Origin of the sequence: Streptomyces sp. NPDC048248 (assembly GCF_043201875.1) — a bacterium.
Taxonomy (GTDB): domain Bacteria; phylum Actinomycetota; class Actinomycetes; order Streptomycetales; family Streptomycetaceae; genus Streptomyces.
This window is the reverse complement of the sequence record NZ_JBICZL010000004.1, coordinates 453,132-510,802: the sequence shown is the minus strand read 5'-3', so window position 1 is coordinate 510,802 and position 57,671 is coordinate 453,132. Positions and strand designations below refer to the sequence as shown.

Here is a 57,671-nt window from a genome sequence, read left to right as displayed (position 1 = left end):
CCGAACTCGCCGCCCGCATGCAGGGCGTGGGCTGGACGAAGGTCGCCTGGCGCAACCTGACCGGCGGCGTCGTGGCACTGCACCGGGGGACCAAGCCGGTCAACTGACCGCGCCGCAGCGGCGACCGCGGGCCCGGGGCGACCGGGCCGGTGCGGTCGCCGCGTCGCTCAGGGCGGCGGTCTCGCTCGGGTAACGACCCTTCACAGCGAGTGAAACGCCGGGAACCATGCGTACGACAGCCGTGTCTGTACGTTCGCCAGTGGCAGTTGTCCGCGCTGCCCTTGAATTCCCGGAGTCCGTCTTGTCATCGTTCTGCCCGGACTGTGGTTCTTCTTCGCCGCCCGAGGCGCGGTTCTGCATGGGGTGCGGCCGGGAGCGGCAGGCCGCCTCGCCGGGCGGACCGCCGCCCGCTCCGGGAGCGCCGCCGGCGCCCGCAGCCCCGCCCGGCCACCCGCCGTACGCCGCCCCGGCCCGCCCTTCGCCCCTGGGTGCCTTCCTGACCCGTACGGCGAAGGGCGACTGGGTTGCGGCCCTGAAGGTCGCCGGGTGGCCGACGCTGGTGCTCCTCGTCCTCGCCTGCCTGCTGGGGATCTTCTCCTCCGACGACACCGATGAGGCCGGTCTCGGCTGGGGCACCCGGATGCGGATCGCCCTGGCGCTGCTGCTGCAGAGCGTCGGCGGCGGGGTCAGCTTCTCCGGCAACGCCGGTGCGTCCCTGGGGTCGTTCGGCGAGGGGCTCGCGGGTGAGGCGTCGCTGTCGCTGGTGCCGCTGGTGGCCACGGCGGTGTGGGTGGGCGCGCTGGTGATCGCCGCCCGCCGGGGCGGCCCCGCCACTTCTGTGCCGGAGGCCGTCGTGCCGGGGTCGCTCCCGCAGAGTGCCGTCCTGGAGAAGGTCCTGCGGATCGCGGCACTCTGCGGAGCCGGCACCTTCCTGCTGGGTCTGCTGGCACAGCCGTCGTACGGCGGCATCGAGTTGTCGTCGTCGCCGTGGCTCGCGCTGCTGTGGTCCTTCCTGCTGGCCGCTGTGGTGAGCGGTGCGGTGCTCGCGCGTACCGAGGCGCGTGCCTGGCTCGCCACCCGGCCCGCCTGGCGGACCGCCACCGGGGCGCTGCGCAGTGCCCTGTTCGCGCTGTTCGTCGTCCTCTCCGTGTCCGCCGTGGTCACCTTCGTGACCTTGCTGGCCACGGCGGACGACCTCGACGGCGGCCAGGTGCTCGGCATGCTGGTGCTGCTGCCCAACCTCGCCGCACTGGCCCTCGCGTTGGCCTGGGGCGCGCCGCTGAACGCCGAGTGGAACCTCCCCGACATGCCCTTCCTCGGGTCGGGACGGGAGTCCCTCGGCTACTCCGAACTGGGGGAAGTCAGCGGCGGATGGACGGTGTTCGGCGTCATCGTCGGCGCGGTGGTGTGTGCGCTGCTGGTGGGTGACCTCGTCGTACGGCGCAGCGCCGACCGGCGGGAGGCTCTGCTGGCCGCCGGGTTCTTCGTCGTCGCGCTGGTGTGCGTGGTGCTGGTCGCGGGGGCGAGCGTCTCGGCGACGTTCCACGAGGGGAGCGACAGCGGCGGCTACGGCGGCGGCCCCGGCTACGGCAGCGGCTACGGCGCGAGCGGCCCGAGCATCGGCGCCCACGCCGAACTGACCGCGGGTCTTGCCGAGACGCTGCTGTTCGCGCTGCTGTGGACCTTCGGCGCGGTGCTGCTCGTGCCGTACCTGCTGATGATCGTGGGACGCGGCGGCCCCACCGCGCCGACCGCTCCCTACGGCGGCCCGGCGGCTGCTCCCGGCTACGGCTACCCGCCCACGGGCGCCGGCTACGGCCCGCCGGCTACGGGCACCCCGGAGGCCCCGGCGGCTCCGGCAGCCCATGCGGATCCGGCGACCCCGGCTGCCCCGGCCGAGAACGCGGCAGCCCCCTCCGCACCACCGCCCACCGCACAGCCCGCTTCCGCCACACCCCCCACCCCGACCGCCCCCGACCTCCCTGCCGTCCAACTCGGCCACGCCCCGCCCCCCGGCTCGACCCCCGCCCTCACACCGGCCTTCACCCCGGCCCCGGGCGAGGAGCCCCGGCCGCCGCGGCGCGGTGCTGTGAAGTGGGTGGCGCTGGCCCTCGCCGCGTTCCTGGTCGGCGGCGGCGGGACGGCCGGCGCGCTCTACTTCAAGAACCGGCAGGACGACACCGGCGACAAGGCGGACAAGCCCGCCGCGGTCACCAGCGAACGCCCCCGCGACGACCGCCGTCCCTCCGCGAGCCCGTCCGCCTCGGCCACGCCCACCGGCGGACCGTCCGGCAGCCCGACCGCGGGCCCCACCGCCGGGGCCCCGTCCCCGGGCGCTCCGCTGCCGGAAGGCTTCGTCCGGCAGCAGGACCCCAAGGGCTTCTCACTCGGAGTGATGCGCGGCTGGAAGCGATCACAGAAGGGCACCCAGATCGACTACAAAGCTCCGGCGGGAAGGTCGTATCTGCGCATCGGGATCATCCCGGACGCCCCGCAGTCCTCGTACGAGAACTTCAGCACCCTGGAGAAGGGCGCCAGGAAGCGGACGAACTACCAGCGCACGGAGCTGACGCAGAACACCTTCCGCAACAGCGCGGGCGCCCGCTGGGAGTTCACCTACGTCAACGACGAGACCGGCAACACGATGCACGCCATCGACCAGGCGTACGTCGCCGCCGACGGCACCGAATACAGCATCTACTACGAGTGCGTGGACTCGCTCTACGACCCGGTCGAGGACCAGGTGTTCAGCACCGCGCTCCACACCTGGTCGGTGGGCGACGAGAGCCCGTAGGAGACGTCGGCGGGCCGTCGCGGGCGGGTGAGCCCGGCACGGCCGACAGCCCGAGGGGCCGGCGCGTCACGACGACCGCGCCGGTCCCTTCTGCTCCCTCGCCTCGTCCCGCGCCGTCCGCCGTCAGATGTCCAACCGGTAGCAGTGGGCCGTGCGTTCCCCCGTCGGCGTGGGCAGCGTTTCGGCGAGCCGCATACCCAGCCGCCGGGTCACCGCGAGGGACCGCTCGTTACGGGAGTCCACCATCGCCACCATCTCCCGTACGCCGGCCTTCCGTACGGACACCAGCGCCGCCTGTGCCGCGGCCGTGGCGTAGCCCTTGCCCCAGTACGCGCGGCCCAGCCGCCAGCCGATCTCGATCTCGCCCACCGGACCCCAGTCACGCGGCCAGGGCTGTGCGCCGGTGAACCCGATCACCGCGCCGTCCGCCGGATCCAGCAGGGTGTAGAGGCAGAAGCCCAGTTCCGCGTGGTGTCTGCGCTGGCGTGCGGTGAGCTCCTCGTAAACCGACAGCTCGGCCGCCTTGGCGCCGTGGAATTCCATGACATCGGGGTCATTGAAGACGTGGTGCCAGTGCCACGCGTCCTCCTCGGTGGGCACCCGCAGTTCGACGGCGGGGAGCGGTGTATTCATCGGCCAACCCTTCAGGTTCTGATCACCAAGGCCCCCATAGACTGCATGTGCCCACTGCCCGTCGGCACCCAGATATCCAGATATCGACTTCCGGGAGACCCCCCGTGACCGAGCCCGCGTCCGTGACCGAGTCCGTGACCACGCCCCGATCGGAGCACAGCGCGGATGTGATCGTCGTCGGTGCCGGCCCCGCCGGCTCGGCCACCGCCTACCACCTCGCCAAGTCCGGTCTGGACGTGCTCCTTCTGGAGAAGACCGCGTTCCCCCGCGAGAAGGTGTGCGGTGACGGCCTGACCCCGCGCGCGACCAAGCAACTCGTCGCGATGGGCATCGACATCTCCGAGGAAGCGGGCTGGCTGCGCAACAAGGGCCTGCGCATCATCGGTGGCGGCTCCCGCCTCCAGCTCGACTGGCCGGACCTCGCCTCGTTCCCCGACTACGGACTCGTCCGCAAGCGCGACGACTTCGACGAGCAACTGGCCCGGCAGGCGCAGAAGGCGGGCGCGCGGCTTTACGAGCGCTGCAACGTCGGCGCCCCGATCATCAACGAGCTGACCGGCCACATCACCGGCGTGCACGCCAAGCTCGGCGAGGAGAAGACCCCGGTCACCTTCCACGCCCCGCTCGTCGTCGCGGCCGACGGCAACTCCACCCGCCTCTCCCTGGCGATGGGGCTGCACCGCCGCGAGGACCGCCCGATGGGCGTCGCGGTCCGCACCTACTTCACCTCGCCCCGCCACGACGACGACTACCTGGAGTCCTGGCTGGAGCTGTGGGACCGCCGCGGCGCCCAGGACCGCCTGCTCCCCGGCTACGGCTGGATCTTCGGCATGGGCGACGGCACGAGCAACGTCGGTCTCGGCGTCCTGAACACCTCCAACTCCTTCAAGGAGCTGGACTGGCGGGAGATCCTCAAGGCCTGGTGCGCCTCGATGCCCGCGGACTGGGGCTACACCCCGGAGAACATGACGGGACCGATCCGCGGCGCCGCCCTCCCGATGGCCTTCAACCGCCAGCCGCACTACACCAAGGGCCTGCTCCTCGTCGGCGACGCCGGCGGCCTGGTGAACCCCTTCAACGGCGAGGGCATCGCGTACGCCATGGAGTCCGGCAGCATCGCCGCCGAGGTCATCGTGCAGGCCCACGCCCGGCAGACCTACGCACAGCGCGAGCTGGCCCTGCACCGTTACCCGAAGATCCTCAAGGACACCTACGGCGGCTACTACAACCTCGGCCGCGCCTTCGTGAAGCTCATCGGCAACCCGAAGGTCATGCAGATCGCCACGCAGCGCGGTCTGACCCACCCGCTCCTGATGCGCTTCACGCTCAAGATGCTCGCCAACCTCACCGACCCCACGGGCGGCGACGCGATGGACCGCATCATCAACGGCCTCAGCAAGGTCGCTCCCAAGGCATGACGCAGGCCCGCCGAGGGGGCTTCACCGCCGCCCTCGGCGAGCCTCTCCGGAGACCGGGGCCCGGTCAGCCGTCCTCGCGAGGGCGGCGGCGGGCCAGCAGGTAGCAGCCGCATGCCGCGGCGGCGAGGGCGGTCGAGCCCGCGGTGATCATCGTGAGGTCGGCGTTCCCCGCGGCGCCACCGGTGCCGGCCTGCATGGCGCCGTGCGGGCTCCCGGAGTGCGGCGTGGTCACCTGGGGGCGGACGGTGGCGCTCCAGGACTTGCCGCCGGGGCAGGTGCCGTCGATGGCCCACACGGCCCTTTCCCCCGCGCGGTCCTGATTGCCCGCGATCTTGTCGGTGACGCGGGCGGTCCCGGTATAGGTGCCGTTGGCGTCCCGGCGCATCAGCTGGACGGTGCCACGGGTCAGGACCTGGCCGTGACCGGTGATGGTCTCCGGCGGATGGCCGCCGCGCCGTCCGCACAGCACGGTGACGGTGATGGTGCCCCCGGGGCCGACGGCCGCGGGGCTGACCGCGGCGGACGGGCTGACCTCGCCGACCGGATCGGCGAGCGCGAGCGGGACGGCCGTGCCGAGGGCCACGACGGCGAGCGCGGACGCGGCCAGAGTGCGGCTGACGAGACGCATCGGAAGTTCCTCCAAGAAGGATGCTGCGGAGGCGGGCCCCGCAGCCGTGGGGCGGTCTTTTCCTGATGCCATGTCAAAGGAGCCGGTCGCGTCACGCATGTCGAACCGGGGGACCGACCGGCCCAGGACCGGTGACCGGAGGCCCGTCAGAGGGGCGTTCGCGCATGTCGGACCGCGTGTCGCGGGCAGCGAGCGGTCCGCCCGTTCGGCGCATCCCCGGATGCGCGGGACAAAGGGCGCACTGTCGGCGTGGCGCGGGCGGTGGACGGGCAGCGACGAGGAAGGGGAGGGGCCGGGCGGAGCGTTCTCCGGCGCCGTTCGGGCGGCCGCGTGTCGCCGAGGAGGACCGCCGGCCTCGATGCGCACGAGGCCGATGCTGCGCGCCGGCGCCGTCGCTCCAGGACCGCGATGCGGGAGGCCGGCGTACCCGGCCGGTGACGCCGGTGGAGAGCCGTCGGGCCCGTACGGCGCCCAGGTCCCAGGGCGCCGCACGGGGACTGCCGTCCCGCCGGGCGTCAGCTCACGGGAACGGACGCCGGGGCCGACCGGCGTCCGTTCGGGCCGGTCAGCTGTTCGGCGCCCTCCGGTACGGGGACCGCCGCGAAGATGGCGTTCTGCTGCTCCTGGAGCTCCCGTGCGCGCTCCGGCGGGGTGCCGGGCAGCCGCTGCTCCTCGTACAGCTTGTGCGTCTCCAGCTGGGCCGCCTTGCTCTCCGGGGTGTGGAACTGGACCTCGAAGAGCTGGCCGGAGCGGGGCGCCCGCCAGGCGGAGTTGATCGCCTTGTAGCCCGCCTTGCGGTGCCAGGTGTTGGACCAGCGGGTGCTGTCGTTGCCCCATGCGGAGAGCAGCCCGGTCGCGGTGGTGACGCCGGTGCTGTACTCGTCGGCGGGCCACTGCAGGGTGAAGCGGACGGAGTCGTTGATCGTGGCGAGCGACCTGTCCACCGTCTGTCCCGGGGTCTCGCGCATCGCGGTCGCGACCTTGCGCTTGAGCGAGTCGGGGGACTTCAGCCGCTGGTCGAAGCCGATCAGCTGGGCGTCGCTCAGCTCCGCCGCGGCGCGTACCAGGGGGCTGATCGAGCGCTCGGCCTGCCGTGCCCGGGTGACGAACCCGTCGACCTTGCGGTTGTCGGCGGCGTTCAACTCCAGCCCGTCCTGGTGCCAGCCGCCGTCCGGGTCGGTGGCCGACCGGTCGGCCGCGGGGGCGGGCGGCGGGGCCGCGACCCCGGTGGGCGGGGAGGCGACCGCGACGGAAGCGGTCGCGGTGTGGACGGCGCCGAGGCCGAGGGCGCCGGCCAGCGCGGCGGCCGTCGCGGCGCGGGTGACGAGGCGCCGGGTGAGGCGATGCGTGTTCATCGGAGTGCGGGGTCCCTCTCGCTACGGGGTACCGCGGGTGCCTACGTGGCATTTGTGCGGCTTGTAACGAGAAGTGAACGGCGCGCACCGCCCGTGGAGAGATGTACACGCGGCGGCCGTGCGGTACCTGGCCGGAACACGGCCCTGTACGGCGCAATTAGGACGCCGTGGGCCGCGCGCCGGTCCCGGGAGCGCAGAGAGGGCCGCCCCTCCCGAGCGGTGGGAGGAGCGGCCCTTTCAGCGGTCTGCCGATGCGGCGCCGACGACAGCGGGCGCCGCACAAGGGGCATTCAGCGCAAGTGCTTCGGCCGGTCGAGGCGGAGCGAGCGCCTCAGGTGAAGCAGGTGCCGGAGAGTCTGCAATGCCTCAGAGCACGCGCACGGCGCCGGTCGGCTGGTCGTAGTCCAGCGGACGCTCGACGATGCCGGTGCTGGAGTTCTGCGCGCCGATGAAGTTGCCGTCACCGACGTAGACGCCGACGTGGTAGGCGCTGCCCGCGCTGCCCCAGTACAGGATGTCGCCGACCTGGAGGTTGTCGAGGCCGACCTGGGTGCCGGTCGTCGACTGGTCCTGCGAGACGCGCGGCAGGTCGACGCCGATCTGGCGGAACGCGGCCTGGGTCAGGCCGGAGCAGTCGTACGCGGAGGGACCGCTGGCGCCCATCACGTACGCCTTGCCGAGCTGGGCCTTCAGGAAGGAGACGAGCGTCGCGGTGCTGCCGGTGGCGTTGGACGTCGACAGGGAGGCGGACAGCGTCGAACGCTCGGAGGAGCGCGAGGCACGAGCCTCGGCGGCCTCCTTGGCCTTGCGGGCCTCCTCGGCCTTCTTCTTCGCCTCGGCCTTCTTCTCGGCGACGGCCTGGTTCTTCTTCGCGGCCTTCGCGGCGTGCGAGACGGCGCTGTCCTGCAGGGCCTGGCGCTCGTAGCTGAACGCGACCTGCTGGGCGGCGTCGGCGCTCTTGGCGGCGCTGGTCGCCAGCGCCGTCGTGATGGTGGGCATCTCCTGGGTTTCGGAGACGGGCTTCTCGGCGGCGTTGGCCGGCAGGGTCGCGCCGGACACCGCGAGGGTGAGGATGCCACCGGTCACGCCCGCACGCAGCGCCCGCGAGGACGCGGAACGGCGGGGCTTCCGGTGGCTGGGTATGAGTGCGTTCGGGGACATGGCACCACGGCTATCAGGAGCCGCAGGTTGCTGCCAACAAAGGTGGAGTGCACCACACTTGACGCGTACGCGATGAACAAAAGGGACTTTTAGCTGCCCGTTGGCCCGCCGGCGCGATGTCCGAATTTCGCGATCATGCACCTACGCATGGCATTTGCAGCTCGATGTGGGGTCCGGCGGCACTTATCACCTGGCCATCCGCCACGCCAAGGCTTCCCAGCCGTCAAGGACTTACGGGTCGAAACCTCGTGGGATAGGTCACTCCTGAGTGTCCGTTATGTTCCCGTGACCCATGAGTGCCGCGGCCGCTCGTGAATGCGAGCACGTACCGACGATCACGCTCAGGTCACGGCGGGGCTTCTCAGTGGGCGGGCACCCTATAGCAGTTGGCCCCGTCCAGCGCCAATTTGCCTGCACCGCATACGCCTTGATAGTGACACGGCCCTTCTGACCAGCGGTAACCCGGGTGAATGTCACCTCTCGTGATTACTCGCGCGCTTCACGTATGAAGATCACCGCTCATCCGACTTCATGATCGTTCGTCGGGTGGTGGAGATCACAAAGGCGTTGTCGTACCCCGTGTCGCAGATCACAGACCGACGGGCATAAGATGCAGGCGGTTCGGGCTTGTGAACTGCCTCACATGTGCACGATCTCCACGGGGCGGCCACAGGGCCCGAGCGGACCGCCATCCAGTCATCGTCGACTGAAGGGAGCGAGGACGGTGAACGCTTACGCGCCCATCCTCGTACTGGGAGCCCTCGGGGCAGGCTTTGCGATCTTCTCTGTCGTCATGGCCACCCTCGTCGGACCCAGGCGCTACAACCGGGCCAAGCTCGAGGCGTACGAGTGCGGAATCGAGCCGACCCCCCAGCCGTCCGGCGGCGGTCGCTTCCCGATCAAGTACTACCTGACGGCGATGCTGTTCATCGTCTTCGATATCGAGATCGTCTTCCTCTATCCCTGGGCCGTCACCTTCGACGCCCTGGGGCTGTTCGGGCTCGTCGAGATGCTGCTCTTCGCGCTCACCGTCTTCGTCGCCTACGCCTACGTATGGCGTCGTGGCGGCCTGGAATGGGACTAGGGGTCACCCATGGGACTTGAAGAGAAGCTGCCGAGCGGCTTTTTGCTGACCACTGTCGAGCAGGCCGCGGGCTGGGTGCGCAAATCCTCGGTCTTCCCCGCGACCTTCGGTCTGGCCTGCTGCGCCATCGAGATGATGACGACCGGTGCCGGGCGCTACGACCTCGCCCGCTTCGGCATGGAGGTCTTCCGCGGCTCGCCGCGGCAGGCGGATCTGATGATCGTGGCCGGCCGGGTGAGCCAGAAGATGGCGCCCGTGCTGCGGCAGGTCTACGACCAGATGCCGAACCCGAAGTGGGTGATCTCCATGGGGGTTTGCGCCTCGTCGGGCGGAATGTTCAACAACTACGCCATTGTGCAGGGTGTTGATCACATCGTCCCGGTGGACATCTATTTGCCCGGCTGCCCGCCGCGCCCCGAGATGCTGATGGACGCCATTCTCAAGCTCCACCAGAAGATCCAGGACACCAAGCTCGGGGTCAACCAGCGGCAGGCGGCCCATGAGGCGGAGGAAGCGGCGCTCAAGGCGCTCCCGCTGATCGAGATGAAGGGGCTGCTGCGGTGACGGATCCGAAGAACGCCGACGGTCCCGGCACCCCCGAGGACCAGGACGACAACGTCCCGGCACCACGCGAGGACGCCGGCGACCTCATCGCCACCCGCCGCGGCATGTTCGGCGCGAACAACGGCGGCGACACCTCCGGATACGGCGGGCTCGTCCGCTCCGTCCGGCTGCCCGGCGCCACCGGCCGGCCGTACGGCGGCTGGTTCGACGAGGTCGCCGACGAGCTGGAGGGCGCGCTCGACGAGCAGGGCCTGGTCCCCGAGAACGTCATCGACAAGACGGTCGTGGACCGCGACGAGCTCACCTTCCACATCGAGCGGGAGTACCTGCCCACCGTCGCCAGGACCCTGCGCGACGACCCGGCACTGCGCTTCGAGCTCTGTACGGGCGTGAGCGGGGTGCACTTCCCGGGCGACAAGGGGCGCGAACTCCACGCCGTCTACCACCTGCGCTCGATCACCCACAACCGGCTCATCCGGCTGGAGGTCTCCGCGCCCGACGCCGATCCGCACGTGCCCTCGCTCGTGGAGGTCTATCCGACCAACGACTGGCACGAGCGCGAGACCTACGACTTCTTCGGCCTCGTCTTCGACGGCCACCCCGCGCTCACCCGGATCATGATGCCCGACGACTGGCAGGGCTTCCCGCAGCGCAAGGACTACCCGCTCGGTGGCATCCCCGTCGAGTACAAGGGCGCCCAGATCCCGGCTCCCGACCAGCGGAGGTCGTACAGCTGATGCTGCCTTTCCCCGGGGGGCGACCCCCGATCCAGCAGGAATCTCCCACGTGGCACGGGCCGTCGGTATCGGCACCGCGAGGAGGAACCCGATGAGTACCTCGCACGCAACGCCCCGCGAGACGACCGAAGGCACGGTCTACACCGTCACCGGCGGTGACTGGGACGAGGTCGCCGCGGCGGCCGCGAAGTCCGACGACGAGCGGATCATCGTCAACATGGGGCCGCAGCACCCCTCCACGCACGGCGTGCTCCGGCTGATCCTGGAGATCGACGGCGAGACCGTCACCGAGGCCCGCTGCGGCATCGGCTATCTGCACACCGGCATCGAGAAGAACCTCGAATACCGCACGTGGACCCAGGGCACGACCTTCGTCACGAGGATGGATTACCTCACCCCCTTCTTCAACGAGACGGCGTACTGCCTGGCCGTGGAGAAGCTGCTCGGCATCACCGAGCAGGTGCCCGACCGGGCCACCGTCATCCGCGTGCTCCTGATGGAGCTCAACCGGCTCTCCTCCCACCTGGTGGCCATCGCCACCGGCGGTATGGAGCTGGGCGCCACGACGATCATGATCTACGGCTTCCGCGACCGTGAGCTCATCCTCGACATCTACGAGTTGATCACCGGTCTGCGGATGAACCACGCCTACATCCGCCCCGGCGGACTGGCCCAGGATCTGCCCGCGGGCGCCGTCGACCAGGTACGCGCCTTCATCAAGACGATGCGCAGGAACCTCCACGAGTACGACAAGCTCGCCACCGGCAATCCGGTCTTCAAGGGCCGCATGGAGGGCATCGGCTACCTCGATCTGGCCGGCTGCCTGGCCACCGGTGCCACCGGCCCGGTGCTGCGCTCCGCCGGGCTGCCGCACGACCTGCGCAAGACGCAGCCCTACTGCGGCTACGACACCTACGACTTCGAGGTGCCGACCGCCGACACCTGCGACTCCTACGGCCGGTTCCTGATCCGTCTCGAGGAGATGCGCCAGTCGCTGCGGATCGTCGAGCAGTGCCTGGACCGGCTGGAGCCGGGACCGGTGATGGTCGCGGACAAGAAGATCGCCTGGCCCGCCCAGCTCGCCATGGGACCGGACGGACTCGGCAACTCCCTCGACCACATCAAGAAGATCATGGGCACCTCGATGGAGGCCCTGATCCACCACTTCAAGCTGGTGACGGAGGGCTTCCGGGTCCCGCCGGGCCAGGCGTACACCGCGGTGGAGTCGCCCAAGGGCGAGCTGGGGGTGCACGTGGTCAGCGACGGCGGCACCCGCCCCTACCGCGTGCACTTCCGCGACCCGTCCTTCACCAATCTCCAGGCCATGGCGGCCATGTGCGAAGGCGGCCAGGTCGCCGACGTCATCGTCGCCGTCGCGTCCATCGACCCCGTGATGGGAGGCGTCGACCGGTGAGCGACGTCAGTTTGGGGATGCCGCAGCTCCCCGCCCCCGATTACCCGGCAGACGTACGGGCCCGGCTCGAGGCCGACGCCAAGGAGGTGATCGCCCGCTACCCCGGCTCGCGCTCCGCGCTGCTGCCGCTGCTGCACCTCGTGCAGTCCGAGGAGGGGCACGTCACCCGCACCGGCGTCCGCTTCTGCGCCGAACAGCTCGGCCTGACCACGGCCGAGGTCACGGCGGTCTCGACCTTCTACTCCATGTACCGGCGCAAGCCGGGCGGCGACTACCAGGTCGGGGTCTGCACCAACACCCTGTGCGCGGTGATGGGCGGCGACGCCATCTTCGACGAACTGAAGGAACACCTCGGCGTCGGCAACGGCGAGACCACCGAGGACGGCTCCGTCACCCTCGAACACATCGAGTGCAACGCCGCCTGTGACTTCGCGCCCGTCGTGATGGTCAACTGGGAATTCTTCGACAACCAGACCCCGCAGAGTGCCAAGCAGCTGGTCGACGACCTGCGTGCCGGACGGACCGTCGAGCCCACCCGCGGCGCGCCGCTGTGCACGTACAAGGACACCGCACGGATGCTCGCCGGGTTCCCCGACGAGCGGCCCGGTGCCGTCGAGGCGTCCGGCGGGGCGGGCCCCGCCTCCCTGGTCGGACTGCGCCTCGCCAAGGGGGAAGGCGTTCCCGGACGCGGCGCTGACCACGTCATCTCCCCGCGCACCGCCGACCACCCCAAGGGGCAGCAGCGGCCCACGCACCCCAGCTCGCACGACGCACCACAAGAGACCTCGGCCTCCGATCCGCACCACCCGGCCGGGCCCGCAGCCGAGGAGGGGGAGTGATGACGGTGGCAGCCGAGAACGGCGGTACCGCCGGGCCCGAGGTCGGGGGAGAGGTCAGCCCCGAGAAGCTCCTCGCGCCGGTGCTGTCCGCCTTCTGGGACCAGCCCGGATCCTGGACGCTGGAGACCTACCGGCGGCACGACGGATACGAGGGCATGCGCAAGGCGCTCGCCATGCCGCCGGACGACGTCATCGCCTACGTCAAGGACGCCGGTCTGCGCGGCCGCGGCGGCGCAGGCTTCCCGACCGGCATGAAATGGCAGTTCATCCCGCAGGGCGACGGCAAACCGCACTACCTCGTCGTCAACGCCGATGAATCGGAGCCCGGGACCTGCAAGGACATCCCGCTCCTCTTCGCCAATCCGCACTCCCTCATCGAGGGCATCGTGATCGCCTGCCACGCGATCCGGTCGAACCACGCCTTCATCTACCTGCGCGGAGAGGTCGTGCCCGTCCTGCGGCGGCTGCACGAGGCCGTCCGTGAGGCGTACGCGGCGGGCTACCTCGGCAAGAACATCCTCGGCTCGGGGCTCGACCTGGATGTCATCGTGCACGCGGGCGCGGGCGCCTACATCTGCGGTGAGGAGACCGCGCTGCTGGACTCGCTCGAAGGCCGGCGCGGACAGCCCCGGCTGCGTCCCCCCTTCCCGGCGGTGGCGGGCCTCTACGCCTGCCCCACCGTGGTGAACAACGTCGAGTCCATCGCGTCGGTTCCCGCGCTCATGAACCGGGGCAAGGACTGGTTCCGGTCCATGGGCAGCGAGAAGTCCCCGGGCTTCACGCTCTACTCCCTCAGCGGCCACGTCACCAATCCCGGCCAGTACGAAGCCCCGCTGGGCATCACCCTGCGCCAGCTGCTGGACATGAGCGGCGGTATGCGGGCCGGCCACCGGCTGAAGTTCTGGACGCCCGGCGGCTCCTCCACCCCGATGTTCACCGAGGAGCACCTCGACGTCCCGCTCGACTACGAGGGCGTCGGCGCGGCCGGATCGATGCTCGGCACCAAGGCGCTGCAGTGCTTCGACGAGACCACCTGCGTGGTGCGCGCGGTGACCCGCTGGACGGAGTTCTACGCGCACGAGTCCTGCGGCAAGTGCACACCCTGCCGCGAAGGCACCTACTGGCTGGTGCAGTTGCTCCGCGACATCGAGGCCGGCAAGGGCCGGATGGACGACCTCGACAAGCTCAACGACATCGCCGACAACATCAACGGCAAGTCCTTCTGCGCCCTCGGCGACGGCGCCGCCTCGCCGATCTTCTCCTCGCTCAAGTACTTCCGCGAGGAATACGAGCAGCACATCACCGGCAAGGGCTGCCCCTTCGACCCCGCCAAGTCGACCGTCTGGGCGGACCACAACGCTCACCTGGGGGTGAATGCATGACCGTCACGACAAATGCCCCCAACGGGGGTGGCGAGGCGGCGATCCCGCCGGAAGACCTCGTCTCCCTGACGATCGACGGCATCGAGATCTCCGTCCCCAAGGGGACGCTGGTCATCCGCGCCGCCGAACTCCTCGGCATCGAGATCCCGCGCTTTTGCGACCACCCGCTGCTCGACCCGGCCGGCGCCTGCCGGCAGTGCATCGTCGAGGTCGAGGGCCAGCGCAAGCCGATGGCTTCGTGCACCATCACCTGCACCGACGGCATGGTCGTCAAGTCGCAGCTCACCTCGCCGGTGGCCGAGAAGGCCCAGCGCGGTGTGATGGAGCTGCTGCTGATCAACCACCCGCTGGACTGCCCGGTCTGCGACAAGGGCGGCGAGTGCCCGCTGCAGAACCAGGCGATGCAGGTCGGCGACACCGACACCCGCTTCGAGGGCAAGAAGCGGACGTTCGAGAAGCCGGTGCCGATCTCCACCCAGGTGCTGCTGGACCGCGAGCGGTGCGTGCTGTGCGCGCGCTGCACCCGCTTCAGCAATCAGATCGCCGGCGATCCGATGATCGAACTGCTCGAGCGCGGTGCCCTCCAGCAGGTCGGCACCGGCGAGGGCGACCCGTTCGTGTCGTACTTCTCCGGCAACACGATTCAGATCTGCCCGGTCGGTGCGCTCACCTCGGCCGCCTACCGCTTCCGCTCCCGCCCCTTCGACCTGGTCTCCTCGCCGTCGGTGTGCGAGCACTGCGCGGGCGGCTGCGCGACCCGCACCGACCACCGGCGCGGCAAGGTCATGCGGCGGATGGCGCAGAACGACCCCGAGGTCAATGAGGAATGGGTCTGCGACAAGGGGCGGTTCGGCTTCCGTTACGCGCAGCAGCGTGACCGGCTCGAGCACCCGCTCGTACGCAACGCGGACTCCGGTGAACTGGAGCCGGCGAGCTGGCCGGAGGCCCTGGAGGCCGCCGCCCGCGGACTCGCGGCAGCCAAGGGGCGCACCGGCGTCCTGACCGGCGGCCGGCTGACCGTCGAGGACGCCTACGCCTACGCCAAGTTCGCCCGGATCGCGCTGGAGACCAACGACGTCGACTTCCGGGCGCGGCCGCACAGCGCGGAGGAGGCAGACTTCCTGGCGGCCAGGGTCGCCGGGCGCGGCCGCGACCTGGACGGCGGGGGTGTCACCTACAACTCGCTGGAGAAGGCACCGGCCGTGCTGCTGGCCGGTATCGAGGCCGAGGAGGAGGCCCCGGGCGTCTTCCTGCGGCTGCGCAAGGCGCACCGCAAGAGCGGGCAGCGCACCTACGGCCTGGCGCCCTACGCCTCCCGCGGACTGATCAAGGCCGGCGGGACGCTGCTGCCGGCCGCGCCCGGCACCGAGACCGAATGGCTGGACGCGCTCGCGGGCGGGGTCGGCCTGGAGGGCGAGGGGCGCGTCGCCGCCGAAGCGCTGCGGTCCGAGGGCGCGGTCATCGTCGTCGGGGAGCGGCTGGCCTCGGTGCCCGGCGCGCTGACCGCCGCGGTCCGTGCCGCGTCCGCCACCGGCGCCGAACTGGTGTGGATTCCCCGCCGGGCCGGTGAACGCGGCGCCATCGAGGCCGGCGCGCTGCCCGGTCTGCTGCCCGGTGGCCGGCCGGCCACCGACCCGCGGGCGCGCGACGAGGTCGCCGCTGCCTGGGGTGTGGCGGCGCTCCCGCACCGGCACGGCCGGGACACCGGCCAGATCATCGAGGCCGCGGCCACCGGCGAGATCGGCGCACTGCTGGTCTCCGGCGTCGAGATCGCGGACCTGCCGGACCCGGCCCGCGCGACGACCGCGCTGGACGAGGTCGGCTTCCTGGTCAGCCTGGAGCTGCGGCCCTCGGCGGTCACCGAGCGGGCCGATGTGGTCCTGCCGGTGGCGGCGGTGGTCGAGAAGGCCGGCACCTTCCTCAACTGGGAGGGCAGGGCCCGGCTGTTCGAGGCCGCGCTCAAGCCCGACCAGATGACCCGCAGGCACCTCCTGCCGGACGCCCGGGTCCTGCACATGCTCGCCGACGCCCTCGATGTGCACCTCGCGCTGCCCGACATCCGCTCGGTACGCCACGAGCTGGACCGGCTCGGCGGCTGGAGCGGACCGTACGCCGGTGAGCCGCTGGAGAGCGGACGTCCGCTGCCCCGTCCGGAACCGGGCGAGGCGGTCCTCGCCGGGCACCGGCTGCTGCTGGACCGGGGGCGGCTCCAGGAGGGCGACGAGGCGCTGGCCGGCACCCGGCACCCCGCCGTCGCCCGGCTGTCGCAGGCCACCGCGCAGGAGAGCGGCGTCAAGGACGGCGACCTGCTGGCGGTCACCGGGCCGGCCGGCTCGGTGCGGCTGCCCCTCCAGGTGACACCGATGCCCGACCGGGTGGTGTGGCTGCCGCTGAATTCCGTGGGCGGTGGCGTGGCCGCCGACACCGGGGCGCGCCCCGGTGACCTGGTGAAGGTCTCCGCCGTCGCCGGTACGCCGGAGCCGGTTGAGGGAGGGGACGCATGATGGAGCGGCTCGATCAACTGGCCGTCGCGGGAACGGCGCTGGCGCAGGAAGACCTGTCGATGTTCGGCCGCGATCCGTGGTGGCTCGTCGTCATCAAGGCGGTCTTCTGCTTCGCGTTCCTGATGCTGACGGTGCTCTTCTCCATCGTCTGGGAACGCAAGGTCGTGGCCTGGATGCAGCTGCGCATCGGGCCCAACCGGCACGGCCCCTGGGGCATGCTCCAGTCCCTCGCCGACGGCATCAAGCTGATGCTGAAGGAGGACCTGGTCGTCAAGCGGGCCGACAAGGTCGTCTACATCCTCGCGCCGATCGTGGCGGCCGTACCGGCCTTCATGGCCGTCGCGGTGATCCCGTTCGGCCCGGCGGACAACGAGATCTCGATCTTCGGCCAGCGCACCCCGATGCAGCTGACCGACCTGCCGATCGGCATCCTCTACATCCTGGCCACGGCCTCCATCGGCATCTACGGCATCGTGCTGGCCGGCTGGTCATCGGGCTCGACGTACCCACTGCTCGGCGGTCTGCGCTCGTGCGCGCAGATGATCAGCTACGAGATCGCGATGGGTATCTCCTTCGCGGCGGTCTTCCTCTACTCCGGGTCGATGTCGACCTCGACGATCGTGGAGTCGCAGCAGAGCAAGTGGTACGTCCTCCTGTTGCCGGTGTCCTTCATCATCTACATCGTCGCGATGGTGGGCGAGACCAACCGCGCGCCGTTCGACATGCCGGAGTCCGAGGGCGACCTCGTCGGCGGGTTCAACACCGAGTACTCGTCCATCAAGTTCGCGATGTTCATGCTCGCCGAGTACATCAACATGGTCACCGTCTCCGCGGTGGCGGTGACCCTCTTCCTGGGCGGCTGGCGGGCCCCGTACCCGATCAGCGCCTTCTGGGAGGGCGCCAACCACGGCTGGTGGCCGCTGCTCTGGTTCGTCATCAAGGTCCAGCTGCTGCTGTTCTTCTTCATCTGGCTGCGCGGCACCCTTCCGCGGGTGCGCTACGACCAGTTCATGAAGCTGGGCTGGAAGGTCCTGATCCCGGTCTCGATGGTCTGGCTGATGCTCGTCGCGACCGTCCGGGCGCTGAAGAACGAGGGCTACCAGTTCCAGGAGATCGTGCTGTACGTCGCAGGGGCCGCGGTCGCCCTGCTGCTGATCTCGCTCGTCGTGGACTTCTTCCGGCGCGGCGAGAAGGAGGAGGAGACGGACGGCGACGGTGTCTTCGACCCGATGGCCGGCGGCTTCCCCGTACCCCCGCTGCCCGGACAGAGCCTGCCTCCCGTGCCGCGCCGACGACCCCGCTGGGGGTCCTCCCGGGCGACGGGCGAGGAGCGCGAGTTGATTGTCAGTGGCGGAGTGGACACTGTCAGTGACGGAAACGGAATCGATGGAAAGGGGGGCGACGGTGCCTGAGTTCCAGAACCCCGTGGCCGGCTTCGGCGTGACCTTCAAGGCCATGTTCAAGAAGCGGCTGACCGAGCAGTACCCGGAGGAGAAGAAGCCGACGGCGCCCCGCTTCCACGGCAGGCACCAGCTCAACCGCCATCCGGACGGGCTGGAGAAGTGCATCGGCTGCGAGCTGTGCGCCTGGGCCTGCCCGGCGGACGCGATCTACGTCGAGGGCGCGGACAACACCGAGGAGGAACGCTACTCCCCGGGTGAGCGCTACGGCCGCGTCTACCAGATCAACTACCTGCGCTGCATTCTGTGCGGCCTGTGCGTGGAGGCCTGCCCGACCCGCGCGCTGACCATGACCAACGAGTACGAACTCGCCGACAGCTCCCGCACCTCGCTCATCTACACCAAGGAAGAGCTGCTCGCGGGCCTGCAGGACACGATGGTCGACTCACCGCACGCGATCTTCCCCGGCATGACGGAGAAGGACTACTACAACGGTCTGGTGACCGAGGCCGCGCCCGGCACCGTCCGGCAGACCGCCGTCTCCAAGGGCGAGGCGCCGCAGGAGGCCGCCGCCACGACCGGTCCGAACGAGCCCGCGGCGCGGGAGGTGACCGAGCGATGAACTCCCTCGCCGCCGCTGCGGCTTCCACGACCTCGACAGGGGAGGCCGTGCAGTTCTGGATCCTGGGCGTCGTCGCCGTCCTCGGCGCGCTGTGCACGGTCTTGATGAAGCGGGCCGTGCACAGTGCCCTGTCGCTCGCCGGGACCATGATCATCCTGGCGGTCTTCTACCTCGCCAACGGGGCCTACTTCCTCGGCGTCGTGCAGATCGTGGTCTACACCGGCGCCATCATGATGCTGTTCCTCTTCGTCGTCATGCTGGTCGGCGTCACCGCGGCCGACTCCCTCAAGGAGACGCTCAAGGGCCAGCGCTGGCTCGCCGCCGGTGTGGGCATCGGCTTCGGCATCCTGCTCATCGCGGGCATCGGCAACGCCTCGCTCAAGGAGTTCAACGGCCTAGGCCAGGCCAACGCCGGCGGCAACGTACAGGGCCTGGCCGCACTCATCTTCACCAAGTACGTCTTCGCCTTCGAGCTCACCGGCGCGTTGCTGATCACGGCGGCCGTCGGCGCCATGGTGCTCACCCACCGGGAGCGCACGGAGCGCGCCAGGACCCAGCGCGAGCAGGCCGAGGCGCGGGTCAGGGAAGGCAAGCAGGTACCGCCGCTGCCCGCCCCCGGTGTCTACGCCCGGCACAACGCGGTGGACATCCCCGGGCTGCTGCCGGACGGCACCACATCCGACCTGACCGTCAGCCCGACGCTGCGCCAGCGCGGCCAGATCCGCGATGTCTCGGGTGAGTCGCTCGCCGAACTGAAGGCGCTGGAGCGGCGCTCCGAGGAGTGGCTGGAGCGGGACACCGAGCCCGAGGCTCCCAGGACCTCGGGACCGGGCGCCGCCTCGCCGAAGGAGGAGGCCAAGAAATGAACCCGGTCTACTACCTCTATCTCGCCGCCCTGCTGTTCACCATCGGCGCGGCCGGGGTGCTGATCAGGCGGAACGCCATCGTGGTGTTCATGTGCATCGAACTGATGCTGAACGCCTGCAATCTCGCCTTCGTGGCCTTCTCGCGGATGCACGGAAATCTGGACGGCCAGATCATCGCGTTCTTCACGATGGTCGTCGCCGCGGCCGAGGTCGTGGTCGGCCTGGCGATCATCGTGTCGATCTTCCGCACCCGCCATACGGCCTCGGTCGACGACGCCAGCCTGATGAAGCTGTAAGGGGTCGCACAAAGTGGAGAACTTGATCGCGCTGCTTGTCGCGGCACCGCTGGTCGGTGCGGCCCTGCTGTTGTGCGGCGGCAAACGACTCGACCGCGCCGGCCACTGGATCGGCACGCTCCTGGCGGCCGCTTCCTTCGCCGTCGCCGTGGTGCTCTTCGCCGACATGCTCGGCAAGGGCGCCGAGGACCGTGCCCTGCACCAGCACCTGTTCAGCTGGATCCCGGTCGGCGGCTTCCAGGCCGACCTCGCCTTCCAGCTCGACCAGTTGTCGATGACCTTCGTCCTGCTGATCACCGGGGTCGGATCCCTGATCCACCTCTACTCGATCGGCTACATGGAGCACGACGAGCGGCGGCGCCGCTTCTTCGGCTACCTCAATCTCTTCCTCGCGGCGATGCTGCTGCTCGTCCTCGCCGACAACTACCTTCTGCTGTACGTCGGCTGGGAGGGCGTCGGTCTCGCCTCGTACCTGCTGATCGGCTTCTGGCAGCACAAGCCCAGCGCGGCCACCGCCGCCAAGAAGGCGTTCCTCGTCAACCGCGTCGGTGACGTCGGCCTGTCCATCGCGATCATGCTGATGTTCACGACCTTCGGGACGTTCGCCTTCGGACCCGTGCTCGCCGCGACCGGTGGCACCGGCGAGGGCACGCTGACGGCCATCGGGCTGATGCTGCTGCTGGCCGCCTGCGGCAAGTCGGCGCAGGTGCCGCTGCAGTCCTGGCTGGGCGACGCGATGGAGGGCCCGACCCCGGTCTCGGCCCTGATCCACGCCGCCACGATGGTCACCGCCGGCGTGTATCTGATCACCCGCTCCGGAGCGATCTTCAACGCCGCCCCGGACGCCCAGACGGCCGTCGTCGTGGTCGGCGCGGTCACGCTGCTCTTCGGTGCGATCGTCGGTTGCGCCAAGGACGACATCAAGAAAGCACTTGCCGGTTCGACGATGTCGCAGATCGGCTACATGGTGCTGGCCGCCGGCCTCGGCCCGATCGGCTACGCCTTCGCGATCATGCACCTGGTCACCCACGGCTTCTTCAAGGCGGGCCTCTTCCTCGGCGCCGGTTCCGTGATGCACGGGATGAACGACGAGGTGGACATGCGCCGTTACGGCGGCCTGCGCAAGTACATGCCGATCACCTTCATCACCTTCGGCCTCGGCTATCTGGCGATCATCGGCTTCCCGGGCCTGTCCGGGTTCTTCTCCAAGGACAAGATCATCGAGGCGGCCTTCGCCAAGGGCGGCACCGAGGGCTGGATCCTCGGCGGCGCGGCCCTGCTGGGCGCCGCGATCACCGCGTTCTACATGACGCGGGTGATGCTGATGACGTTCTTCGGCGAGGAGCGCTGGCGCAAGGCGCCGACCCCGTCGCCCGCCGAGCCGTCCGCCGAGCCCGCGGCGGAGACGCGCGGCGAATACACCGCTCCCCATCCGCACGAGTCCCCGAAGACCATGACGATCCCGATGATCGTGCTGGCCTTCGGATCGGTCTTCGCCGGTGGACTGTTCAGCATCAACGAAGTCTTCGTGAAGTGGCTGGAGCCGGTCACCTCCTTCGAGCACGGCCACTCCCCGCTCAGTGCCACCACGGTCACCTCCGCCACGGTCGTGGTGATGCTCATCGGCGTCGGCGTCGCCTGGCTGATGTACGGCCGCAAGCCCGTCCCGGGCCTCGCCCCGCGCGGCTCGCTGCTGACCCGGGCCGCCCGCCGCGATCTGCTCCAGGACGACTTCAACCATGTCGTCCTGGTGCGGGGCGGCGAGCATCTCACCCGCACGCTCGTCTACCTCGACCACTCCCTGGTGGACGGCGCGGTCAACGGCACGGCGGCCACGATGGGCGGACTCTCCGGCAGGCTGCGCAAGTTGCAGACCGGCTTCGTCCGCTCCTACGCAGTCCAGATGTTGGGCGGGGCCGCCGTGCTCGTCGCCGCGACCCTGCTGATGAGGGGTGTCTGAGCCATGTCCTTTCCACTGCTGACGGCGACCGCCGTGGTGCCGGCGATCGGAGCGATCGCCACCGCCGCGGTGCCCGCCGCCAAGCGCACCGCGGCCAAATGGCTGGCGCTGCTGTTCTCGCTGGCCACCTTCGTGCTGGCCGTCGTGATCGCGGTCCGCTTTCGGCCCGGGGCCGAGGGCCCCTTCCAGCTGACCGAATCACACGCCTGGATCAGCGACTTCGGGGTCCGCTACGAACTCGGCGTGGACGGCATCGCGGTCGCTCTGATCGCGCTGACCGCCCTGCTGATCCCCTTCGTGATCCTGGCGGGCTGGCATGACGCCGACCCGCTGGAGACCGCGGCCGGCGACGACGCGGCCGCGGCGGAGGCCGGCCGGCGCTGGCGGCCCACCCAGGGCTTCTTCGCGCTGATCCTGGCCGTCGAGGCGATGGTGATCATCTCCTTCGAGGCCACCGACGTCTTCCTCTTCTACATCTTCTTCGAAGCCATGCTGATCCCGATGTACTTCCTCATCGGAGGTTTCGGGGACCGCGCCGGGCAGCACGGCGAGGAGCAGGCCGCCACCCAGCGCTCGTACGCCGCGGTGAAGTTCCTGCTCTACAACCTCGTCGGCGGCCTGATCATGCTGGCCGCGGTGATCGGGCTGTACGCCGCCACCGCCGACCAGCTCGGCGCCGGCACCTTCTCGCTGCAGCAGATCGTCGAGGCGCGGGCGTCCGGTCAGCTGGACCTCGGCACGGGCACCGAACGGCTGCTCTTCCTCGGCTTCTTCTTCGCCTTCGCGGTGAAGGCTCCGCTGTGGCCGCTGCACACCTGGCTGCCCAACGCCATGGGCGAGTCGACCGCGCCGATCGCGGTGCTGATCACCGCGGTCGTCGACAAGGTCGGCACGTTCGCGATGCTCCGCTTCTGCCTCCAGCTCTTCCCCGAGGCCAGCAGCTGGGCCACCCCGGTCATCCTGGTCCTCGCGGTGATCAGCGTGATCTACGGCGCGCTGCTCGCCGTCGGCCAACGGGACATCAAGCGTCTGATCGCCTACGCCTCCATCTCCCACTTCGGGTTCATCGTCCTGGGCATCTTCGCGATGACCTCCCAGGGCCAGGGCGGCGCGACGCTCTACATGGTCAACCACGGCATCTCGACGGCCGCGTTGATGCTGGTGGCCGGCTTCCTGATCAGCCGCCGCGGCTCGCGTCTGATCGCGGACTACGGCGGTGTCCAGAAGGTCGCCCCGGTCCTCGCGGGCACCTTCCTCATCGGCGGGCTCGCGACCCTCTCGCTGCCCGGCCTGGCACCGTTCATCAGCGAATTCCTGGTCCTGGTCGGCACGTTCAGCCGCTATCCGGTCATCGGCATCATCGCCACCGCCGGCATCGTCCTCGCCGCGCTCTACGTCCTCGTCCTCTACCAGCGGACGATGACCGGGCCGGTGAAGGCCGAGGTGCGCGGCATGCCGGACCTCAAGGTCCGCGAGCTGGTGGTGGTGGCGCCGCTGATCGCGCTGCTGCTCTTCCTCGGGGTGTACCCCAAGCCGCTCACCGACATCGTCAACCCCGCGGTGGAGCACACCCTGTCCGTCGTGGACAAGAAGGACCCCAAGCCCGCTGTGCGGGTGGACGCCGTGCCCGGCGGAGGCCACGGCCACGCCGCGCGTGATCAAGACGTGGAGGCCGCGAAGTGAGTTCCGTGGCAAGTGTCCACAGCCTGTGGACAATGGCGGCCGAGGCGCCGGGCAGGATCCCCGCGCCGCACATCGAATACGCCCAGCTGTCGCCCACGCTGATCGTCCTCGGCGCCGCGGTCGTCGGGGTCCTGTTCGAGGCGTTCCTGCCGCGCCGCAGCCGCTATTACGCCCAGCTGCTGCTGTCCGTGGTGGCGCTGGCCGCCGGGTTCGCCGCGGTGATCGGTCTGGCCGCCGGCGGCTTCGGCTCGTCCAAGGCCCACGTCGCCGCGATGGGCGCCATCGCCGTCGACGGCCCCGCACTGTTCCTGCAGGGCACGATCCTGCTGGTGTCCCTGGTCGCCGTCTTCACCTTCGCCGAGCGCCGGCTCGACCCGGCGGCGCACGGCAATCGGGTGGACTCCTTCGCCGCCCAGGCCGCCGCGGTGCCGGGCGGCGAGGCGGAACGGGCCGCGGTCAAGGCCGGTTTCACCACCACCGAGGTCTTCCCGATCGCTCTCTTCGCGGTCGGCGGCATGCTCGTCTTCCCGGCGGCCAACGACCTGCTGACGCTGTTCATCGCGTTGGAGGTCTTCTCCCTCCCGCTGTACATCCTGTGCGCGCTGGCCCGCCGTCAGCGGCTGCTCTCGCAGGAAGCGGCGGTGAAGTACTTCCTGCTCGGTGCGTTCTCCTCCGCCTTCCTCCTGTTCGGCATCGCCCTGCTGTACGGCTACTCCGGCACCGTCACCTACGCCGGGATCGCCGAGGTCGTCGCGGACGGCGCGAAGCAGATCGACCCGGCGCTGGCCGGGACGATGGGCAATGACGCGCTGCTGCTGATCGGCGCGGCGCTGGTGCTGATGGGCCTGCTGTTCAAGGTCGGCGCGGTCCCCTTCCACATGTGGACCCCGGACGTCTACCAAGGCGCTCCGACCCCGGTCACCGGCTTCATGGCGGCGGCCACCAAGGTCGCGGCCTTCGGTGCGCTGCTGCGCCTGCTGTACGTCGTCCTCCCGGGCATGCGCTGGGACTGGCGGCCGGTGATGTGGGGCGTCGCGATCGTCACGATGCTGGGCGGTGCGATCGTCGCGATCACCCAGACCGACATCAAGCGGCTGCTGGCGTACTCCTCCATCGCGCACGCCGGCTTCATCCTCGCCGGTGTCATCGCCACCAGCGAGGACGGCGTCTCCTCGGTGCTCTTCTATCTCGCCGCCTACTCCTTCGTGACGCTCGGCGCCTTCGCCGTGGTCACCCTGGTGCGGGACGCGGGCGGCGAGGCCACACATCTGTCCAAGTGGGCGGGGCTCGGGCGGCGTTCGCCACTGGTGGCCGCGGTCTTCGCCGTCTTTCTGCTGGCCTTCGCCGGTATCCCGCTGACGTCCGGCTTCGCCGGAAAGTTCGCGGTGTTCAAGGCGGCGGCGCAGAGCGGTGCGGGCTGGCTGGTCGTCGTGGGTGTGCTCTCGTCGGCGATCGCCGCGTTCTTCTACATCCGGGTGATCGTGCTGATGTTCTTCAGCGAGCCGAAGGCGGACGGCCCGACGGTCGCGGTGCCCAGCCCGCTGACGACGACGGCCATCGCGATCGGGGTGGCGGTCACCCTGGTGCTCGGCCTCGCACCGCAGTACTTCCTGGATCTGGCAGGTCAGGCGGGGGTCTTCGTACGCTGAGGACCGCCCACCACCGCGGGCGACGCGCATGCGGACGGCCGCCGCCCGGTCCCCTGAGGGGTGCCGGGCGGCGGCCGTCGGCGTCGGCGCGGGTCAGCTGCCGTCGGGCAGGCCGCTGGGCAGCTGCGGCATGTCCGGGATCTTCACCTTGCCGTCGGTGGACTTGGTGTACTTCTCGGTGGGGCCGTTCTTCCAGTTGATCGTCAGGCTGTTGCCGTCGGACCCGGACTTGAGGGTGCCCATGGTGCGCGTGGTGTCCCCGTCGGTGCACTTGAGGGCGGCCATGGTCATCCCGGCCATCTCCTGGATCTTGCCGATGCAGGCCGCCTTGTGACCGTTGCTGAGCGCGACGGTGCCCTTGCTGATGGCGAGGATGAGCTGCCCGTCCGCCGACTCCGTCGTCCAGGCGCCCTCGATCGTCTTGCTGTCCGCGGGCTTGTCGCTGTCCGGAGTCGACGTTCCGGCCTCCGGCTGCTTGCTCGGAGCGCTCTCCTTGCCGTTGTCGCCGCTGCTTCCGCAACCGCTGAGCAGCATCGCGGCGATGGCGGCCGCCCCGGCGAACTGTGCTGCCTTGCGCACGTACGTCTCCTCCGTTGTGGGACAGGGAAACGTGAGGCTAGCAGCCGGACCGCGGCCCGGGGCGGCGGTGAGCAGGTGTGCGGCGGGTTGCGGCAGCGCCGGTACGGAGTTGGTGTCCGGCTGTGGCGTGGCAGGCCGACGCGGGGGTCGACCGGATGGGCCTGGCCGTGGGCCGCACCGGTCCCTGCCCGGACCCGTCCGGCCTCGGTTCCCCGTGGGACACCATGCCCCGGGCCGTGTCCCCCTGGCGCCTGCCGCCCTGCGCGGCCGCGCCCCGGCCGCCTCTGGGGCCGCTCCCGCTACCCCCCCGGAGTTCGCCGAGTTCTTGTCCTCCTGGACGGCGCGGCGCACCGCCCGCACCGTCCACACCTCCTTGACCAGACGCTTGAGGTCGCGGCGCAGGGGCCGGAAGCCGCTGCCGGGCAGCAGCTTCGCGTCCAGGCCCGTCGCCGAGGCCAGGGCCGCGAGGAGACGGGAGCGGTGGTAGGGGAGACCGGCCTCGACCGCGGCCCGGAAGCGGGCGTGCGCCGGGCCGAGAAGGTCCACCGGGCCGGCCGGGAAGCGGGTGTGCGGGAAGAGGCCCAGGGCGCGCCGGGCCTCCCTGCGCAGCGCGCCGCGCTCCTCCAGCCGGCGCACGCACAGGCCCTGGGAGGACCGGCCCATGCGGCGGACCCACCGGTGGGCCCGCACCCCGTTGCGCTTCGCCGGGCCGGGGAGCGCCGCCAGAGCCGTGTCGAGCACCGGATCGTTCAGCGGCAGCGGTGTGGTGACCGCGATGCGGTCGCCGCGCTCGACGGTGACCCGGCCGGCGGCCTCCAGATCGGCCAGCGCGGCGCCGGCCAGGCCGTACCCCAGATACGCCTGCCGGATCACGGGCCTGCCGCGGACCGGGTCCCACGCCAGCAGCAGCAGTTCCTCGGCGAGGGTCAGGGCGGGCTGCGCGGCGCCCGTCACGTCGCTTCGGGGGCCGGGGTGCGCTGCCCGGCCGATCCGGCGGGCCCGGCCGCGGTCGCCGCGGGAGCCGGCGCGGGCAGGATCCGGCCGGTGACCTCGCCGAGGCCGATCCGGGCACCGTCGGGGCCGGGTGCCCAGGCCGTGAGCGTGACCTCGTCGCCGTCCTGGAGGTAGGGGCCCTTGCCCTGGGTGAGTTCGAGGAGGCAGCCCAGCTGGTCCGGCTCCGGCCCGGAGACCGTGCCGGAGGCGAACAGATCGCCGGTGCGCAGCGAGGCGCCGTTGACCGTCATATGGGCGAGCTGCTGGGCGGCCGTCCAGTACATGGCGGAGAAGGGCGGGCGGGAGATGGTCTCGCCGTTGACGGTCACCTCGATGCGCAGATCGAGTCCGCCCGGTTCCGTGTCCGCGTCGTCGAGGTAGGGCAGCAGCGGGAAGTCCCGGGCGGGCGGCGGTGTGCGGGCCTCGTCGAGGGCGTCGAGGGGTGTGATCCAGGCGGAGACGGATGTCGCGAAGGACTTGCCGAGGAAGGGGCCGAGGGGCACGTACTCCCACGCCTGGATGTCGCGTGCGGACCAGTCGTTGACGAGGCAGACGCCGAAGACGCGGTCGCGGAAGGCGTCGAGGCCGACCGGCTGGTGGAGGGCGGACGGGGTGCCCACGACGAATCCGACCTCGGCCTCGATGTCCAGGCGGGCGGAGGGGCCGAAGGACGGGGCGGGATCCGCCGGGGCCTTGCGCTGGCCGTTGGGGCGCACCACCGGGGTGCCGGTGACGACGACGGTGCCGGAGCGGCCGTGGTAACCGATCGGCAGGTGCTTCCAGTTGGGGGTGAGCGCCTCGCCGTCCGGGCGGAAGATCCGGCCGACGTTCGTGGCGTGGTGCTCGCTGGCGTAGAAGTCGACGTAGTCGGCGACCTCGAAGGGGAGGTGCAGGGTGACGTCGTCCAGCGGGTGCAGGAGCGGGGCCACGGCGGGGCGGTGCGCGGGGTCGGTCAGGGCGCCGCGGACGGTCGCGCGGACCTCCTGCCAGGCGGTGCGGCCGGCGGCCAGCAGAGGGTTGAGCGTGGGCGCGGCGAGCAGCTCGGCGTGCGGGGTGAGGACGGCGCCGGACAGTGCGCTCAGGTCGAGGACGTGGCTGCCGTAGCGGACGCCGAGACGGCGCCGCTCGGGTGCGTCGGCGGTGCTGAACACGCCGTAGGGCAGGGTGTGCGGGCCGAAGGGATCGCCTTCCGCCAGGTCGAACGGGCTCTGCTCGGGCATGGACAGCTCCTCGCGTGCGTCGTCGCCGGTGGGCGACCGGGCCGGCCGGGGTCGGGTGTCCTGGCCGGTCGGTCGACGGACCGGCCACGACCGGTCCGTCCGAGGCTCAGAGTACGGGCGGCCGGGGCGTCGCGGGGCGGCCTGTGGACGGACGAACCGGGCAGTTGGCAAGGTGGCCGGTACGCCTTGCCCCATGTCGGCGCAATGTCCGGAAAACCCGGTGGGCAGGGGCCGTACGCGTGCCGCCCGGTACGTTGCGGACGCCCTGTGCGCCCGGGGAAGCGCAAGGCACCCCCCGCCCCTGTGCGGTGGGTGAGCCATCGGCGAGGATGACTGAAGAAGGCAGGGTCCTCGCGGCCGTCCGGCCCCTCCGGCGCCGGCGTGGCAGCAGGGACTCCTGGGGGCCGTGGTGGCCTTGCCGCCTCGCCCCGCGTACGGCAAATCCGCATCAATAGGTGATCAAGAACATTCCGGCCCCGTGGTCGGTTGCTTCCGAGGTGGTTCGAGGGGCGGGCGCTCACGGTGATCGAACTGGGACCGGATACGCTGACCAATGGTGGAGACAGCGACAGATCGACAATCCGTTTGATCGTCAGCAGACAGGAGTACCCCTCGTGACCGTCGTCGGGCCCTTCGGGCTGAGCGTGCGGGACCAGGCTCTTGAGGCCGATGTCCAGGCCGGGTTGGCGGCTGTCGAGGAGGGCCTGCTGGAGGCCACCAAGAGTGACGTGCCGTTCATCACCGAAGCCGCGCAGCATCTCGTGCGCGCGGGAGGCAAGCGGTTCCGTCCGCTGCTGGTGATGCTGGCCGCGCAATTCGGTGACCCCTACACGCCAGGCGTGGTGCCCTCGGCCGTCGTCGTGGAGCTGACGCACCTGGCGACGCTCTACCACGACGACGTGATGGACGAGGCCGATGTGCGCCGCGGCGTGGCCAGCGCCAACGCCCGCTGGGGCAACTCGCTCGCGGTCCTGACCGGCGACTTCCTGTTCGCCCGCGCCTCCCACATCCTCGCCGACCTCGGTCCCGAGGCGGTCCGGATCCAGGCCGAGGCGTTCGAGCGCCTGGTGACCGGCCAGATCCTGGAGACCGCGGGACCGCGCGACGGCCGCGACCCCGTCGACCACTACCTCGACGTCCTCGCCGGCAAGACCGGCTCGCTGGTCGCCGTCGCCTGCCGCTTCGGCGCGATGATGTCGGGCGCCGAGGAGTCCACGGTCAACATCCTCACCCAGTACGGCGAACGGCTCGGTACGGCTTTTCAGCTGGCCGACGACGTCCTGGACATCGCCAGTGACTCGCACGAGTCCGGCAAGACGCCCGGCACGGACCTGCGCGAGGGCGTGCCGACGCTGCCGGTGCTGCATCTGCGTGCGCGGGCCGAGAGCGACCAGGGCACGCCCGAGGACCGTGCGCTGTGCGAGCTGCTGGCCGGCGACCTCACCGACGACGCCCGGCACGCCGAGGCGCTGACCGGGCTGCGCGCCCACCCGGCGCTGGAGCAGGCCCGCCGGGACACCGTGCGCTACGCCGAGGAGGCCCGCGCGACGCTGGCCCCGCTGCCGGCCTGTACGGCCAAGGCCGCCCTCGAAGGGCTGTGCGACGCGGTGGTGCACCGCGCGGGGTGACCTGTGTCGGTGCCGATTTCCCCGCGTTGCCGGATTCTCCGTGATGTCCTGGTCATCCCCTAGGGAATGACCAGTCTCCAGTCGTACGGGTCACGCCGTGCGCTGACCCGGCGTCATCCCTCAGCAGTAGGACGAGTTGCACCCGCGGGCTGACGCCATGCGCCGATGTATTTGGTGGGATGGAGAACACCACAACGCGGCGGACGGGCCACCATGAGCCCGAGGGTGGACGAGTGCACAGCGCAGCAGCCGCCGCATACGACGGAGGTAGGGCAGATGCCACGGAACGAACCGACCGAGGTCACCGACGAGTGGGGCGGGGGGCGCTCCCCCAGGCGCCGTAAGGCGGTCCGGTACGCCGTACCGGCCGCGGTGGCGGGGGTGGCGGCGGCGACGATCGGGCTGGTCCCGGCGTTCGCCGGAGGTTCTCCCGAGCTGCCGCAGATCTCGGCGCAGGAACTGATAGCGAAGATGGCGAAGTCCGATGTCCGGCAGCTGTCCGGCACGGTCCGGGTCAGCGCGGATCTGGGCCTGCCGTCGCTGCCGGGCGGTGGCATCCCCGGCGGCTTCGGCGGCTCCGGCGACCGGGGCAGGAGCAGCGCGTCCGCCGACCCGCAGGCGAAGCTGCTGGAGCTGGCGTCCGGCGCGCACACCCTGCGTGTCGCCGCCGACGGCCCCGAGAAGCAGCGGCTGTCGATCGTCGGTCAGGCCGCCGAGTACAGCCTCATCCACAACGGCGACGAGGTCTGGGCGTACGACAGCGGCAGCAACACCGTCGTGCACCGCAAGGCGCCCGGTGGCGCCGAGCGCGGCAAGCGGCACGGCCTGCCCGGAAGCATGCCGAAGGACCTCCCCCGGGGGCTGCAGAACGCCACCCCGCAGGACCTCGCCAAGGAGGCCCTGAAGGCGGCGGATGCCACCACGTCGGTGGAGGTCGACGGCACGGCGAAGGTCGCCGGGCGGGACGCCTACCAGCTGTCCATCAAGCCCAAGCAGGCCGGCTCGACGATCGGTGCGATCCGGATCGCCGTGGACGCCGACAACGGCGTGCCGCTGAAGTTCACCCTCACCCCCAAGAGCGGTGGCGCGGCGGTGATCGACGTCGGTTACACCAACGTCGACTTCGCCCGGCCCGACGCGAGCACCTTCGCCTTCACGCCGCCCAAGGGCGCGAAGGTGGTCAACGCCAAGGACGCGGCAAAGGAGGCCGCGAAGGAGAAGGCCGGTGCCGCCGGCCACCCGGGCAGCAAGGACCTCGCACCGGGCAAGCACCGCGCACCCGGCAAGGACTTCACGCCGGGGACCCATGGTGCCCAGGGCAAGGACCTGAAGGACGCAGGCGACCGCGGTGGACCGGAGGTCATCGGCAAGGGCTGGACCTCGATCGCCACGATCAAGGGTGCCGGTGCCGGGCTGCCCTCCGGCAAGGACCGGGGTGCCGCCGGTGACGCGGCCAAGTTCCTGGACAGCATCGGCGAGAAGGTATCGGGCGACTTCGGCTCGGGCCGGGTCTTCAGCACCCGGCTGGTCAACGCTCTGATCACGGACGACGGCACGATCTACGTCGGCGCCGTCGACAAGGAGTCCCTGATCGCAGCGGCCGACGCCGCCAAGTAGCGGACCGGCGGCGGCCCTGGCACGCCAGGGCCGCCGCCCTGTTCTCGGCAGGAGGAGCACCCGGGGAGCCCGCGCGGCTCCCCGGGGGACGGCTCGGCGCGCCGGTGCGCCGGTGCGCCGGACACCGGACGAACCTGCGGCAGGATGAGCCGGGTGGGCCGTCACACCGGGCCCGCCCCGTACGGCGCCCGCGGGCGCGCACCCCGCAGGCACGCCGTATGCCACGCCCATGACGATGGGGAGCCGATGACACAGCCGCCCTACGCAGGCGCCCGCGCCCGCCCGCAGGCCAGTGAATCCGTGCCCGCGCAACAGCAGCCGGCCGAGGAGCGGGTGATCGAGACGCGCGGGCTGACCAAGTCCTACCGCGGCGGCACGCTCGCCGTCGACGGCCTGGACCTCGCCGTACCGCGCGGCAGCGTCTTCGGCTTCCTCGGCCCCAACGGTTCGGGCAAGACCACCACCATCCGCATGCTGATGGGGCTGATCGAACCGACCGCCGGCCAAGCGCGGGTCCTCGGACACCCGATGCCCGACGCCGGCCGCCTGGTTCTGCCCCGGGTCGGCGCCCTCATCGAGGGGCCGGCCCTCTACGGCTTCCTCAGCGGCCGCGGCAATCTGCTGCGCTTCGACGCCGCCGACCCCACCGCCGACCCCCGCACCCGCGCCCAGCGGGTGGGGCTGGCGCTGGAGCGGGTAGGGCTGGCCGCCGCGGCCGGCAAGAAGGCGCGCGCCTACTCCCTCGGCATGAAGCAGCGGCTCGGCCTGGCCGCTGCCCTGCTCCAGCCCCGGGAGCTGCTGGTCCTCGACGAGCCGACCAACGGCCTCGACCCCCAGGGCATGCGGGAGATCCGCACCCTGGTCCGGGAGCTGGCGGCGGACGGCACCACCGTCTTCCTCTCCTCCCACCTCCTCGACGAGATCGAGCAGGTCTGCACTCATGCCGCCGTGATGTCCCGCGGGCGGCTGGTCAGCCAGGGCACGGTCGCCGAGCTCTCCGCCACGGTGCCTGACCCGCGCGGCCCCGGCAGGCTGACGGTGACGACGCCCGACACCGCCGATGCGGTCAGCGTCCTGAAGGAGCACGGCGTGCGAGGTCTCCAGGTCGCCGACGACCGGGTGACCGGAGAGCTGCCGACGGCGGCCGGTCTGCCCGGCCTGCCGGGACAGGCCGGCGGCCCGGACCCCCGCCGGCGAACCGAGGCACCCCTCGAACTCGCCGACCTCAATGCCGCGCTCGTCCACGCCGGGGTACGTGTCCGTGCGTTCGGCGCCGACCGTGCCTCGCTGGAGGACGTCTTCGTGCACCTGACCGGAGAGGGCTTCGATGTCGCAGGCTGAGGCGGTTCTGTACCGTCCCCGACCGCTGTGGTCGCTGGGGCTGTTGCGGAGCGAGATCGGGATGACCTTCCGGCGGGGGCGCACCCTCGTGCTGCTCGCCGTACTGGCGGGCGTACCGGTCCTGATCGGTATCGCCGTGAAGATCGAGACCGGCGACGGCGGCTCCGTGGGCGGCGGGGGAGGCCCGGCGTTCCTCTCGCAGATCACCAACAACGGCCTGTTCCTCGTCTTCACCTCGCTCGCGGCGACGATGCCGCTGTTCCTGCCGATGGCCATCGGAGTGATCGCGGGGGACTCGATCGCGGGTGAGTCCGGCAGCGGGACGCTGCGCTACCTCCTCGTCGCCCCCGCGGGACGCACCCGCCTGCTGCTGGTCAAGTACGCCGCCACGATGGCCTTCTGCCTGGTGGGCGCACTGGTCGTGGCCCTGTCGGCGCTGCTGACCGGAGCGCTGCTCTTCCCTCTGGGCGAGGTGACCCTGCTCTCCGGCGCGACCGTGTCCTTCGGGGAGGGGCTGCTGCGCGCGCTGGCCATGGCGGGAGTGGTGGCGCTCTCGCTCATCGGGGTGGCCGCCATCGGCCTGTTCATCTCGACACTCACCCACAGCGGTCTCGCGGCGATGGCGACCACCGTCGGCCTGCTGATCACGGTGCAGATCCTGGACACCGTCCCCCAGTTGGGGTCCCTGCAGCCGTATCTCTTCCCGCACTACTGGCTGTCCTTCGCGGATCTGCTGCGCGACCCCGTCTACTGGGAGCAGCTGCAGAAGAACCTCGGGCTCCAGGCGCTGTACGCCGCACTCTTCGGCTCCGCGGCCTGGGCACGGTTCACCACCCGGGACGTCACGGCCTAGCCGGCCGGAGAGCGAACCCGCGACCCGCAGTCAGGGCTTGGCGGGCCCCGTGGGGGCCTCCGGGGCCTGCTGCGGGGTCTCCAGCACGGCGGCTTCCACCGCGCCCTGAGCCGCCGCGGCCTGCGCTGCCGCCTGTGCCGCCTCTGCGGCTGCTTCGCCGGCCCGGGCGCCGGCCGCGCTGAGGGCGCTGCGTCCGCGTTGGGCTGTCCGCAGCGCGTCGAACGTCAGCACCGAAAGCGCCAGCCACACCAGGGCGAATCCGGCCCAGCGCTCGGCCGGCATCTCCTCGTGGAAGACCGTCAGTCCGAGGACGAACTGGAAGGTCGGCGCCAGATACTGCAGCATCCCGATCGTCGTCAGCGGCAGCCGCACCGCCGCGGCACCGAAGCAGATCAGCGGCACGGCGGTCGCGATGCCGCAGGCCGCGAGCAGCAGGGCCTGGCCCGCGCCGCCGCTGGTGAAGCTGGACTCGCCACGGCTGCCGAGGAAGAACAGGATGCCCAGGGCGGGCAGCAGTTGGAGGGCCGTCTCGGCGCTGAAGCCCTCGATGCCGTCGAGCTTGATGCCCTTCTTGACCAGCCCGTACGTCGCGAACGAGAAGGCCAGCCCGAGCGCGATCCAGGGCACCTTGCCGTAGGCGACGGTCATCACGACGACGGCTGCGGTGCCGACGCCGACGGCCGCCCACTGCAGCGGCCGCAGGCGCTCCCGCAGTACCAGCACGCCGAACGCGATGCTGACCAGCGGGTTGATGAAGTAGCCCAGGGAGGCTTCCAGGACGTGCCCGGAGTTGACCGCCCAGATGTAGAGGAACCAGTTCACCGAGATGACGCACGCGCAGACCAGGATCAGCCCGAGCCGCCCGGGGCGGCGCAGGAGCGGGCGTATCCAGGCCCAGCGGCGCAGCACGGTCAGGATGATGACGGCGACGGGCAGGGACCACGCCATGCGGTGGGCGAGGATCTCCGACGGCGAGGCCGCGTCCAGCAGATGCCAGTAGAGCGGCAGCAGCCCCCACATGCCGTACGCGGCGAAGCCATAGGCCAGTCCTGTGCGCTGATCGCTTCGAACCTGCAAGGGGCCCTCCCGGTGGTGCCGCGTCGACCTGTGAAAGGTAGCGCCGTCCGGCGTTCCTGTCATGTCCGTAAGCACATACGGTCATGACCTCCGGGGGCGGCGGCGCGTCAGCTCTGGGCCGGCAGGTCCTTGAGTGCCTCGGTGATCGCCTCGGCGATGGGTGTGGTCGGGCGGCCGAGCAGACGGGACAGGTCCCCGGGGGTGGCGCCCAGCTCGCCGCGGGCGATCCCGGCGTCCGCGTCGGCGATCAGCTGCGCGCCCATCGCCGGCACACCCGCCTCCATCAGCAGCGCGGCGTACCGTTCCTGCGGCAGATCCTGGTAGCGGATCTGCCGCCCCGTCTGCCGGGACACCTCGGCCGCGTACTCCGTCATCGTCCACGCGGTGTCCCCGCTCAGCTCGTGGACGGAGTTCTCGTGGCCGCTGCCGGTGAGGACGGCGGCGGCCGCCTCGGCGTAGTCCCGGCGCGCGGCGGTGGCCACCCGGCCGCCGCCAGCGCTGCCGACCACCACTCCGGTCTTCAGGGTGGTGGCGAGCACGCCGGTGTAGTTCTCGTGGTACCAGCCGTTGCGCAGCAGGCTGTAGGGCATTCCGGACGCGAGCAGCGCCTGTTCGGTGGCGAGGTGTTCCTCGGCGATGCGGAAGGTGGCCGTCGGCCCGCCCAGGACGCTGGTGTAGGCGAGCAGCCCGACGCGGGCCTCCCGGGCGGCGTCGATGACCGCCCGGTGCTGACCGACGCGCTGCCCGGCCTCGTTCCCGGAGATGAGCAGCGCCCGGTCGCCGGCCGCGAAGACGTCCTGGAGCGTCTCGGGCCTGCGGTAGTCGGCGATCCGTACGTCCACGCCGCGCGCCGCGAGGTCCGCCGCTCTGGCCCGGTCGCGGGCCACCGCCACGATCTCGTCCGCCGTCGACCGCTCCAGCAGCGCTTCGATGACGAGCCGGCCGAGTGCCCCGGTGGCGCCGGTGACGACGATGGGCATGCGCAACCCCCAGGGCGGAGTGGAAGCCGCCAGCATCGCACTCGCCGCCCGCACGCAGAAGGGACGCGCCGCACCTGCTGCCTCCGGCCCGCCGGACGGATCGATGCGGCGGTTCCCGCACCGCCCCGCGGGCTCCACGCACGACAAACGGGTGCCCGGTACGGAGAGCGCGGTGCGGGCGCTCGTCCTGCCGGACACCCGTAGGGGCGTCGCGAAGGGGCTCCTCCGTCAGCCGACGACCGTCCAGGTGTCGTTTCCGGCCAGCAGGGAGGCGAGGTCGCCCTTGCCCTTCTGCTCGATGGCTGAGTCGAGCTGGTCGGACATCAGCGTGTCGTAGACCGGCCGGTCGACGCTGCGCAGCACACCGATGGGGGTGTGGTGCAGGGTGTCGGGGTCGGCCAGCCGCGAGAGGGCGAAGGCGGTGGTGGGCGAGGGGTTGTGCGCGTCGTGCACCAGCACACCGCCCGTGCCCTCCTCCCGTACGTCGATGACCTTGAGGTCGCCGGTGGCGGGGTCGCGGACGACGCCCTTGGAGCCGAAGCCGTCGGGAGCGAGCGCACCGAAGCGGATCGGCCGGCCGTGCTCCAGGCGGATGACGGCTTCCTCGGCCCGCTCCTTGTCCTTGAGGGCCTCGAACGCGCCGTCGTTGAAGATGTTGCAGTTCTGGTAGATCTCCACCAGCGCCGTCCCCGGATGGGCGGCGGCCTCGCGCAGCACCGAGGTGAGGTGCTTGCGGTCGGAGTCGACGGTGCGGGCGACGAAGGACGCCTCGGCGCCGATCGCCAGCGAGACCGGGTTGAACGGCGCGTCCAGCGAGCCCATCGGCGTCGACTTGGTGATCTTGCCGACCTCGGAGGTGGGGCTGTACTGCCCCTTGGTCAGCCCGTAGATCCGGTTGTTGAACAGCAGGATCTTGAGGTTGACGTTGCGCCGCAGGGCGTGGATGAGGTGGTTGCCGCCGATGGACAGCGCGTCGCCGTCGCCGGTGACGACCCATACGGACAGGTCGCGCCGCGAGGACGCCAGGCCGGTGGCGATGGCCGGGGCGCGGCCGTGGATGGAGTGCATCCCGTAGGTGTTCATGTAGTACGGGAAGCGGGAGGAGCAGCCGATGCCGGAGACGAAGACGATGTTCTCCTTCGCCAGGCCCAGCTCGGGCATGAAGCCCTGCACGGCGGCGAGGACGGCGTAGTCACCGCAGCCGGGGCACCAGCGCACTTCCTGATCGGACTTGAAGTCCTTCATGGACTGCTTGGCGTCGGCCTTGGGCACCAGGGAGAGCGCCTCGATCTTCGAGGAGTTCTCCGCGATCGTCTCAGTCATTGATGGCCTCCTTAAAGACCTCCGCGAGCTGCTCGGCCTTGAACGGCATGCCGCTCACCTGGGTGTGCGAGCGCGCGTCCACGAGGTACTTGGCACGCAGCAGTGTGGCGAGCTGTCCGAGGTTCATCTCCGGCACGATCACCTTGTCGTAACGCGCCAGGACCTCCCCGAGATTCCGTGGGAAGGGGTTGAGATGGCGCAGATGGGCCTGCGCGATGCGCTCCCCCGCGCCCCGTACGCGCCGTACCGCCGCGGTGATCGGGCCGTAGGTCGAACCCCAGCCCAGCACGAGGGTGTCGGCGCCCTCACCGGCCGCGTCCAGCGGGTCGTCGACCTCGACGTCGGGCACCTCGATGCCGTCCACCTTCGCCTGGCGGGTGCGCACCATGAAGTCGTGGTTGGCCGGGTCGTAGGAGATGTTGCCGGTGCCGTCCTGCTTCTCGATGCCGCCGATGCGGTGCTCAAGGCCCGGCGTGCCCGGCACCGCCCACGGGCGGGCCAGAGTCTGCTCGTCGCGCTTGTAGGGCCAGAACACCTCGGTGCCGTCCGCCAGCTGGTGGTTGGGACCGGAGGCGAACTGGACGCGCAGGTCGGGAAGTTCGTCGATGTCGGGGATCCGCCACGGCTCGGAGCCGTTGGCCAGGTAGCCGTCGGAGAGCAGGAAGACCGGGGTGCGGTACGTGAGCGCGATCCGGGCCGCGTCCAGGGTCGCGTCGAAGCAGTCGGCGGGCGTACGCGGCGCCACGATCGGCACCGGTGCCTCGCCGTTGCGCCCGTACATGGCCTGGAGGAGGTCCGCCTGCTCGGTCTTGGTCGGCAGCCCCGTCGAGGGGCCGCCGCGCTGGATGGCGACCACGAGCAGCGGCAGCTCCAGCGACACCGCGAGCCCGATGGTCTCCGACTTCAGCGCAACACCCGGGCCGGACGTCGTGGTGACCGCGAGCTGTCCGCCGAACGCGGCGCCAAGCGCCGCCCCGATGGCCGCGATCTCGTCCTCCGCCTGGAACGTCCGCACACCGAAGTTCTTGTGCTTGGACAGCTCGTGCAGGATGTCGGAGGCCGGGGTGATCGGGTACGAGCCCAGATACACCGGCAGGTCGGCCTGCTTGCCCGCGGCGACGAGCCCGTAGGACAGCGCGAGGTTGCCGGAGATGTTGCGGTACGTGCCGGTGGGGAACGCCTTCGTGGCCGGCGCGACCTCGTAGGAGACCGCGAAGTCCTCGGTGGTCTCGCCGAAGTTCCAGCCCGCGCGGAACGCGGCGACATTCGCCTCCGCGATGTCCGGCTTCTTGGCGAACTTCGCCCGCAGGAACTTCTCGGTGCCCTCCGTCGGCCGGTGGTACATCCACGACAGCAGCCCCAGCGCGAACATGTTCTTGCTGCGCTCGGCCTCCTTGCGGGAGAGGCCGAAGTCCTTCAGGGCCTCGATCGTCAGCGTCGTCAGCGGCACCGGGTGGACGTGGTACGCCTCCAGCGAGCCGTCCTCCAGCGGGCTGGTCGTGTAGCCGACCTTCGCCATGGGGCGCTTGGTGAACTCATCGGTGTTCACGATGATGTCCGCGCCGCGGGGCACGTCGGCGAGGTTCGCCTTGAGGGCGGCGGGGTTCATCGCCACCAGCACGTTGGGCGCGTCGCCGGGGGTGAGGATGTCGTGGTCAGCGAAGTGCAGCTGGAAGCTGGAGACGCCCGGCAGGGTGCCGGCAGGGGCCCGGATCTCGGCGGGGAAGTTCGGCAGCGTCGACAGGTCGTTGCCGAAGGTCGCCGTCTCGGAGGTGAACCGGTCGCCGGTGAGCTGCATACCGTCACCGGAGTCGCCCGCGAACCGGATGATGACACGGTCCAGCCGGCGGACTTCCTTGCCTCCGCCGCCGTCCCCGGATGAGCGCTGCTCCCCGACAAGCGCTCCGTCGGCCTGCTCGGCTGGGCTACTGACCTGGCTCGTCACTGCTTCGGACCTCCCTCGAGGCGTGGGGCGTCCCCGCCGGAGGCAGGGCCTGGGACGTGTCGTACCGACTGGTTGTCCCCGCTGCATCGTACGTGGGTAAGGGTGTCCTTCCCTGGGTCGCTCACATATTGGACGTCAATATGAGACGCAATTCTGTCCTTAATTGTCATGAAATCATCCCCCTTGTCCCCTCTTCTTCAAGACGCTCCGGACTCCTCCGTCGGTTCTCGACCCCGCGTCCCGGTGCTCCTCCGGCAGCGCCCCGGCCTGCGCTGCTGACAGCCTGTCAGTCGGTCATGACTTGAGGTAGGTGAGTACGGCGAGGACCCGACGGTGATCCCCGTCACTCTGGGACAGGCCCAGTTTCAGGAAGATATTGCTGACGTGCTTCTCGATCGCGCCGCCGCTGACCACCAGCTGCCGGGCGACCGCCGAGTTCGTCCGCCCCTCGGCCATCAGGCCCAGCACCTCCCGCTCCCTGGGGGTCAGCTGGGCCAGTACGTCCTGCTTGCGGCTGCGGCCCAGCAGCTGCGCGACCACCTCCGGGTCCAGCGCGGTGCCGCCTCCCGCCACCCGCGCCACCGCGTCCACGAACTCCCGGACCTCGGCCACGCGGTCCTTCAGGAGATAGCCGATGCCCCGGCTGGAACCGGCCAGCAGCTCGGTGGCGTACTGCTCCTCGACGTACTGCGAGAGCACCAGGACGCCGAGATCCGGGTGGTCCCGGCGCAGCCGGATCGCGGCGCGGACCCCCTCGTCGGTGTGCGTCGGCGGCATCCGTACGTCCGCGACCACCACGTCCGGCAGCGCCCCCGCGGCCGCCAGCTCCCCGATCGTCCTGATCAGTGCCTCGCCGTCGCCCACGCCCGCCACGACTTCGTGCCCCCGGTCGGTGAGCAGCCGCGTCAGACCCTCCCGCAGCAGCACCGAATCCTCGGCGATGACCACCCGCACCGCGCGTTCCACGTGTTCCACGAAACCGATCCCCCGCGTCTTTCGAAGCTGCGCACGGACGGCCTCAGCATTTCAGGATGCGGACGCGGGTGGGGCGGGTGAGGCGGATTGGGGTGCAGGGGCGGCACGGGTGCCCGGGGGAGGGGGTGCCGAGCCGGGACGGTGGAGGGGTGGCGCGACACGGCGGAGGGCCCGCCCGCGACGGGGTGTCGCGAGCGGGCCCTCCTGCGTCCGTCGTCCGGACCGCCTCGTGCGCCGGAATTCGTCAGCCGGCACCTTCGGCGGCGGGACTGCTTCCGGGGCTACTTCTTGAAGCCGTAGTCCATCAGCTTCTTCGCGTCCGCCGTGCGGTTGGCCACCGAGGAGGAGGTGAGGACGGTGCCGATGACCGTCTTGCCGTTCCGCGTGGCGGCGAAGACCAGGCAGTACTTGGCCTCCGGGCCGGAGCCGGTCTTGACGCCGATGGCGCCGGAGTAGCTGCCGAGCAGGCCGTTGGTGTTCTCCCACGACATGTAGCGGTAGCCGCCGCTCTTCGTCGTGACCTTCTGCTTGGTCGTTTTGGTCTTCACGACCGTGCGGAAGGTGGAGTACTTCATCGCGCTGCTCGCGAGCTTGGTCAGATCGCGCGGCGTCGAGTAGTTCGAGCCCTGGCCGATGCCGTCGAACGAGTCGAAGTGGGTGTTCTTCAGGCCCAGGGTCTTGGCGGTGCTGTTCATCTTGCCGATGAAGGACTTCACGCGCGCGGCCCGCGTGGACCCGCTGCCGAACTTGTCGGCGAGCGCGTACGCCGCGTCGCAGCCGGACGGGAGCATCAGCCCGTACAGCAGCTGGCGCACGGTGACCTTGTCGCCGACGATCAGCCGGGCCGACGAGGCCCAGTTGTTGTTGACGATGTAGTCGCTGTACGCCTTCTGGATCGTGACCTTGGAGTCCAGGTTGAGGTTGCTCTGCGCGAGCACCACCCGGGCCGTCATGATCTTGGTGGTGGAGCCGGTGGAGCGGCGGGTGTCCGCCGCCTTGGTGAAGAGGGTCTTGCCGGTGCCGTTGTTCATCACGAAGCCGCCCTTGGCGACGATCGTGGGCGGCGTGATCGTGGCAGCCTGCGCCGGTGCGGCGAACGCCCCCGCCGCCAGCACGGCTCCCGCGGTCACGACTACCGCAGATACGCGGCGAAAGCCCTTATTGCCCATTTTCAACGTAAATGCTCCAAACGCCCCTGCAGTGCGGAGACATGAGAATCCGCTTCACCCTTGAGACGCCCGAACGGCGCCGATGGATGCGCTTCGTGACCGCATCTTCATCCGGTCGGGGACAAGATCCACGTGAACGCCCTACGCGGCGCCGGCGCCGACCGGGGGAGCGGTGGGGCCCCGGACGCGCCGATTCCTGATGCGGGGCAGGGCGAGCCGTCGACCCGGGCAGGGCGTGCCGGGAGTGTCAGCCGTCGCGACGTGAGGCACTGAGCAGGCCGCGGGCCATCGCCCGGTCGACCTGCGTCAAACCGTGGATCACCCACGGTGTCACCAGTACGAGAACCAGGCCGACCGCGCTGATGGCCGCCACCTCCCACGGCGTTTCGAGGTACCTGCCGTTGCCCTGGCTGTCCCCCCACACCTGGATGCCCGGTCGGCCGAGGTACTCGACGAACGTCCATCGCCACAGCGGATAGGCCAGCATGGCCCAGCCGGTGGCCCACAAGGTCACGGAGACGACGAAGGCGAACAGTGCCCAAGGGAAGCGCAGGAGCGTGTGGAGGAGGTGCCGCCAGGACGCCCCGCTCCTCAGCACGGCCGTCATCCAGCCCGTCGCCCCCGGCCTGGTCGCGCGGACGGGTCCCGGACCGGCGATGCGTACGCCCAGCAGCGCGCGGGCCAGGCCACGCTCGACGCCGCCGAGCGCCCGGCAGCCGGCCAGCCCGCCCGCCAGCAGGGGGAAGCCGAGAAAGGTGATCAGCAGGCCGGCGCCGAGTGAGATCACCGCCACCGCGTAGCCGAACATCACCACCGACAGCGGAAGGCCGAGGAGGAGGTAGAGGAACTCCCGCCAGGTGCGCCCGGAGAAGGGGGCACGCAGCCCCACGGGCACCCGGGAGTCGCGGGGCTGCGGTGCGTAGGTGCTGTCCATCGTCTCGTCGTCCGTTCTGCTGTGTCGGAGAGGTCCGCCCGGACGGGGCGTACCCGGGGAAGGAGGGAGGGGGCGGGCCGGTTTCGGACCTCAGCCCTTCGCCGGCACCCGGGCCCGCCACGGCAGTTCCGCCGTCACTCGGGTGGGCCCGCCGGACGGCGAATGCACCAGGAACCGGCCGTCAACGGATCCCAGTCGCTCTGCAAGGCCGGCCAGCCCGCTGCCGCGGGACACGCGCGCTCCGCCGCGACCGTCGTCCTCCACCCGCAGCAGCAGCCGGCCCTCGACCCGCCGGATCTCCACCGACGCCTGCCGCGCCCCGCTGTGCTTCGAAACGTTCTGCAGAAGCTCGGAGACGGTGAAGTACGCGATCCCCTCGATGGCGGGGGCGGGGCGCTCGTCCAGGCTCACCGACGTCGTGACCGGCACCGTGCAACGGCCTGCCAGGGACGTCAGGGCGGGCCCCAGCCCGCGGTCCGTGAGGATCGCGGGATGGATGCCCCGGGCGAGGTCCCGCAGCTCCTGAAGCGCCAGCTTCACCTCGCCGTGCGCCTCGTCCACCATGACCGCCGCCGCGTCCGGGTCCTCGAGCAGCTTCTCCTTCGCCAGGCCAAGGCCCATGGCGAGCGCCACCAGCCGGGCCTGCGCGCCGTCGTGCAGATCGCGCTCGATGCGCCGCAGATCGGCCGCCGCGGTGTCGGTGACGGTCATCCGGTCCGACTCCAGTTCGGCGATCCGCCGCTCCAGTTCGTCGGAGGGCGAGAGCAGACCGCGGGTCATCGCACGGTCGACGTTCGCCAGCCCCCGCGTGACCCAGGGCAGCGTCGGCCAGCCCACGAAGAGCAGGACGAGCGTGACCGCGAAGGTGAAGATGGCCCAGGGCAGCCGAACGAAGGCGAACAGGGCGTGCCGCCACGCGACGGAATCCTGCAGGGAGGCCCACAGCCAGGGGAAGAACCCCCTGTCCCGTGCCCGCAGCGGGCTCGGCTCCTCCACCCGCACCCCGAGCAGCCTCCGCGCCCGGCCCCGCTCCAGCTTCCCGTACTGCCGGCACACCTTCAGGCCCGAGGCGAGCAGCGGCAGCCCGACGACGGTGACGGACAGGGCGAGCCCCAGCACCAGCCAGACCACCAGCACCACGAACGCGAGCACGCCCAACGGGAAGTTGGACAGCAGATGCAGGATCTCCCGCCACGTCAAGGAGCCGAGGGGCGCTCGGGGCGGCGGTGGTGAGGTGCCGTCAGCGGCACCGGTCCGGGAACTGTCGCTCATGGGCCCCAGATTGCCCGGCCGTGGCTGCCGGTGCCATGGGGTATCCGGGGTGGTGGGGGTGGGGTTTCCCCTACCACCGCACCATGGCCGCCGTGCCGGGAGACGTGGTCCGCGACGCCGGGAAAAGGGGCATTGGTGCAGGCCGGTGGCTATCTCGTTACCGCCGTGGTGGTCGCGGCGCGGCCACGGGACCGTATGGTGTTGCGGAGGAACGGGAGAGGCGAGGGCCGATGGCGCGGGGTGACGACAGCGAATTGCTGCCGCCGGACTCCGTGCGGCGCCGCAGGCCGCGATACGCGCTGCGGGCCAAGAGGCAGCGGACCTGCCGGTGCTGGGGCGACACCTCCTCCACCGGCCGGCGGACGCGCGCATTCCATCGGCCCGGAGCGGGTCCCGCGGACAAGAACACAGGGACCGCGTCGACATGGTGAGTGTGAGTACGGGCGTGAGCGCCGGGGCGGAACAGCGGGCCGGGCTCAGCCGGGTGACGCTGGTCGGGGACCGGCGCCGGATCGAGCTCGTCGTTCCCGCGCAGGAATCCCTCGGCGCACTGCTGCCCGACATCCTCCGGCTGCTCGGTGACCGGGCGAGCGGCGGCCCCGCCGCGCAACGGCTGGTCACCTCCGACGGCGCGGTCCTCGCCCCGCACGATTCGCTGGCCTCCGCGCGGGTGGCCGACGGCGCCGTGCTGCGCCTCGTACGGGAGCAGGACGGCGTGTTGGCCCCGGCCGGACACGACGACCACGCCGAGGACGCGGCCGACCCCCTGGACATCCGGGGCTGGGGATGGGGCGCACGGAGCAGGGCCTGGACGGTGGTGACGGCAGGTGTGCTGCTCGCGGCGGCCGCCGGCATCGGTGCGGCCGCCTGGTACCCGGACCGCGCCGCCGCCCTCTGGCTCGGCGTCGCGGCGGTACTCCTGGCCGGCGCCGGAGCGGCGATCAGCGCGCTCACCGGCCGGCCGGGGCACCGCGCACCGGGCCTCGCGCTGTTGTTGCAGGGCGGCACGCTCGGTGTGCTCGCCTCCTGGCACGCGGTCTCCGGTGGCGGTGCCCGGCTGGCGGCCGTCGGACTCACCGTCGCGGCCGTGCTCGCCCTGCTCGGCCTCTGCACCCCGCTGGGACGCGGCGGCCTGATCGGCGCCGTTTCGGTCGCGCTCGCGGTGGGCGCCTGGGAGCTGGGCCTCGCGCTGGCCGGCCCGGCGCGGGCGGGCGTGGCGCTCGGCTTCGTCTCCGTCGTCGTCCTCGGCAGCCTTCCGCGGCTCGCCCTCATCGGTGCCGGACTGACCCGGCTGGACGACCTGCGCTCCGGTGGTACGCCGGTCAGCAGGCACCAGGCGGCGGCCGCGCTGGGCGCCACACATCGCGGACTCGCCCTGGCCACGGTGGCGATGGCCGTCTCGGCGGGCGCAGCGGGGGTGCTCGCCCTGGGGGAGCCGGGCGTCTGGACCGTACTCGTCGCGCTGCTGCTCGCCGGACTGCTGTTCTCGCGCGCCCGCGCCTATCCGCTCGCGGTGGAGGTCGTCGCGCTGCTGGGAGCCGGAACGGCCGTGTGTGTACGGCTCGTTCTGCTGTGTGCGCACGACGGCGACGCGCCGGCGGGTGCCTTGGCGGCGCTGTGCGCGCTGGCGGGCCTCGCGGTCATGGTGCTGACGGTGCGTGTACCGGAGGCCATGCGGGCGCGGCTGCGCCGATGGCTCGACCTGCTCGAATCGACCGGCGTGGTGGCGCTGATCCCGTTGTCCCTCGGGGCTTTCGGGGTCTACGGCCTGCTGTTCGGCGCGTTCTGACCCAGAGGGCGGTGGAGGGATCATGGCGATGGGTGAGGACGCGGGCGTCGGTGCGGGGGCCCGCGTGAGCGCGGACGCGCGGGCCGGTGCGGACCCGGAATCCGGTGCGGAAGCGGCTGCCGCCCCGGCCGCGGCTGCCGGTTCGGATGCGGGTGGGGCTGCTGCGCCCGCACAGCCGATCCACCACCGGGCCCCGGGGCTCCCGGAGCCGTCCGAGCCCTCGCCACGGACGCCGTCCCCGCCTCGGCCGGTGAGCCTTTCGAAACCGTCGGGGGCGCCGGAACGTTCCGGGAGACCCGACCTTCCCGAGCCCGCGGAAGAGCCGGAGGCGGCCGATCGGTTCGAGCGGGAACGCCCTGTGCCGGGGCGTCAAGATGCCCGGAGCGAGGGCACGTCGGACGACCGGGAGGGGGGTGTGAGTTCGGTGGATGTGAAGAACGTGGCTCCTGAGGCGCGTGAGAAGAGCGAGTGGAGCGGCATGGCGAACGAGGTGGCTGCGGTGGACGGCATGAGCGAGGGCGCGAGCGGGACCGGACGCGGCACCGGACCGCTTCCCCCGGCGCGACCGATGCCCACGGCCGACGTGCCTGCCGGACGGCTGCCCGCACCGACGGCCGAAGCGCCGCGGCCCACGGCGGCGGACGAAGCGCCGCGGCCTGCGGTGGTCGAAGGGCCCTCCGAGCCCGCTGCGGCGCCGCGGCCCGCTGCCCCGCTGCCCTCGCCCTCGACGCCCGCCGCGGCGTCCCGGCCGACGGGTGCGTTGCCAACACCCTCCGGACCCGCCGCAGCCGCGATGCCACCGGAGGCGGAGCCGTCATCCCAGGCGCCTTCTGTGGCCGCGGCACCTACTGCCCAGGCACCTTCTGCGCCTGCGACTCCGGCTGCGCCCGGGCCCTCGGACTCGGCACCGTCCGCGACGGCCACGGCGGCGCCCGAAACGGCGGCGCCCGAAACGGCGGCGCCCGAAACGGCGGCTGCCGGGAGCGCGAGCGCAGACTCGGCCCACGCCCAGGCGCCCGTCCACGCCCCCGCCCAAGCGTCGGTTCAGGCACCGGCCTCGCCTCCGGCACCGGCCGCGCCTCCGGCACCGGCCGCGCCCCCTGCTCCCGTCGACGAGGCCCCGGCCCAGGCCCCCGCGCCCCGGCCCTCCTCGTCCGCAGGCGAGTCCCCGTCCGCCGAGGTCCCCTCTCCGTCGACGCAGACGGCAGGGGCGCCGCCCGTGCCGCCATCCCCTGCCCCGCACGCGAGCCCTTCGCAGCAGTCCACCTCCGCTCAGGCCCCGGCCCCTGCCCAAGCCCTGCCGCCCGCTCAACCCCCGGCCCCGAGCTCGTCGCCCTCGGCACCGGGTCCCGGGCGCTACGGTTCCGGGTTGCCGGCGCGGACACCCGTGTCCGTGCCGCTCCTGCCGCCCGAGCTTGCCGACGGACAGCCCAAGCCCCGCCGCGGGGACCCGCTGCCGCGGCGGGCCGGGCGGGCACTGCGCCGGGTGTTCGCCTCGTCCCCGGCGGCCGAGACCGCCGCCGTCACCCGGGCCGCGCACGCCATCCAGCAGCCCGTGACCACCGGCAGGCAGATCGCGGTCTCCAGCATCCGCGGCGGTGCGGGCAAGTCCACCGTCGCCGCCCTGCTGGCGCTCACCTACGCGCACTACCGCTCCGACCCGGTGCTCGCCGTCGAGGCCGACCCGGCGCTCGGCACCCTGCCACACCGGCTCGGGGCCCGCGAGGTGCGGTGGTCGGGCAGTGATCTCGCGCAGATCGTCGATCCTTCGATGCTGATCACGGACCTGACCGGCTATCTCCTGCCCTTCGCGGGAGGTGGCTGGCTGCTGCCCGGCAGCCAGGGCGCCATCGGGACCCGGCTGGACCTCGACGCGTACCGGGTCGTGATGACGTCACTGCGCCGCCACTTCTCGACCATGGTCGTGGACTGCGAGACGCTGCCCGCGGAGGTGGCGCGCACGGCGCTGGTGACGACGCAGGCACGTGTACTGGTCACCCCGGCGACCCCGGAGGGCGTGGCCGCCACACGCTCCGTCGTGGACTGGATCGGCAGCCTGCACCCCGGGTTGCTGCCGACCACGGTGGTCGTCCTCACCCACTCGTCCCCGGACGCCGGTGTCGACGTCCGCAAGGCAGCGGAGCACCTCGGGGCCGGTGGCGCGGCGGTCCTCCCCCTGCCCTACGACCGTCACCTCGCGGCGGGCGGCGCCATCCGCACCGAGCTGCTGGGGGAGCGGACGCGCGAGGCCGCGGCGAGGATCGCGGCCGAGACGATGGACCGCGCGGTCTCGCGGGAGCGGGGCAGGCGGCAGCAGCAGTCCGCGGACCTGCCGGGCGCCGTGCCGCCGCAGCCTGCCGCGCCCTCGGCGGGCCCCGGCGGAGCCATGGGATACGCCTCCCCACCGCAGGCGGCTCATTCCACCGGGCATGCGCCGGTCCCGCCGTCGCAGGGCGGGCCGCAGCATGCGCCGGCGCCCCAGCAGCCGTACCGGCCACACCAGCCCTACCAAACCCACCAGCCGTACGAGCCCCACCAGCCGTACGAGCAGCCGTACGCCCAGGCCCAGGGGCAACAACTCCACCCCCAACAGCAGCAGCCGCAGTCGTACGCGCCTCACCAGCCCTACCAGCCCCACCAAGCCCACCAGCAACCCCCGTACCAGCCGTACGGGCAGCCGATGCCGGGCAACGTGCAGTCTCCCCAAACCCCGCAGGCCGCGCAGACCCCGCACGGTCAGGGCGCACAGCACCCGCACGCGGTGCAGTCCCAGGTCGTGCGGTCCCAGCCGAGCGCGGAGACCCAGCCGCTGCCGGTCGTCCCCGGTGCCGGACAGCCGGCACCGGCCGAGCCCCTCCCGTCCTCGGGCGCCCCGCAACGCCCGGCCGCGAACGGGACGGGCGGCGGAGCCGGCAGCGCTCCGCCGGACGAGGATGCCGGCCCCGACCTGCGCAGTCCGTTCGACGGAGGCCCCATCCGCTGAGGCGTGGTGCCCCGCGCGCCGCGCGGGGCTGCGCCGCCGCCGCCGGGCGCAGGCCCCCAGGTAGGGCGAAGTAGGGACAAGCCCACCGTCGGCCTGACGCGGCTGCTCGGGGCACCCGGGGCAGGGCCTAGACTCCCGTCCGTACAGATCGTCGAAGTCGTTGAACAAGCGCAGCAGGGAGCGAGGGGCGGACGTGCCGGACGCGACCGTACGCACCACCATCGCCGCGGACTATTTCCAGGGCTATTCGGTCGTGGGGATCATCGCCGTGATCGGCGTGCTTTTCGTCGCCGTGGCTTTCGGGGCCGGGCGGCTGCTGCGGCCCGTCGTGCCGACACCCGAGAAGCTGCTCACGTATGAATGCGGCGTGGACCCGGTGGGCGAGGGCTGGGCACACACCCAGGTCCGCTACTACGTCTACGCTTTTCTGTACGTCATCTTCGCCGTCGACTCGATCTTCCTTTTCCCTTGGGCGACGGTCTTCGCGGCCCCCGGATTCGGCGGCGTGACGCTCGTGGAGATGTTCATCTTCCTGGGCTTCCTGACCGTCGGCCTGCTCTACGCATGGAAGAAGGGCGTCCTGGAATGGACGTGACCCCCGCCTCCGACGGCTCCGCAGCCGTGCCCGAGAGCTCCGCCCCGCAGTTCGTGCCGGAGCCGCGACGCCTGGGCACACTGGCCCGCCTGGCGCCGGAACCGATGAAGGTGGTCCTCAACTGGGGCCGCCGCTACAGCCTGTGGGTCTTCAACTTCGGCCTCGCCTGCTGCGCCATCGAGTTCATCGCCGCCTCCATGGCGCGGCACGACTTCATCCGGCTCGGCGTGATCCCGTTCGCGCCCGGCCCGCGCCAGGCCGACCTGATGGTCGTCTCCGGCACCGTCACCGACAAGATGGCGCCCGCGGTCAAGCGCCTCTACGAGCAGATGCCGGAGCCGAAGTACGTCATCTCCTTCGGGGCGTGCTCCAACTGCGGCGGCCCCTACTGGGACTCGTACTCCGTCACCAAGGGTGTCGACCAGATCATTCCGGTCGATGTGTACGTACCGGGCTGCCCGCCGCGCCCGGAGGCGCTGCTGCAGGGCATCCTCAAGCTCCAGGAGAAGATCGCCCGCGAGTCGCTGGGGGAGCGGTACGCCCCTAGCGGCGATGCCGCCGGCGGCGGACGGCCCTCGGCGGCCGCGCTGCGCAGCGGCCTGGTGACGCCGCCGGCCCCGCCGAACACCGCGGGCACGCAGGGCACGGCCGATGCCGCGACCCCCGACGCCGCGGCATCCGACGGTGCGACCACTGACGCGCAGGGTGAGGCCGTGACCGGCGAGGCGAAGAGCGGCAGGAAGACGGCGGGGGAGGAGCCCCGATGAGCGAGCAGCCCGAGCAGCCGGCGCGCCCCGGGCAGTCCGACGCGCCCGAGCAGGCCGGACAGGCCGCGCAGCCCGACAGCAACGAGCAGGTCACGGCCGGCGAGGAGGCCGCGGCGGATGCTCCCGCCGCCGAGCCCGAGCCGGTCGTCGAGCCCGTTGTCGGCTGGCTGCCGAGCCCCGCGAGCGAGATCTTCGGTACCGGGGCCTCGGCCGAGCTGGCGTACGACCTGCTGACCGTCGACGTACCCGCCGACGGCTGGCTGACCGCACTCACCGCCGCCCGCGACGACCTCGGCTGCACCTATTTCGACTGGCTGAGCGCCGTCGACGAGCCCGCCACCGGCTTCCGGATCTGCGCGCACCTCGCCGATGTGTCGCACCCCGGTGCCGTCCGCCGGCTGATCGTCCGTACGACCGTGCCGCACGACGCCGCCGCGCTGCCCACCGCTGTGGGCGTGTTCGCCGGTGCGGGCTGGCACGAGCGCGAGACCCACGAGATGTTCGGTGTCGACTTCACCGGCCACCCGCACCTGGTGCCCCTGCTGCTCCCGGAGAACTTCGAAGGGCATCCGCTGCGCAAGGACTTCGTGCTGGCGGCCCGCGTCGTGAAGGCGTGGCCGGGCGCGAAGGAGCCGGGGGAGTCCGAGCACGGCGGCCCCAAGCGCCGGCAGATGCTGCCGCCCGGTGTCCCCGACCCGAACGAGTGGGGCCCGCTGAAGGGCCAACTGCCGCCCGCGCCCGCGCGGCCGGCTCGTGGTGCGCGCGCGGCGGGTGCCGCCGCGGGCGAGCGTCCGGCCCGGCGTACCAGGACCGCGAGCGCGGGCTCGGCCGGCCAGCGCGCGGCAGCCACCGAGGCGACGGCCACCGAGGCGGCGGCCACCGAACCGACGGCCACCGAGGCGACGGCTTCCGGGGCGGCCAAGGCCGCTGCGGCGGAGTCCGCGCCGGCGGCCGAGCGGCCCGCGCGCGCAGAGCGTCCGGCACGCCGTACACCTGCGGCGAGCGAGGGATCGGCCCGCAGCGGTCAGGCGGACGCGGCCGATGCCGGGGCGGCGGAGGCTGCCGCGGCCGAGGTCTCGGCACGCGAGGCGGCACCGGCCAAGGAAACCCCCGTCAAGGACGCCCCGGCCGACGACGCCCCGGCCAAGGAAGCCCCGGCCACGGACGCGCCGTGGCACCACGCGCGCCCCGCCTTCGACGACTCCAAGACGCAGGAGCCCGGCAATCCGGGCCGGCAGCCGGAAGAAGACCGGCAGCCGGAACGGAACGAGCAGCCGGAACAGAACCGGCCCGAGCCGCAGGCGGAGCACGAGCCGGCCCCGCGGCAGGACAAACCCGAGGCGCCGGCCCCGTCCCAGGACCGGGCCGGAGAGCCCGGGCCCGAGCCGGAGCAGGCCCCCGACCCCGATCCCGGCTCCGCCCACCCCCCGACCACCCCCGAAGACCCGGCAGGAGGCAACGCCCCGTGAGCGACGCTCTCGACATCGCGCTGCGCCTCGTCGCCGTCTTCGTGATCTTTCTGGTGTTCCCGCTGGTCATCGGGCAGACCGAGCACAAGGTCATGGCGCACATGCAGGGCCGGCTCGGCCCGATGTACGCGGGCGGGTTCCACGGGTGGGCCCAACTCGTCGCCGACGGCGTCAAGTTCGCGCAGAAGGAAGACATCGTCCCGGCCGGCGCCGACCGGCGGATCTTCCAGCTGGCGCCCGCCGTCGCCCTCCTGCCGTACCTCCTGGTCCTCGTCGCCATCCCGATCGGCCCGGGCAACGCCGTGGGACAGGTCGTCGACGCCGGCATCTTCTTCGTGCTCGCCGTCATGGGTGTCGGCGTGCTCGGCTCGCTGATGGCGGGCTGGGCGTCGGCCAACAAGTTCTCGCTGCTCGGCGGTCTGCGCACGGCCGCGCAGCTGCTCGCGTACGAGCTGCCGATGCTGCTCGCCGCCGCGTCCGTCGCGATGGCGGCAGGCACGGTCTCGCTGCCCGGCATCATCGACGCCTTCCACTGGTGGTGGGTGCCGTGGCAGATCGTCGGCGGACTGGTCTTCTTCACCGCCGGCCTCGCCGAGCTGCAGCGCCCGCCGTTCGACATGCCGGTCGCCGACTCCGAGATCATCTTCGGCGCCTACACCGAGTACACCGGCCTGCGCTTCGCCCTCTTCCTGCTCGCCGAATACGCCGGGATCGTCATCCTCTGCGCCCTGACGACCGTGCTCTTCCTCGGCGGCTGGCACGGCCCGTTCGGCGCCGACGGCTTCGGCTGGCTGTGGACGCTGCTGAAGACCGCGATCCTCGCCTTCGGCGTCATCTGGCTACGGGTCACCTACCCCCGCCTCCGTGAGGACCAGCTGCAAAAGCTCGCCTGGACCGTCCTCATCCCGCTCGCCCTCGCCCAGATCGCCCTCACCGGCGTCGTCAAGGTGGTGATCTCCTGATGGCCTCGGACAATCAGCCGGCCCACGGCACGACCGGCCACAAGCCCGCGAAGAAGTCCGGCTTCCCCGGATCCGGGCTCGCCAAGGGCCTGGCCGTCACCCTTCGGACGATGACGAAGCGGACGGTCACCCAGCAGTATCCGGATGTCCAGCCCGACCTCCCGCCGCGCACCCGCGGCGTCATCGGGCTGTTCGAGGAGAACTGCACGGTCTGCATGCTGTGCGCCCGCGAGTGCCCCGACTGGTGCATCTACATCGACTCCCACAAGGAGACGGTGCCGCCCGCCGCCCCCGGAGGCCGCGAGCGCAGCCGCAACGTACTGGACCGGTTCGCGATCGACTTCGCGCTGTGCATGTACTGCGGCATCTGCATCGAGGTCTGCCCCTTCGACGCGCTGTTCTGGTCCCCGGAGTTCGAATACGCCGAGACCGACATCCACGAACTGACCCACGAGCGCGACAAGCTCCGCGAGTGGATGTGGACGGTCCCCGAGCCGCCCGCGCTCGACCCGGCGGCCGAGGAACCAAAGGAAATCGCCGCCGCCCGCAAGGCCGCCGACAAGCTCGCCGCCCAGCAGCAGGCCGAGGCGGCGGAGCAAGGACCACAGGAGACCCCCGGGGAGGGAACGTGACGCTCGCCGCCGCAAGCCACGGCTTCCTTTCGCCCACCGGCGTCGAGATCGCCTTCCTGCTCGTCGGCATTGCGACCCTCGGCGCGGCCGTGGTGACCGTCACCACCCGCCAGCTGGTGCACGCCGCGCTGTGGCTGGTGGTCGCCCTCGGCGGGATCGCCGTGGAGTACCTCCTGCTGACGGCCGAGTTCATCGCCTGGGTGCAGGTCCTGATCTACGTCGGTTCCGTCGTCGTCCTGCTGCTGTTCGGGCTGATGCTCACCAAGGCGCCCATCGGCCGCTCCCCGGACGCCGATTCGGGCAATCGCTGGGCCGCGCTCACGGTGGCCGTCGCCTCGGCCGCCGCGCTGGTCTGGGTCGTCGTGGACGCCTTTCGCGCCACCTGGATCAACCTCGACGGACCCTCCCAGGGTTCCACCGAGGTCTCCGGCCGCTCCCTCTTCCAGCACTGGGTACTGCCCTTCGAGGCGCTGTCCGTGCTGCTGCTCGCCGCGCTCGTCGGCGCGATCGTGCTGTCCCGCAGGGACAACGGCGCGGCCACCGGCGGAGCGCCGACCGCGCCCGGGGCCGGCGCGGCTCCCGCCACGCGAGAGGACCAGCGCTGATGCATCTCGCCTACCCGGCCGTCCTCGCCGTCCTGCTCTTCTGCACCGGTCTGTACGGCGTGCTCGCCCGCCGCAACGCGATCCTGGTGCTGATGTCCGTCGAGCTGATGCTCAACGCCGTCAACCTCAATCTCGTCGCCTTCGACGTCTGGCTGCGCGACACCCTGCACGCCGGCCAGGCCCTCACCCTCTTCACCATCGCCATCGCCGCCGCCGAGATCGGCATCGGTCTGGCGATCGTGCTGCTCGTCTACCGCAACCGCGGCAGCTCCGACATCGACCGGCTCCGTGACCTCTCCGAGAAGGCGGCCGAGACGGACGCGGCGGACGGGGACACGCAGCCGGACACCAAGGCGGAGGCCACCGCGTGACGCTCACGACCACCGCCGTCCTCGTCCCCCTCCTGCCCTTCCTCGGGGCCCTCGCGGGCCTCTTCCTGGGGCGACGCGCGCCCGGCTTCGTCCGGCCGCTGGCCGTGCTGCCGACGCTCGCCGCGGCCGCACTCGCCATCTCCGTCGCCGTCGACCAGGGCGGTGGCCCGTCCACCGATGTCGCGGTGGAGCTCACCCCCACCGGGTCGATCCCCATCGACCTGGCCCTGCACATCGACGGCTTCGCCGCGCTGCTCGCCGTCCTGGTCGGCTGCGTGGCGACCTGCGTGCAGATCTACTCCACCGGCTACCTGCGCGACGACCCGCGCTACCCTTCCTACGCCGCGCTGGTCTCCCTCTTCACGTCCGCGATGCTGCTCGTCGTCTACACCGGCGACCTGATGATGCTGCTGGTCGGCTGGGAAGTCATGGGCATCTGCTCCTACTTCCTCGTCGGCCACTACTGGGAGACCGAGGCCGCCCGCGCCGCCTCCCTCAAGGCCTTCCTCGTCACCAAGCTCGGCGATGTCCCCTTCCTCTTCGGCATCTTCGCGCTGGCCGCCGACACCGGCACCTTCCGCATCACCGGCATCCTCGGCTCCGTCGCCCGCGACGGCCTGGATCACCCGACCCTGATCGCGCTGCTGCTGCTCGCCGGTGTGGCGGGCAAGTCGGCGCAGTTCCCGCTGCACACCTGGCTCCCCGACGCGATGGCCGGTCCGACGCCCGTCTCGGCGCTGATCCACGCAGCGACCATGGTCGCGGCCGGTGTCTATGTGGTGGCCCGTCTCCTCCCCGTCTTCGCCGCCTCCGCCGCCGCGCTGGTCGTGCTCGCCGTGATGGCCGCGGTCACCATGGTCGGCTCGGGCCTCGCGGCCCTGGCCCAGGACGACATCAAGCGCGTCCTGGCCTACTCGACCGTCGGCCAGCTCGGGTACATGACCGGCGCGCTGGCGGTCGGCGACCGCGGCGCGGCCGTCTTCCACCTCATCGCGCACGGCGCGTTCAAGGCCCTGCTCTTCCTCGGCGCGGGCGTGATCATCCACGCCGCGGGCACCAACTCGCTCGCCGCCATGTCCCGGATGAGCGGCCTGTCTCGGCGCGTCCCGGACGCCTTCTGGACCATGACGGTCGCGCTGCTCGCGCTCGCCGCCATCCCGCCCTTCGCCGGCTTCTTCTCCAAGGAAGCCGTCCTGGGCGCCGCCGAACACGCCGCCACCGGCGACGCGCACGGCATCCCCGGCGCCGCCGGCTGGACCGTCCTGATCTCGGGCCTGCTCACCGACCTCCTCACCGCGGCCTACGCCACCCGCCTGTGGCTGCTCGCCTTCCGCGGCAAGGGCGCCGAGGCCCCCGACCACGGCCCGCAGCCGATCACCATGAACGTCGTGCTGTGGGTGCTCTTCCTCCCCACCGCCGCGCTCGGCCTGGCCGCCCCCTTCCTGCCCGACTGGTTCGACGGCCGCTCGCTCGCCCCGACCCTCACCACCTCCGTCCTCGGCACCGGCATCGCGCTGGTGGGCGGCCTGGTCACCTACGGGGCCTGGCGGCACACCACCGCACTCGCCGCACGCGTCCCCCTCGGCGCGGTCGTCGCCACCCCGGACGTCACCCCCGCGGTCGCGGAGGAGACGGCCATCGACACCCACGCCCCGGCCTACGGCGACATCGCCGCCGCCCCGGACCCGGCCGACCCCGGCCGGCTGCTCCTCGGCCGCCTGCACCGCCACGCGGCCGTCGGCTTCCACCTCGACGCCGTCTACTCCGCCCTCTTCGTCCGGCCCGTACGCGGCGCCGCCACGCTCGTCCGCTTCCTCGACCGCGAGGTCGTCGACACGTACGTGCGCGGCGCGGGCACCGCCCCCCGCTGGCTGGGCGCCGCCGTCCGCCGCGCCCAGACCGGCAACGTGCAGACCTACCTCGGTGCCCTGCTCGCGGGCTCGCTCGTGCTGGCCGTCGCCGCCGTCCTCGTCGCTACGGGCACGGGAGCCTGACCGATGCCGCACATTCCCGGGGCACGCGCCCCGCATCGCCGGCCGACGCCCCCCGCGGCCGGGCTCGCCGGAGCCGCAACCCTGAGGAGGGCCTGACCCGTGAACCCCACCGCTCTGCAGATCCTCCTCGCGGCCGTCGTCGTGCTGCCCCTCCTGGGAGCCGCCGGCGCTCTGCTGCCGCCCCCGCCGGGTCTGCGCGGCCGCAGCCCCGACCAGGCCGTACTGCGCCACGGCGTGACCGTCACCGGCGCCGTCCTCGCCGCGTCCATCGCGCTGGCCGCCGGCTTCGACCACGACCACCCGGCCCGTATGCAGGCCACCACCGACATCAGCTGGATCCCGGCGCTGGACATCCGCATCCACCTCGGCATCGACGGCATCTCGCTCCCCCTTGTCGTGCTGACCGCGCTGCTGACCTTCCTCTGCGCGCTCTACAGCTACTTCCACATGCCGAAGGGCCCGTCTCCCAAGGCATTTGTGGCCCTGCTGCTCGTCCTGGAGGCCGGCACCCTCGCCACCTTCGCCGTCCTCGACCTGATGCTGTTCTTCCTCGCCTTCGAGATGGTCCTCATCCCGATGTACTTCCTCATCGCCCGCTGGGGCGGTGCGCAGAAGCAGGCGGCGGCCTGGAAGTTCATCCTCTACACGCTGCTCGGCTCCGTCGTGATGCTGCTCGGCCTCCTCCTCATCGGCGTGACTTCCGGCACGTTCGACATGGTGGCACTCGCCACTGACAACGGCCCGAAGTCCCAGCTCAGCCACACGGTTCAGCTTCTCGCGGTGCTCGCCATCGGCATCGGACTGGCCGTCAAGGCCCCGATGTGGCCGCTGCACAGCTGGCTGCCGGACGCGCACACCGCTGCCCCCACCGTCGGTTCGGTGCTGCTGGCGGGCGTCCTGCTGAAGATGGGCACCTACGGCTTCGTGCGGATCGCCCTGCCGATCGCCCCCGAGGGCATGCACACCTTCGCGCCGTACCTCGCCGCGCTCGCCGCCATCGGCATCATCTACGGGTCGCTCGCCTGCCTCGCCCTCGTCCGCAAGGGCGCCAAGGGCGACCTCAAGCGCCTGATCGCCTACAGCTCCGTCGGCCACATGGGCTTCGTCCTGCTCGGCATCGCCAGCCTGACCCCCACCGGCGTCAACGGCGCGCTGTTCGCCAACATCGCGCACGGCCTCATCACCGGCCTGCTGTTCTTCCTCGTCGGCGCGCTCAAGGACCGCTACGGCACCACCGACCTCGACTCCCTCGCCGGCGAGACGGGCGCCGCCCTGTACGGCAGGGCACCGCGCTTCGGCGGCCTGCTCGCCTTCGGCGCCGTCGCCTCGCTCGGCATTCCGGGCCTGGCCGGCTTCTGGGGCGAGATGCTCGCGATGTTCGGCGCGTTCCGGCCGGCCGAGGGGCTCAGCCGGCCCGCCTTCCTGACGTTCATGGTGATGGCCGGTCTCGGCACCCTGCTGACCGCCGCGTATCTGCTGCTCGTCGTCCGCCGTGTCTGCATGGGCGGTTCGCTGCCTCACGTGGCACCCGCCACCGCATCCGGGGGAGCGGACGGCGCCGGAGCCTCCGCCGAAGCGGCGACCCCGGAGGCCGCGGCCCCGGCCGCGCCCCTCATCCCCGACATCGCACGCTACGAATACGCGGCCTGGACCCCCCTCGCCGCGCTCACCGTCCTCGCCGGACTGTGGCCCGCGGCCCTCCTCGGCCTCACCGACCCGGCCGTCCAGCAGCTCCTCGGAGGCGGTAAGTGATGAGCTCGATGACCTCCCTGGTCCAGTCCGTCGACTGGCTCGCCGTCGCGCCGCCCACCATCGCCGCGGCGGTCGCCCTGGTGGTGCTCGTCGCCGACCTGTTCCTCCCGGTGGCCAGGAAGCCGCTGCTCGGCCGGCTCGCGACCGCGGGCCTCGCCCTCGCCGCGCTCTCCCTGCTGCCCCTCCTGGGCGATGACCGCCGCACCTTCTGCCTCACCGGTGACCCGGACGTGTGCAGTTACGTGGCCGACCCCTTCGCACTCGTCATCCAATTCCTGGTGCTTGCCGGGGCGTTGCTGACCGCCCTGCTGTCGATCGACACCGTCAAGGACCACGACCTGCCCGCGGGCGAGTACTGGTTCCTGCTGCTCTCCTCCGCCGCCGGCGCCGCCCTGCTGCCCGCCTCCAGGGACCTCGCGACCCTCGTCATCGCCCTCGAAGTCGCCTCCCTGCCCGCCTTCGCGCTGGTCGGACTGCGGCGCGGCGACCGCCTCTCCTCCGAGGCCGCGCTGAAGTTCTTCCTCTCCTCGGTGGCGGCCACCGCGGTGATGCTGCTCGGCGTGAGCTTCCTGTACGCCTCCACCGGCAGCCTGCACCTCGCCCGGGTGGCGCAGACCCTCACCGACCTCCCCGACCCCCGGCTGGCCACCCTCGCCACCGCCGGTGTGGCCCTCACCCTGGTCGGCTTCGCCTTCAAGACCGCGGCCGCGCCCTTCCACTTCTGGGTGCCGGACACCTATGTCGGCGCGCCCCTCCCGATCGCCGCGTACCTGTCGGTCATCGGCAAGGCCGTCGGCTTCTCCGGTCTGATCCTGGTGGCGATCGAGGGCTTCCCCTCGTACGCGCACGTATGGGGC

The 57,671-nt window shown here is 71.6% G+C and carries 47 protein-coding genes (2 of these 47 cut by a window edge); 33 read left to right on the top strand and 14 right to left on the bottom strand.

Going from position 1 to position 57,671, the window contains the following annotated elements; all coding sequences use genetic code 11:
• A protein-coding gene (locus ACGFZW_RS11185) for a demethylmenaquinone methyltransferase (protein ID WP_393892771.1) crosses the window boundary here: on the top strand, positions 1 to 107 show its 3' end. It extends 592 nt beyond the left edge of the window; 107 of the gene's 699 nt are visible here — the last part of the coding sequence; its start codon lies off the left edge, out of view; its stop codon occupies positions 105 to 107.
• A gap of 251 nt (positions 108 to 358) precedes the next feature.
• On the top strand, positions 359 to 2,794 hold the full coding sequence (locus tag ACGFZW_RS11180; protein WP_393892770.1) for a hypothetical protein: 2,436 nt from the start codon (positions 359 to 361) through the stop codon (positions 2,792 to 2,794).
• 123 nt (positions 2,795 to 2,917) lie between these two features.
• Here the strand turns inward: ACGFZW_RS11180 and ACGFZW_RS11175 are convergent, their stop codons facing one another.
• Entirely contained in the window at positions 2,918 to 3,427 is a 510-nt protein-coding gene (locus tag ACGFZW_RS11175) for a GNAT family N-acetyltransferase (protein WP_393892769.1), read from the bottom strand.
• Between the two features lie 104 nt (positions 3,428 to 3,531).
• Here ACGFZW_RS11175 and ACGFZW_RS11170 point away from each other — a divergent pair, with 104 nt between their 5' ends.
• The gene (locus ACGFZW_RS11170; protein ID WP_393892768.1) at positions 3,532 to 4,845 is read left to right on the top strand and encodes a geranylgeranyl reductase family protein; all 1,314 of its coding nucleotides are present in this window, start codon (positions 3,532 to 3,534) and stop codon (positions 4,843 to 4,845) included.
• A gap of 64 nt (positions 4,846 to 4,909) precedes the next feature.
• Here the strand turns inward: ACGFZW_RS11170 and ACGFZW_RS11165 are convergent, their stop codons facing one another.
• The 3 genes from ACGFZW_RS11165 to ACGFZW_RS11155 all read right to left on the bottom strand — a co-directional run bounded on the left by ACGFZW_RS11165 (position 4,910) and on the right by ACGFZW_RS11155 (position 7,989).
• Positions 4,910 to 5,473 (bottom strand): hypothetical protein, encoded by a 564-nt coding sequence (locus ACGFZW_RS11165; protein ID WP_393892767.1) that lies wholly within the window; start codon positions 5,471 to 5,473, stop codon positions 4,910 to 4,912.
• Between the two features lie 515 nt (positions 5,474 to 5,988).
• Positions 5,989 to 6,828 (bottom strand): ATP nucleotide 3'-pyrophosphokinase, encoded by an 840-nt coding sequence (locus tag ACGFZW_RS11160; RefSeq protein WP_393892766.1) that lies wholly within the window; start codon positions 6,826 to 6,828, stop codon positions 5,989 to 5,991.
• A 366-nt stretch (positions 6,829 to 7,194) separates the two neighbouring features.
• On the bottom strand, positions 7,195 to 7,989 hold the full coding sequence (locus tag ACGFZW_RS11155) for a C40 family peptidase (RefSeq protein WP_393892765.1): 795 nt from the start codon (positions 7,987 to 7,989) through the stop codon (positions 7,195 to 7,197).
• Positions 7,990 to 8,713: 724 nt separating this feature from the next.
• On the opposite strand from ACGFZW_RS11155, the gene ACGFZW_RS11150 reads away from it, so the two are divergent.
• The 14 genes from ACGFZW_RS11150 to nuoN all read left to right on the top strand — a co-directional run bounded on the left by ACGFZW_RS11150 (position 8,714) and on the right by nuoN (position 24,989).
• Positions 8,714 to 9,073, top strand: a complete 360-nt coding sequence (locus ACGFZW_RS11150; RefSeq protein ID WP_030262580.1) for an NADH-quinone oxidoreductase subunit A — start codon at positions 8,714 to 8,716, stop codon at positions 9,071 to 9,073.
• A 9-nt stretch (positions 9,074 to 9,082) separates the two neighbouring features.
• Positions 9,083 to 9,637, top strand: a complete 555-nt coding sequence (locus ACGFZW_RS11145) for a NuoB/complex I 20 kDa subunit family protein (protein ID WP_393892764.1) — start codon at positions 9,083 to 9,085, stop codon at positions 9,635 to 9,637.
• Positions 9,634 to 10,374, top strand: a complete 741-nt coding sequence (locus tag ACGFZW_RS11140) for an NADH-quinone oxidoreductase subunit C (protein WP_393892763.1) — start codon at positions 9,634 to 9,636, stop codon at positions 10,372 to 10,374. The genes ACGFZW_RS11145 and ACGFZW_RS11140 overlap by 4 nt, the downstream gene beginning before the upstream one ends.
• Before the next feature lie 91 nt (positions 10,375 to 10,465).
• Positions 10,466 to 11,788, top strand: a complete 1,323-nt coding sequence (locus tag ACGFZW_RS11135; RefSeq protein ID WP_393892762.1) for an NADH-quinone oxidoreductase subunit D — start codon at positions 10,466 to 10,468, stop codon at positions 11,786 to 11,788.
• On the top strand, positions 11,785 to 12,627 hold the full coding sequence (gene nuoE / locus ACGFZW_RS11130; RefSeq protein WP_393892761.1) for an NADH-quinone oxidoreductase subunit NuoE: 843 nt from the start codon (positions 11,785 to 11,787) through the stop codon (positions 12,625 to 12,627). The genes ACGFZW_RS11135 and nuoE overlap by 4 nt, the downstream gene beginning before the upstream one ends.
• Positions 12,627 to 14,009, top strand: a complete 1,383-nt coding sequence (gene nuoF, locus ACGFZW_RS11125; RefSeq protein ID WP_393892760.1) for an NADH-quinone oxidoreductase subunit NuoF — start codon at positions 12,627 to 12,629, stop codon at positions 14,007 to 14,009. The genes nuoE and nuoF overlap by 1 nt, the downstream gene beginning before the upstream one ends.
• On the top strand, positions 14,006 to 16,513 hold the full coding sequence (locus tag ACGFZW_RS11120) for an NADH-quinone oxidoreductase subunit G (RefSeq protein WP_393892759.1): 2,508 nt from the start codon (positions 14,006 to 14,008) through the stop codon (positions 16,511 to 16,513). The genes nuoF and ACGFZW_RS11120 overlap by 4 nt, the downstream gene beginning before the upstream one ends.
• On the top strand, positions 16,513 to 17,925 hold the full coding sequence (gene nuoH, locus ACGFZW_RS11115; RefSeq protein WP_393892851.1) for an NADH-quinone oxidoreductase subunit NuoH: 1,413 nt from the start codon (positions 16,513 to 16,515) through the stop codon (positions 17,923 to 17,925). Before ACGFZW_RS11120 ends, nuoH begins: the two co-directional genes overlap by 1 nt.
• Complete coding sequence (nuoI, locus tag ACGFZW_RS11110) at positions 17,900 to 18,535, top strand: NADH-quinone oxidoreductase subunit NuoI (protein ID WP_393892850.1); 636 nt, start codon at positions 17,900 to 17,902, stop codon at positions 18,533 to 18,535. The genes nuoH and nuoI overlap by 26 nt, the downstream gene beginning before the upstream one ends.
• Positions 18,532 to 19,401: an NADH-quinone oxidoreductase subunit J gene (locus ACGFZW_RS11105; RefSeq protein ID WP_393892758.1), complete on the top strand. Its 870-nt coding sequence runs from the start codon at positions 18,532 to 18,534 to the stop codon at positions 19,399 to 19,401. Before nuoI ends, ACGFZW_RS11105 begins: the two co-directional genes overlap by 4 nt.
• On the top strand, positions 19,398 to 19,697 hold the full coding sequence (nuoK, locus tag ACGFZW_RS11100) for an NADH-quinone oxidoreductase subunit NuoK (RefSeq protein WP_393892757.1): 300 nt from the start codon (positions 19,398 to 19,400) through the stop codon (positions 19,695 to 19,697). Before ACGFZW_RS11105 ends, nuoK (ACGFZW_RS11100) begins: the two co-directional genes overlap by 4 nt.
• Positions 19,698 to 19,710: 13 nt before the next feature.
• Entirely contained in the window at positions 19,711 to 21,657 is a 1,947-nt protein-coding gene (nuoL, locus tag ACGFZW_RS11095; RefSeq protein ID WP_393892756.1) for an NADH-quinone oxidoreductase subunit L, read from the top strand.
• A 3-nt stretch (positions 21,658 to 21,660) separates the two neighbouring features.
• Positions 21,661 to 23,340 carry an NADH-quinone oxidoreductase subunit M gene (locus tag ACGFZW_RS11090; RefSeq protein ID WP_393892755.1) on the top strand — a complete coding sequence of 560 codons (1,680 nt, stop codon included), beginning with the start codon at positions 21,661 to 21,663 and terminating at the stop codon, positions 23,338 to 23,340.
• Positions 23,341 to 23,372: 32 nt separating this feature from the next.
• Positions 23,373 to 24,989 carry an NADH-quinone oxidoreductase subunit NuoN gene (gene nuoN / locus ACGFZW_RS11085; protein WP_393892849.1) on the top strand — a complete coding sequence of 539 codons (1,617 nt, stop codon included), beginning with the start codon at positions 23,373 to 23,375 and terminating at the stop codon, positions 24,987 to 24,989.
• A 93-nt stretch (positions 24,990 to 25,082) separates the two neighbouring features.
• On the opposite strand, the gene ACGFZW_RS11080 is transcribed toward nuoN, so the two are convergent.
• Positions 25,083 to 26,522 carry a GPP34 family phosphoprotein gene (locus ACGFZW_RS11080; RefSeq protein ID WP_393892754.1) on the bottom strand — a complete coding sequence of 480 codons (1,440 nt, stop codon included), beginning with the start codon at positions 26,520 to 26,522 and terminating at the stop codon, positions 25,083 to 25,085.
• The gene (fahA, locus tag ACGFZW_RS11075) at positions 26,519 to 27,781 is read right to left on the bottom strand and encodes a fumarylacetoacetase (protein ID WP_393892753.1); all 1,263 of its coding nucleotides are present in this window, start codon (positions 27,779 to 27,781) and stop codon (positions 26,519 to 26,521) included. The genes ACGFZW_RS11080 and fahA overlap by 4 nt, the downstream gene beginning before the upstream one ends.
• Positions 27,782 to 28,395: 614 nt before the next feature.
• On the opposite strand from fahA, the gene ACGFZW_RS11070 reads away from it, so the two are divergent.
• The 4 genes from ACGFZW_RS11070 to ACGFZW_RS11055 all read left to right on the top strand — a co-directional run bounded on the left by ACGFZW_RS11070 (position 28,396) and on the right by ACGFZW_RS11055 (position 33,220).
• Positions 28,396 to 29,409: a polyprenyl synthetase family protein gene (locus ACGFZW_RS11070; RefSeq protein ID WP_393892752.1), complete on the top strand. Its 1,014-nt coding sequence runs from the start codon at positions 28,396 to 28,398 to the stop codon at positions 29,407 to 29,409.
• Positions 29,410 to 29,685: 276 nt separating this feature from the next.
• Positions 29,686 to 31,026, top strand: coding sequence for an outer membrane lipoprotein carrier protein LolA (locus tag ACGFZW_RS11065; RefSeq protein WP_393892751.1), 1,341 nt, complete (start codon positions 29,686 to 29,688; stop codon positions 31,024 to 31,026).
• Positions 31,027 to 31,272: 246 nt separating this feature from the next.
• The gene (locus ACGFZW_RS11060; protein ID WP_393892750.1) at positions 31,273 to 32,367 is read left to right on the top strand and encodes an ABC transporter ATP-binding protein; all 1,095 of its coding nucleotides are present in this window, start codon (positions 31,273 to 31,275) and stop codon (positions 32,365 to 32,367) included.
• Complete coding sequence (locus ACGFZW_RS11055) at positions 32,354 to 33,220, top strand: ABC transporter permease (protein ID WP_393892749.1); 867 nt, start codon at positions 32,354 to 32,356, stop codon at positions 33,218 to 33,220. Before ACGFZW_RS11060 ends, ACGFZW_RS11055 begins: the two co-directional genes overlap by 14 nt.
• 30 nt (positions 33,221 to 33,250) lie before the next feature.
• On the opposite strand, the gene rarD is transcribed toward ACGFZW_RS11055, so the two are convergent.
• The 8 genes from rarD to ACGFZW_RS11015 all read right to left on the bottom strand — a co-directional run bounded on the left by rarD (position 33,251) and on the right by ACGFZW_RS11015 (position 42,895).
• Complete coding sequence (gene rarD / locus ACGFZW_RS11050) at positions 33,251 to 34,297, bottom strand: EamA family transporter RarD (RefSeq protein WP_393892748.1); 1,047 nt, start codon at positions 34,295 to 34,297, stop codon at positions 33,251 to 33,253.
• 107 nt (positions 34,298 to 34,404) lie between these two features.
• The gene (locus ACGFZW_RS11045; protein ID WP_393892747.1) at positions 34,405 to 35,277 is read right to left on the bottom strand and encodes an NAD(P)H-binding protein; all 873 of its coding nucleotides are present in this window, start codon (positions 35,275 to 35,277) and stop codon (positions 34,405 to 34,407) included.
• Between the two features lie 228 nt (positions 35,278 to 35,505).
• Positions 35,506 to 36,600 (bottom strand): 2-oxoacid:ferredoxin oxidoreductase subunit beta, encoded by a 1,095-nt coding sequence (locus tag ACGFZW_RS11040; protein WP_393892746.1) that lies wholly within the window; start codon positions 36,598 to 36,600, stop codon positions 35,506 to 35,508.
• Entirely contained in the window at positions 36,593 to 38,545 is a 1,953-nt protein-coding gene (locus tag ACGFZW_RS11035; protein ID WP_393892745.1) for a 2-oxoacid:acceptor oxidoreductase subunit alpha, read from the bottom strand. The genes ACGFZW_RS11040 and ACGFZW_RS11035 overlap by 8 nt, the downstream gene beginning before the upstream one ends.
• A 294-nt stretch (positions 38,546 to 38,839) precedes the next feature.
• Positions 38,840 to 39,499 (bottom strand): response regulator, encoded by a 660-nt coding sequence (locus tag ACGFZW_RS11030; protein ID WP_393892848.1) that lies wholly within the window; start codon positions 39,497 to 39,499, stop codon positions 38,840 to 38,842.
• 302 nt (positions 39,500 to 39,801) lie between these two features.
• Positions 39,802 to 40,689 (bottom strand): D-alanyl-D-alanine carboxypeptidase family protein, encoded by an 888-nt coding sequence (locus ACGFZW_RS11025; RefSeq protein WP_393892847.1) that lies wholly within the window; start codon positions 40,687 to 40,689, stop codon positions 39,802 to 39,804.
• Between the two features lie 247 nt (positions 40,690 to 40,936).
• Positions 40,937 to 41,623: a sensor domain-containing protein gene (locus tag ACGFZW_RS11020; RefSeq protein WP_393892744.1), complete on the bottom strand. Its 687-nt coding sequence runs from the start codon at positions 41,621 to 41,623 to the stop codon at positions 40,937 to 40,939.
• Between the two features lie 90 nt (positions 41,624 to 41,713).
• Entirely contained in the window at positions 41,714 to 42,895 is a 1,182-nt protein-coding gene (locus tag ACGFZW_RS11015) for a sensor histidine kinase (protein ID WP_393892743.1), read from the bottom strand.
• Positions 42,896 to 43,319: 424 nt separating this feature from the next.
• On the opposite strand from ACGFZW_RS11015, the gene ACGFZW_RS11010 reads away from it, so the two are divergent.
• From ACGFZW_RS11010 to ACGFZW_RS10955, 12 genes are all read left to right on the top strand, one after another.
• Positions 43,320 to 44,684: an EsaB/YukD family protein gene (locus tag ACGFZW_RS11010; RefSeq protein ID WP_393892742.1), complete on the top strand. Its 1,365-nt coding sequence runs from the start codon at positions 43,320 to 43,322 to the stop codon at positions 44,682 to 44,684.
• Between the two features lie 1,387 nt (positions 44,685 to 46,071).
• Positions 46,072 to 47,667, top strand: coding sequence for a hypothetical protein (locus ACGFZW_RS11005; RefSeq protein ID WP_393892741.1), 1,596 nt, complete (start codon positions 46,072 to 46,074; stop codon positions 47,665 to 47,667).
• A gap of 193 nt (positions 47,668 to 47,860) precedes the next feature.
• Positions 47,861 to 48,262 carry an NADH-quinone oxidoreductase subunit A gene (locus tag ACGFZW_RS11000; RefSeq protein WP_393892740.1) on the top strand — a complete coding sequence of 134 codons (402 nt, stop codon included), beginning with the start codon at positions 47,861 to 47,863 and terminating at the stop codon, positions 48,260 to 48,262.
• Positions 48,253 to 49,029 (top strand): NADH-quinone oxidoreductase subunit B, encoded by a 777-nt coding sequence (locus ACGFZW_RS10995; protein ID WP_393892739.1) that lies wholly within the window; start codon positions 48,253 to 48,255, stop codon positions 49,027 to 49,029. Before ACGFZW_RS11000 ends, ACGFZW_RS10995 begins: the two co-directional genes overlap by 10 nt.
• The gene (locus ACGFZW_RS10990) at positions 49,026 to 50,498 is read left to right on the top strand and encodes an NADH-quinone oxidoreductase subunit C (protein ID WP_393892738.1); all 1,473 of its coding nucleotides are present in this window, start codon (positions 49,026 to 49,028) and stop codon (positions 50,496 to 50,498) included. The genes ACGFZW_RS10995 and ACGFZW_RS10990 overlap by 4 nt, the downstream gene beginning before the upstream one ends.
• Entirely contained in the window at positions 50,495 to 51,460 is a 966-nt protein-coding gene (locus ACGFZW_RS10985) for an NADH-quinone oxidoreductase subunit H (protein ID WP_393892737.1), read from the top strand. The genes ACGFZW_RS10990 and ACGFZW_RS10985 overlap by 4 nt, the downstream gene beginning before the upstream one ends.
• Positions 51,461 to 51,570: 110 nt before the next feature.
• Positions 51,571 to 52,092: a NuoI/complex I 23 kDa subunit family protein gene (locus ACGFZW_RS10980; RefSeq protein ID WP_393892846.1), complete on the top strand. Its 522-nt coding sequence runs from the start codon at positions 51,571 to 51,573 to the stop codon at positions 52,090 to 52,092.
• Positions 52,089 to 52,697 (top strand): NADH-quinone oxidoreductase subunit J, encoded by a 609-nt coding sequence (locus ACGFZW_RS10975; protein WP_393892736.1) that lies wholly within the window; start codon positions 52,089 to 52,091, stop codon positions 52,695 to 52,697. Before ACGFZW_RS10980 ends, ACGFZW_RS10975 begins: the two co-directional genes overlap by 4 nt.
• Positions 52,697 to 53,068: an NADH-quinone oxidoreductase subunit NuoK gene (gene nuoK, locus ACGFZW_RS10970; protein WP_393892735.1), complete on the top strand. Its 372-nt coding sequence runs from the start codon at positions 52,697 to 52,699 to the stop codon at positions 53,066 to 53,068. The genes ACGFZW_RS10975 and nuoK (ACGFZW_RS10970) overlap by 1 nt, the downstream gene beginning before the upstream one ends.
• Positions 53,065 to 55,062 carry an NADH-quinone oxidoreductase subunit L gene (locus ACGFZW_RS10965; protein ID WP_393892734.1) on the top strand — a complete coding sequence of 666 codons (1,998 nt, stop codon included), beginning with the start codon at positions 53,065 to 53,067 and terminating at the stop codon, positions 55,060 to 55,062. Before nuoK (ACGFZW_RS10970) ends, ACGFZW_RS10965 begins: the two co-directional genes overlap by 4 nt.
• 99 nt (positions 55,063 to 55,161) lie before the next feature.
• Positions 55,162 to 56,814 carry a NuoM family protein gene (locus tag ACGFZW_RS10960; RefSeq protein WP_393892733.1) on the top strand — a complete coding sequence of 551 codons (1,653 nt, stop codon included), beginning with the start codon at positions 55,162 to 55,164 and terminating at the stop codon, positions 56,812 to 56,814.
• Positions 56,814 to 57,671, top strand: partial view of an NADH-quinone oxidoreductase subunit N gene (locus ACGFZW_RS10955; RefSeq protein ID WP_393892732.1) — the 5' portion only. It continues 693 nt past the right edge of the window; 858 of the gene's 1,551 nt are visible here — the first part of the coding sequence; its start codon is at positions 56,814 to 56,816; its stop codon lies beyond the right edge, outside the window. The genes ACGFZW_RS10960 and ACGFZW_RS10955 overlap by 1 nt, the downstream gene beginning before the upstream one ends.

Bases quoted from the DNA above. Each gene is read 5' to 3' on its own strand.
- ACGFZW_RS11180 (WP_393892770.1), top strand. From the start codon at position 359: ATGGGGTGCGGCCGGGAGCGGCAGGCCGCCTCGCCGGGCGGACCGCCG.
- ACGFZW_RS11175 (WP_393892769.1), bottom strand. From the start codon at position 3,427: ATGAATACACCGCTCCCCGCCGTCGAACTGCGGGTGCCCACCGAGGAG.
- ACGFZW_RS11165 (WP_393892767.1), bottom strand. From the start codon at position 5,473: ATGCGTCTCGTCAGCCGCACTCTGGCCGCGTCCGCGCTCGCCGTCGTG.
- ACGFZW_RS11160 (WP_393892766.1), bottom strand. From the start codon at position 6,828: ATGAACACGCATCGCCTCACCCGGCGCCTCGTCACCCGCGCCGCGACG.
- ACGFZW_RS11155 (WP_393892765.1), bottom strand. From the start codon at position 7,989: ATGTCCCCGAACGCACTCATACCCAGCCACCGGAAGCCCCGCCGTTCC.
- ACGFZW_RS11145 (WP_393892764.1), top strand. From the start codon at position 9,083: ATGGGACTTGAAGAGAAGCTGCCGAGCGGCTTTTTGCTGACCACTGTC.
- ACGFZW_RS11135 (WP_393892762.1), top strand. From the start codon at position 10,466: ATGAGTACCTCGCACGCAACGCCCCGCGAGACGACCGAAGGCACGGTC.
- nuoF (WP_393892760.1), top strand. From the start codon at position 12,627: ATGACGGTGGCAGCCGAGAACGGCGGTACCGCCGGGCCCGAGGTCGGG.
- ACGFZW_RS11120 (WP_393892759.1), top strand. From the start codon at position 14,006: ATGACCGTCACGACAAATGCCCCCAACGGGGGTGGCGAGGCGGCGATC.
- nuoH (WP_393892851.1), top strand. From the start codon at position 16,513: ATGGAGCGGCTCGATCAACTGGCCGTCGCGGGAACGGCGCTGGCGCAG.
- nuoI (WP_393892850.1), top strand. From the start codon at position 17,900: ATGGAAAGGGGGGCGACGGTGCCTGAGTTCCAGAACCCCGTGGCCGGC.
- ACGFZW_RS11105 (WP_393892758.1), top strand. From the start codon at position 18,532: ATGAACTCCCTCGCCGCCGCTGCGGCTTCCACGACCTCGACAGGGGAG.
- nuoK (WP_393892757.1), top strand. From the start codon at position 19,398: ATGAACCCGGTCTACTACCTCTATCTCGCCGCCCTGCTGTTCACCATC.
- ACGFZW_RS11090 (WP_393892755.1), top strand. From the start codon at position 21,661: ATGTCCTTTCCACTGCTGACGGCGACCGCCGTGGTGCCGGCGATCGGA.
- nuoN (WP_393892849.1), top strand. From the start codon at position 23,373: ATGGCGGCCGAGGCGCCGGGCAGGATCCCCGCGCCGCACATCGAATAC.
- fahA (WP_393892753.1), bottom strand. From the start codon at position 27,781: ATGCCCGAGCAGAGCCCGTTCGACCTGGCGGAAGGCGATCCCTTCGGC.
- ACGFZW_RS11065 (WP_393892751.1), top strand. From the start codon at position 29,686: ATGCCACGGAACGAACCGACCGAGGTCACCGACGAGTGGGGCGGGGGG.
- ACGFZW_RS11060 (WP_393892750.1), top strand. From the start codon at position 31,273: ATGACACAGCCGCCCTACGCAGGCGCCCGCGCCCGCCCGCAGGCCAGT.
- ACGFZW_RS11055 (WP_393892749.1), top strand. From the start codon at position 32,354: ATGTCGCAGGCTGAGGCGGTTCTGTACCGTCCCCGACCGCTGTGGTCG.
- ACGFZW_RS11045 (WP_393892747.1), bottom strand. From the start codon at position 35,277: ATGCCCATCGTCGTCACCGGCGCCACCGGGGCACTCGGCCGGCTCGTC.
- ACGFZW_RS11040 (WP_393892746.1), bottom strand. From the start codon at position 36,600: ATGACTGAGACGATCGCGGAGAACTCCTCGAAGATCGAGGCGCTCTCC.
- ACGFZW_RS11025 (WP_393892847.1), bottom strand. From the start codon at position 40,689: ATGGGCAATAAGGGCTTTCGCCGCGTATCTGCGGTAGTCGTGACCGCG.
- ACGFZW_RS11020 (WP_393892744.1), bottom strand. From the start codon at position 41,623: ATGGACAGCACCTACGCACCGCAGCCCCGCGACTCCCGGGTGCCCGTG.
- ACGFZW_RS11015 (WP_393892743.1), bottom strand. From the start codon at position 42,895: ATGAGCGACAGTTCCCGGACCGGTGCCGCTGACGGCACCTCACCACCG.
- ACGFZW_RS11010 (WP_393892742.1), top strand. From the start codon at position 43,320: ATGGTGAGTGTGAGTACGGGCGTGAGCGCCGGGGCGGAACAGCGGGCC.
- ACGFZW_RS10995 (WP_393892739.1), top strand. From the start codon at position 48,253: ATGGACGTGACCCCCGCCTCCGACGGCTCCGCAGCCGTGCCCGAGAGC.
- ACGFZW_RS10990 (WP_393892738.1), top strand. From the start codon at position 49,026: ATGAGCGAGCAGCCCGAGCAGCCGGCGCGCCCCGGGCAGTCCGACGCG.
- ACGFZW_RS10980 (WP_393892846.1), top strand. From the start codon at position 51,571: ATGACGAAGCGGACGGTCACCCAGCAGTATCCGGATGTCCAGCCCGAC.
- nuoK (WP_393892735.1), top strand. From the start codon at position 52,697: ATGCATCTCGCCTACCCGGCCGTCCTCGCCGTCCTGCTCTTCTGCACC.